Below are 57,671 nucleotides of genomic sequence, written 5' to 3'. Positions count from 1 at the left end.
TCGGTGAAGTTGAGATTTACCCCGCGCATGGTCAGTTCATTGCGATTGATGACTGAAATGGACTGCGGTACCTCTATAATCGGCGTCTTGGTTTTGGTCGCCGTCATGCTGTTTTTAACGCCATATCCTTCCTGGACTCCTTTTTCCCGGATGACCAGGGTCGGCAGAACCGTTTCGGAGGGTTTGGCTGATTCAGTGGTCTCCCCTCGCTGCGTAGCATCCTGAGTCGGGGAGGTTTTCTCTTTTGAAGCTTTTTCCCCCGATCTGGAAGACTCTGTAGCAGAGGACTCGGCATTATCTTCTGTCGCAGGAACACTCGTTTGAAATTTTTTGGCTGACTCCAGGGAAGTTTCCTGTGCATGCCCGTAGCCAGCCACGGACAGGCTGAGGAGTGCGTACTGTATTGCGATTACAAGTCTGGTGGGTCGTGTAAGTGGAGTAAGTGGACGACGATGCCCTTTAATAGTTTTTGTATAGGCTTTCATTTTTTTGTGGTTGCTGGTAGTTAAAAAATTGTAAGTGGGGGAGGTGTTATCAACTCGTATTCATGAGATTGAAGTAGATTTTCGTTTTCAAGATTCAACGGACGGCCACTGCACGCACCGGGTTTTCTGCCTGCTTCGCAACCGGATCATTGACCATACCCACGAGCGCCTGTCCTATTTCGTTCGTGCGGACTGCTGTAACTGAAAGCAGCGTATCGCTCAGACCGTGAGTTGATTCGCAGGCCCCCTGAAGGAAGATGGCAGGCCGAAAATTCGGCGTACTTTTCAGCCGGTAGTTGCGATCTACGCTGAAGTCATCCATATAGGGTGAAAGGGGTTTCAGCAAGGATTTGTGATAATTCCGTCCATAGCCGGTTGCAAGCACGACTGCATCGTAGACCGCACTGTATTCCCGCCCCGCATTCAAATCGCGCAGAAATAATTGAATGCCGCCTTCCGGCAAAGCACTGACGCTCGCGACTTCATGACGCCGCAGGAAGCGGTGGCGGGTATTGCCAGTAACTCTCTGCTGGTAGAACACATTAAAGATCTGTTCGATCAAAACCAGATCAGGTGCAGCGTAATTGGTATGCCAGAACTCCTCCAGAAGAGAAACTCGGTCGTGTTCTGAACGACTGAAAACGAAGTCGGTGAAATCGGTATTGAAGATTTCGTTTACAAAGGGGCTGTCGTCCGACGGTTTGATTGCGCGGGCGCGCATGATCAGGTCAATCTGCGGAGCATCAGAGCGGTTGTGCAGATCCATGAAAATTTCCGACGCGCTTTGACCTGCACCCACGACCGCTATTTTTTTTGCTTCCTTATGCCGCTCGATCTCGCGGAGATAACTGTTCGAATGAAATATTCGCTTGTCGCCTTTCAGCGATTGGAAGCATTCGGGTATGCTGGGAACACCCCCGACGCTGACAATGAGATTGCGGGTCAGCCGTTCCCGCACAGTTCCAGTGGAATCCCGCGAACGCACGCGCAGCAGCATCACTTCATCATTACGCTTCTCCGGTAGCACTTCCAGAACTTCTTCGCCGTAAGCACAGCGATCGTCGAAATGGGAGGCGGCCCAGGCGAGGTAATCGTTGAATTCGTGGCGGCTGGGGAAAAAGGTTTTGAGATTGATAAAGTCCTGCAGCCGCTGTTTTTGATGAAGATAGTTGATGAATGTAAAGTGACTGGAGGGATTCCGCAGGGTGACCAGATCCTTCAGGAAGGAAATCTGCATATGCGCATTGTCCAGCATCATGTTTGGATGCCAGGCGAAACCCGGCTGTTTCTCGATAAAAAACGCGTCTATGTCGTATCCTTCCTGTTTCTTTTCCTCCAGGGTAATGGCAAGCGCAATGTTGGAGGGACCAAAGCCGATACCGATCAGATCATGTATTTGCATAGCGATATCCTCAGGATAAAGAAGATGTGGAACAGGATGTTGCGATGACATCGCGTGGAACCCACAGCCGTTCTGCAAAGAAGCGTTCCCGCAACAACATGCCGAGCATGGCGCGTTTGTGGGGGAAATAGAATTCCTTGAGATTCGCATAACCGCACCTCACGAGATTGCGAATCATTTTGTAATTATCCGTGCGAGGTTCTATGACGACGCGCTGCGTCCTGCAATCGTCGAGAAACAGGTAATGGGAGATCGATGGCAGCCAGGCTGTGACGAAGGGCTTGCCGCGAAAACGGATTTCACCGATCAGCACGTGCCAGCCTCGATCGAAGTCATCCACATCATAGAAGGGGGCAATACGGTCTTCTTTTGCCCAATAAACTTCAAAATAACCGAAAGCCTCGTCATCGAGACTCGCGATGAGCCCTGTAACATGAGGGTCCGCAGAAATGGCTTGTAGATAAGCCTGGTGTTTTGCCAGATCGCCTTCTTCCCGCCAGGATGCCGCTACTACGGGGTCGTTCATCCAGCGGTTGAAGCGTTCCAAGTCCCGGTGAAAGTCCACCGTACGGAATGACAGCGTACGGCCGAGCCAGTCGATATGGCGCTGGTATACGGTGCCGGCCGGTTTGGGAGGCCGCAGCGGATGACGGCGTCCCTCGCTCAGCACATAAGTCACGGGGAAGGCATGGGGCTGAGGCGGCACCAGCCACATTCTCGGCTGTTGCCAGAAAAGCTCGATATTCACAGTGGCCTGACCGCTCCTGTCGCGAAGGAGAAGACCTGATCGAAGCAGTTCTTCAGCCTGGTCGAAAGGAGCTAGGAGATCCAGTTTATCTGCTACAGGAAAACTGACGAACGCAGCTTCAATTGCCGCCAATACTTCCACGAGCTTTGGTTTTTCAGCATCGGACCCTATCCATTCCAGAGTCAGTCCATCACTCTGCTGGTCCAGCTGCCACCGCGAATTTTCGACACCATTCGCTGGTTGTAAAAGCAAGGTGTTGCCGTCGAGCGTGGCCGAATATGCAGTCCGATCGGGACGACAATTAATCGACGTCGCACGAGGGGAGAGATGCTGGCCCTGCTCGTGTAAATGTCCCATCTCGTTTTCCGGATAAGTATTGTAAGAACGGCGCTATCGGGCTATCGCTGTCGCTATTATTCGTGTTCGCTGTATTTCGCGTTGTTATTCTGGTTAAAGACGAATGAGAAACATTATTTTTTACAATTGCAGCTGGATTGATTGCTCATTGTGAGAGCTATAACCTTGGGAGAAGTACGAGGGAAAATTCTGTTCTGGAGAAAATGGGGGATTAGAAGGGTCTATGCGGATAATTGCCTGTGCGGATAACGGCAAACACTCCCGCTGCAATTGTCTTTCCAGGTCATGCAAGAGGAAATTGCCCTAAGGAGCGAAATTGCTCCAAGGAGTGAAATGCCCGGAACCTGCTTTGGTGATTAACAGGAGATGACGTGAACCGAGAGGTGATATGAATCGTTCAAGCGTAAATAATTGTAATTCTCATTCGTCTTCCCTGATATCCATTTCCTTGTGGGACAGCCATGCTCAAGTATCTTATCAACCAATCCAGGGTATTATTGGCAGCCGCTTCATTGGTCACAGTATTCCATGGTGCTTGCAGCGTGTTTCTCGTCGCACAGATCAATTCTGCGCTCACCGCGACCGAGAGCGAACGGGGGACCATGGCGCTCATTTTTATTGCCACTGCCGTTGCCGTGATGCTGAGTTATGTAAGCGCAGCGATTCTTTTCGAGCGCCTGGGACAACGGGCGCACGCGGAACTTCGCAGCTTTGTCGCCAGAAAGGTGCTAGCCGCCGATTACCGTAATCTTGAAACGGTGGGGGCTGCCCGCATACAGTCGGCCCTTGCCGAGCATTGCACGCACGTTGCCGAATTCTTTGTGAGCTTTCCCGTCATCCTGATGAATGCCGTCATCGTCGCCGGATGTCTGCTTTATATGGCGTGGCTTTCATGGCAGGTATTCCTGCTCGCTATCCTTGTGGTTGGCCTGGGGTCCGTGGGATATCATCTTGCCCATCTGCGCGCAATACGCCATTTGAATATTGCGTCCGAAGAGCAGGACAAATTGTTTTCCTATTTTCGGTCCCTGACCGACGGGGCCAAGGAGCTTCGTCTCAATAACCGGAAGCGGAAGGCATTCTATGAGGATGTGCTGTCGGGCTCGATCGAAACCGTGCGCCGCGAAAGGACTTTTGGAATGTCCGTCTTCGTCGCATCCGGTGGATGGGCCCAGTTCCTGCTCTATGTGTTTATCGGGATGGTATTATTCGCATTGGTGAGTGATGGTCCTGACCGAGCTCTGGTCATGACGGGCTACGCGCTGGTGTTCGTTTACATGGTGGGACCGCTCGAAGCGCTTCTGTTGAATATTCCCCGCGCCAATCTGGCCAAGGTTTCTGCGGAGCGGATCGAGGAAATAACGCGGGCGATGACCACATTGGAAATCGAGACCGATAATTCTTCTCCCTCAGGCTTGGAATTCATCGCACTCCAGGGCGTGTTGCACCGGTATTATCATGAACAGAGCGATGAATTGTTCACGCTCGGCCCCATCGACCTGGATTTCCGTCCCGGAGAGATTACTTTTCTAGTGGGGGGCAACGGGAGCGGCAAGACTACTTTGGCCAAGTTGCTGGTTGGACTCTATCCGCCGGAGGAAGGGCAGATAATTTTCAATGGAAAAGTGGTCGATGAGACAAACCGGGACCGCTACAGGCAGCTTTTTTCGACGGTTTTTTCGGATTTCCATCTTTTCGACCGCTTGCTGGAAACGGGCAGAGTTGACCTGGATAATGAAGGCAATCGACTTTTAGCCAAACTGCACCTGCAAAACAAGGTTAAAGTCCAGAACGGGGCTTTCACGACGCTTGCCCTTTCGCAAGGACAGCGCAAGCGTCTCGCTTTAGTGGTTGCCTATCTGGAAAACCGCCCGTTTTTTATATTCGACGAATGGGCAGCGGATCAGGACCCGGTCTTCAAGGAAGTCTTTTACCGCGAGCTCCTTCCGGAATTGCGCGCCATGGGCAAGGCTGTATTGGTGATATCGCACGATGACCGTTACTTTCATCTTGCCGACCGGTTGATACGTATGGAGAGCGGATGCCTGACGTTCAATGGTCGTCCATCACTGAAAGATGCTGCACACGCAATCGCGGCCCCGCCGCTGGTACTTGACCGTATGACATGAAGCAATGAAACGAATGATCACGGTGCCGGGCGTAACCGGAGCACAAGATACCCGGCGCGCGGAGAGACTTTCGATCGGGCGCAATTTTCTTGTACTGGCGCATCGCTGGACGGGTCTTTTATTGGCCGCATTTCTTTTCGTATCCGGCCTTACCGGCGCTGTCATCTCCTGGGATCATGAGCTGGATGAGTGGCTGAATCCCCAATTATACGAAGCAAGGAATGTTGGTGGCATCTCGCAGCCTCCGCTGCTGCTGGCCGATCGACTGGAAGCAGCGGACCCCCGGTTGCTGGTGACCTGGGTTCCACTCTCCGTCGAGCCGGGGCATAACCTTGGCCTGGCAGTAAAGCCGCGCCTCGACCGGGCAACAGGCACGGCCTTCGATCTGGATTTCAACCAGATAGCCCTCGACCCAGTTGATGGAGAAGTGCGCGGCAAGCGCATGTGGGGCGAGATCTCCCTCAGTCGCGAGAATCTGCTGCCGTTTCTGTACAAGCTGCACTACAGCATGCATATTCCGGACGGGTTCGGAATCGAGTTGGGCATATTGTTCATGGGCACTCTTGCGATCATCTGGGCACTCGATTGCTTCATTGCTCTGTGGATTTCATTTCCCAAGGCGAGTGCATGGACCAAATCCTTTGCATTCCGCTGGCGGCAAGGAGGAGCAAGGCTGAACTTCGATCTGCATCGATCCGGTGGAGTGTGGGTATGGGGATTCCTGCTGATCCTGGCTGTGACGGCCGTGTCGATGAATCTCAACCAGCAGGTCATGCGGCCGCTGGTGTCGCTTTTTTCGATGCTATCGCCCAGTCCCTTCACACGTACTCCCAATCCTCCCGACCAGCCTGTCGAGCCGATGGTGGATCGCCACACCATCCTGCAGGGTGCAATAACCGAAGCGGAAAAGCGCGGATGGCATACGCCTCCCGGTGGCATATTTTATGATCCCGAAGTGGGGGTTTATGGTGTGATCTTCTTTGAGCCGGGGAACGACCATGGGGATGTGGGACTGGGAAATCCCTCGCTTTTCTTCGATGGCAAGGATGGAACACCCGCCGGAGCAAATGTGCCGGGTGAGGGCAGTGCGGGCGATATTTTCATGCAGGCGCAGTTTCCGCTGCATTCCGGACGTATCGTCGGTCTTCCCGGACGTATTTTCGTATCCGTCATGGGCCTGCTGGTGGCGATGCTGTCAGTTACGGGAGTGATCATCTGGCAGAAGAAGCGGTGGGCGCGAAAGAAAATGCTGATGAAGGGAGTGGGAGACGTATAGCTGTATTGCCCTGATTTTCGTCATGTCTACACCTTTCTCATTTTTTCCGAAAAACCTGCCCTTGACCATCATCGGTGTGGAATCATTTTTCTGCCCAGTAACGATAGGGCCACTCTGCGGCCAGTCGCAAGTACGGGATAAACCAGTGCAGCGGCGTTTCTGTTGCAGAACAGGAATTTGTTCAACCCACCAAAAAATCCCCTGTCAGCACCGAGTATGGAAAGAAGATGCATTGCATTGGCCCCGTGGTAATAATGCCTCTGCCATATCACGGCCATGCCTTCATTGATTTCCATGCCTTGGGCTCGCAACTCCCGGACCAGATCAGGCCTTGTCCGGGCGTCGATGAGTTCTATCTCGCCTATATTCTTCCGTAGAGCGTAAAGTTTCACAAACGCCGCACAAAAAGGGCATTCTCCGTCATAAATGACGGAGAGGCGATCTGGATCATTCGCAGTTGCTGTCATGCCCACCCCATCCAGCCGCGGACTGCCGAATTGGCTAGCATGACAGCCGGATAAGTCGCGAGAAAAGGCCAGACAAACGCATTCAATCCCATGAAGTAGGCATTGGAAAAATGAAAAAGGGCGAAGCAGCATAGACTTGCAATCGCCACGCCGGGTGGCGCCAATAGAACGAGTGGAAACAGCATTTCCGTCCCGATAGTCAGCCAGCATACGAACTTGCAGAAGCCGGGTCGGTCTGCGGCAAAACCCGCGGCAAGGGAGTGTCCGTATGTTCGGGTTTTCATCACACCGGGCAATGCTTTTCCGTCTCGCCAGACGGGCGAAACAACCTTGGCGGCGCCGGCAACAAAATAGGCGAGGACCGCTTGACCGCTGATTGCAAGAACACCAGAGGCCGTCACGTTTATGTCATCCAGCACAAGGCCGGCGGAAATGATGGCAAGACCTGCAGCAATGACCATTCCCATCTGATCCGATCCATCGCCGCCGAACCAGGTGCGGCGTGACATGTAGAAGCATGAAAGCAGAATGAGCAGGCTGCACGGCAAATCCGCATGATTGGGATAAGGGATCAGCAGCAGAAGTCCCGCGACAATACGGCATACCAGGACAGCAATTACAGCGGATTCCGCATGTACACGATGGCGGATGGACGCCGGGATCACAAGGCGTGGCCGCAGGCGCAGAATATTCCATGTGAGCAAACCATCAGAGCGGAATAGGTGAAGGTTGACAAACCATTCCGCTGCGGAAAGCAGGGCCCATGCAGCCAATAGAGTCTTGGTGATGACGAGGCATAAGGCGATGTCCGCCATGCCCTCAGTTACCATCGGCTATGAAAACTGGAAAGGAATGAACATTCCAGGTTCCGCTCGAGATGCCCTGTAGCTTCGATAATCGCGATTTGAAACTCGGCAGCGTCCGGCTCAGGCTGCACAGCATGGGCTGCGTAATGCAAAAGAAGGAGATAGGGGACGGTGAAAGGAAGTCCGGAGGGTCCCACATCATCGCGTTTCAATAACAGCTTTATTGCCTGGATGGCATCAGTCAGTATCTTCGATGCGCGCTTCTGCGGATTCCACAAGTACGCGAATTTCGGGCGCGACGGATAAACAGGCACGCTTTTCCAGTCTGTCAGCCGCCCATCCCGGCAACGGTCCCTTATAACCAGGTGATAATCCCTGACTCCAGGATTAGGTGCAAAGAATGTCCAGCGTGGAATGATATGAAGTCCGTTAAACCGGTTGATAACGGACTGGAAGCGCGAGTGTTGCGCCAATAATGTGATTACCAGCCAAAGAGTCACTATCGAATAAAGCAGGATAGAGACTAATGACATGAGCTTATATCAGCTCAGCGCGTTCTCGCGAAGTTTCACGAGTGCGTCCAGCGACAGGCCCTCACCTCCTGATAAACCCGCATTGTCACCCGCTACAGCGGTGCCGGCATTACCAATGGGTATCACGATCTGCTCATATTTATCGGACGTATCGGATGTCATTCTTCTTGCTTCTATAACGGCATCCAGTCCCGCAAGTTCCGCCTCGGCAAGTTCTGTCATCATTCCTCCCCAGTCAAAAAAAATATTCCCAAATTTAAAGTTGGATCAGCGCAAGCAGAGTTTTATCTGGAAATCTGATTAAGTGTAGTACAACTTGTGCGCCATGTGCGCTGCTGTGAGCTCTGCTGCTGATAAGGGAATGAAAGGGGGTCGCAACGGAGGGCGCCTGTTAATGGACCCGCAGGGAAATCAATCGAATGTATCCGGTTCCGCAGATTTTGCCAGATCCTGATTTTCATCCATCGGTTCCTGCTCCAGAAATTCCATGATCGCGTAGGTCAGTTCCTTGCAGCCATCCCCCGTCATGGCTGAGATGGCAAAGTTTTTGTCTTTCCAGCCAAGGCTACGGATGAATTTCCTGCATATTTTTTCGCGCTCATTTTCCGGCAGCAGATCGACCTTGTTGAGCACCAGCCAGCGCGGCTTGCGATAGAGCACTTGGTCATACTTCCTCAGTTCTTCGAGAATAGCCCTGGCCTCATGCACCGGATCAACCGCTTCATCGAGCGGCGCAATATCGACGATATGCAACAACAGGCGGGTACGCGCAAGATGCTTCAGGAAGCGGTGTCCAAGTCCCGCGCCTTCCGCTGCGCCTTCGATCAGCCCTGGAATATCAGCCATTACGAAACTGCGGCTCTGATCCACACGCACCACGCCCAGAGCAGGGTGCATGGTGGTGAAAGGGTAATCAGCTACTTTTGGGCGTGCTGCTGAAACTGCCCGAATCAGGGTCGACTTGCCCGCGTTTGGCATGCCGAGCAGTCCCACGTCCGCAAGAACCTTGAGCTCCAGCTTGAGGTCGGCTTCCTCTCCCGGTTCACCCAGCGTGAATTGCCGGGGGGTGCGGTTTGTGCTGGATTTGAAGTGCAGATTGCCTAATCCCCCCGTGCCGCCTTTCGCCAGCAGGATTTTTTGATCATGCTGGGCCAGATCGGCCACCAACTCTCCGGTGACCTCGTTGGTGACAACGGTGCCAACGGGCATGCGCAATACAATATCCTCGGCGCTTTTTCCGTAGCGATCAGAGCCTTGCCCATTTCCGCCGTTTTTTGCGCGGTGGAGGCGAGCAAACCGGTAATCCACCAAGGTATTGATGTTGCGGTCAGCCACCGCAAAAATGCTGCCCCCGCGTCCGCCATCACCGCCGGACGGACCGCCTTTCGGAATGTATTTTTCCCGGCGGAAGGCTGCGACGCCGTCGCCGCCTTTTCCAGCGGTTACATGGATAAATGCTTCGTCAATGTATTTCATGGATCATTTACTCGGATGCAAACAAAAAAGCCCTATCGGGCTGATAGGGCTTTTCCTGAAAGGTAAAATAAATCAAACCGGGATAATGCTCACTGTCTTGCGCTGCGGCAACCCTTTGACCGTGAAGTTTACCTTGCCGTCCACCTTGGCGAACAGTGTATGATCCTTGCCCATTCCGACGTTCTCACCCGGATGAACCCTTGTACCCCGCTGGCGGATGATGATGCTGCCAGCCGGAATCAGTTCGCCGCCAAAGCGCTTCACACCAAGGCGCTTGGAATTGGAGTCCCGCCCGTTACGGGAACTGCCACCTGCTTTTTTATGTGCCATGCCAGACTCTCCTTATACCGAAATATCGGTAATCTGAATTTCGGTGTAGTTCTGCCGGTGCCCCTGCTGTTTCCGATAGTGTTTGCGCCGGCGCATCTTGAAAATGCGGATTTTGTCATGCCTGCCTTGTTCCAGTACGGTTGCTTTGACAGACGCGCCGCTCAGCAAGGGTTTCCCCAGCGAAATATTGTCGCCATCAGCAACCATCAATACCTGGTCGATCAGAAGTTCGCTTCCGATTTCTGCTGGTACCTGTTCTATTTTGAGCTTTAACCCGTTTTCGACCCGGTACTGCTTCCCGCCGGTTTTTATGACTGCGTACATGATGGAATCCTGTTTATTGCGCCCGCCAGGGAGCCATGAAAAGAAGTAGACGCGGATTATACAGAGTCACCCACTCAAGGTAAAGGTCTGTTGTGGATGAGTTTTATGACGCAATCCGAGTTTTGCCCGTTTTCGGGCTTGACACGTTGGCAGCGACATTTCTACCATGGCAGCTTTTTTGCAGGAACCTCCGTGTCAATTGAACGTATCAGAAGCCTGATTGCCCAGGATATGGGCAGGGTGGATACCGTAATTCGTGAAAAACTCCATTCGGAGGTCGTGCTCATCCGGCAGGTAAGCGAATATATCATCAACAGCGGCGGGAAGCGTCTACGGCCCGCCTTGGTAATCCTGTCCGCAGGCGCGTTCGGTTATACCGGACAATACCATTACAATCTTGCCGCCATCGTGGAATTCATCCATACGGCAACCCTCCTGCATGACGACGTCGTGGATGCTTCCGATCTGAGGCGAAGCAAGGCGACTGCAAATGCCCTGTTCGGAAATGCCGCCAGTGTATTGGTCGGGGATTTTCTGTATTCCCGGGCGTTTCAGATGATGGTCGAAGTGGACAATATGCGTGTCATGCGGGTGTTGGCCGATGCGACCAACACGATTGCCGAAGGCGAAGTGTTGCAACTGCTCAATGTTCGCGATCCGGACGTAGATGAGGAAAATTACCTGCGCGTGATCCGCTATAAGACAGCAAAGCTGTTCGAAGCCGCAACGCGGCTCGGCGCGATCCTCGGTAATGCCACGCCGGCGGAGGAAGAGGCGATGGCCGTGTATGGCATGCATCTCGGCACCGCGTTCCAACTCACCGATGACATGCTGGATTATTCCGGGGACTATCAAGAGACCGGCAAGAATCTGGGTGACGACCTGGCAGAAGGCAAGCCCACCCTGCCGTTGATCTATGCCATGAAAACAGGATCGAGCGCCCAGGCAGAGATCATACGCAGCGCCATCGAGCAGGGAGGCGAGGGAGGCTTTCAGCCCGTGCTGGAAGTTATCCAGCAGACCGGAGCATTGGATTATGCCAGACAACGGGCGCAAGCCGAATCCGAAACGGCATCCAATATGATTTCCTCACTGCCGGATTCAGACTACAAGCAATCCCTGCTGGATCTGGGCACCTTTGCGGTGGCGAGAAATTATTAATAGTTTTACCTGGACCTAATTCGCCTGCTTGGCAGGGGCGCGGTGGCGCAGTCACCGCGCTAATTTGGATTGCTCCGAAACCCCTTCCTGCGTACAATTGCAGCCCACGTGCCTGACATGAATTGTTCCAGGCATCGCAAGTATCAAAATCGGTTTTTCGGGGTGTAGCTCAGCCTGGTAGAGTACTGCGTTCGGGACGCAGGAGTCGGAGGTTCGAATCCTCTCACCCCGACCATTCGGTTTGTTCACATTGGCGTTTTCGACTGCTTTTATCTGGAAACGCTGTCATATGCGGAATATCTGCGTCATTCATTCCTGACTTATGCAAGCGGGTCAGATTTGGTCCTCTCCCCACGTCTGCAAGTGCAGAGAGAACCAAGGAGAGAAGAAACAGGTTAACCGAACCATTTATTCCCCTTGACACGGTTGCTCTCCCACGAGTGGGAGAGGGGCCAGGGGAGAGGGCGGCCTTGGCGGATTTTTATCTCCTCTCAAGCTTGCGCCCTAATGCATAAGCGGTAGAATGCCGTACATGTCATTTAACTGCTTGCCGCCGGTTTCGATACCGCAACGGAGATTCCAGCTTGGGTAGAATCCTGTTCTTCGCCCTTATTGCCCTTCTTTTTTTCTGGGTAATAAGGAGCTACCGCCGCGCTCTCAAAAAACGTGAGGAGATGCATAAACAGCCTCAATCTCTCGAGGGTGAGGATATGGTCCGATGTATTTACTGCGGTGTCCATTTGCCCAGAAGCGAGAGTATTGCTTCGGAAGGCAATTTTTTTTGCAGTGATGAGCATCGGCGACTGCACCTGCAATCTGAATCGTGAACCTGACGGTGCAAACGGGTTACAGCCGGCAAAATGAGGCAGCCAGCAGCGGCCGACAGGATGACTGCCTCATGCAGATCGACGCAACGGGATGTGCGAGCGGCATCCGCTTCATCGCTTCGCCCAATTTCGACGAACGTCCCGCCGGGTGTGCAATCAGTCTGCTGGTGATTCACAACATCAGCCTTCCCCCCGATGAGTTTGGTGGGGACGGCGTAGTCGATTTATTCACCAACAGACTTGATCCGGAAGCCCATCCCTACTACCGCGCCATTCACGGACTCAGGGTTTCCAGCCACTTTTATATCCGCCGGACAGGGGAAATCATTCAATTCGTCCCGTGCGAAAAACGCGCCTGGCACGCGGGGGAGTCCTGCTGGCAGGGCAGGGACCGGTGCAACGATTTTTCTATCGGTATCGAACTCGAGGGCAGCGATTCACACTCTTTTACCGATTCTCAATACGGAGCGCTGGTCGAACTCACGCTGGAGCTGCAAAAAGCGTATTCCATCGAGCACATCGCGGGGCATTCCGATATTGCGCCAGGTCGCAAGACCGACCCAGGCCCCTGTTTCGACTGGGAGCGTTATCGCGCAGCGCTCACTGCCCCGCGTTAAGCCTTATTTCGAGGCTTGCGCAGTCTCTCGGCTAAGCATCAGAGAGAAGAACTCATCCTGTCATCTGGATGAGGCGCGCGCTTTTTCCTTGGACGAGGCAGAACTATTCCCGCGCGAATTCACGCCATCCGAAAAAATTCCCTGGCTCCGCAAATAGTCCTCGTAGTTGCCCTTGAAATCGACGACTCCCTCCGGCTTCATTTCAACGATGCGTGTTGCGAGAGACGACACAAATTCGCGGTCATGGGAAACGAAAATCAGTGTGCCTGTATATTTTTCCAAGGCTGCATTAAGCGATTCGATGGATTCCATGTCGAGATGGTTGGTGGGTTCGTCCATCAGCAATACATTGTTTCTTTGCAGCATCAGCTTGCCAAACAGCATACGCCCTTCCTCTCCGCCGGAAATGACGTTCACCGATTTTCTGACTTCATCGCCCGAAAACAGCAATCTGCCAAGCACACTCCGTACCGCCTGATCGTCATCGTGCTCACCACGCCACTGCATCATCCATTCGGTAAGCGATACATCGTTGTCGAAGTCCGCGGCATGATCCTGCGCAAAATAGCCAGGACGCGCTTTCTCCGCCCATTTGACTTCTCCCGCATCAGGCGACAGATCACCGGCAAGGCAACGCAGCAAGGTCGTCTTGCCAATACCGTTCGGACCGATAATCGCAATTTTTTCGCCCGCTTCCACATTCATGCTGAATTTGTGGAACAGCGGTTTTTGCATTCCGGCAAAACCTTTGGTGATGCTTTGCACCGATACCGCCAGGCGGTGCAGCTTCTCGCGCTCGTCCATGTCCAGGCGGATGTATGGATATTGTCGGCTTGAAGGTTTCACATCCTCCAGCTTTATTTTTTCGATCTGGCGGGCACGGCTGGTCGCTTGCCGTGCTTTGGAGGCGTTGGCGGAAAATCGGCTCACGAACGACTGCAATTCAGCAATCTGGGCTTTTTTCTTCGCGTTGTCGGCCAGCATGCGCTCTCGCACCTGGGTAGAGGCGAGCATGTAGTCATCGTAATTTCCCGGATAGATGCGGATTTCGCCATAATCCAGGTCAGCCATGTGGGTACATACGCTGTTCAGGAAATGCCGGTCATGCGAAATGATGACAATCGTGCTCCTGCTGGTGTTGATGACATCTTCAAGCCAGCGGATGGTATTGATATCGAGATTATTGGTGGGCTCGTCCAGGAGCAGGATATCCGGATCGGCAAACAACGCCTGGGCAAGCAGTATGCGCAGTTTGAAGCCGGGTGCCACAGCGCTCATCAGCCCCTGATGTTGCGGCAGCGGTATGCCCACCCCGAGTAGCAGTTCTCCCGCGCGCGCTTCGGCGGAATAGCCATCCAGTTCAGCGAATCTCGCTTCCAGTTCCGCGGCGCGCATGTAGTCATCTTCCGTCGCATCGGGATCGGCATAAATTGCGTCGCGTTCTTCCTTTACGCGCCACAGTTCTTCATGCCCCATCATCACCGTATCGATTACGAGACAATTTTCGAAAGCGAACTGGTCCTGGCGCAATTTTCCCACGCGCTCACCCGCATCTACACTGACATTGCCGGAAGTAGGCTCCAGATCGCTCCCCAGGATTTTCATGAAGGTCGATTTCCCACACCCGTTGGCGCCGATCAATCCATAGCGATTGCCATCGCCGAACTTGACCGAGACATTCTCGAAAAGGGGTTTTGCCCCAAACTGCATGGTGATATTGGCTGTTGTAATCAACGTCTTTTCCTCTCTCTGTCCCCGAGAAGGGGCTGGAAAAAACTCTCCATTATACGTTTCCTACAGCAGAAACGGAATATGATTCTCCATGGAGGGGCAAACAGGGAACCGGTAAACAGGGCTCGCAGACATCCCGACTTATTGAGAGATTCCTCGGTTTTCACCTGATCCTGTATCATTACCGTTTCGGCTTAAATCGGTGTTTTATGAAGATTACATTTCTGGATTTCGAGCAGCCGATTGCTGAGCTTGAAGCGAAAATAGAAGAGTTGCGTTTTGCCCAGGACGACTCAGCGGTCGATATTTCAGCCGAGATCCTGCGCCTGCAAAAGAAAAGCCAGTCCCTCACCAACAGCATATACGGGAAGCTCACGCCCTGGCAGATTTCACAAGTCGCGCGCCATCCACAGCGCCCCTATACGCTCGATTACATTCAGAATCTTTTCACGGATTTCGAAGAACTCCACGGCGACCGTGGCTTTGCGGATGACTATGCCATAATAGGCGGGTTGGCGCGTTTTAACGGCCAGGCAGTCATGGTGATCGGCCACCAGAAGGGGCGTGACACCAAGGAAAAAATTCATCGCAATTTTGGCATGCCCAAGCCCGAGGGATATCGCAAGGCGCTGCGCCTGATGCGCCTGGCAGAAAAATTCGCCATCCCGCTGTTCACATTCATCGATACGCCAGGCGCATATCCCGGCATTGGGGCGGAAGAACGCGGCCAGTCAGAAGCGATTGGACACAACCTGTATGTAATGGCGGAATTGAAAGTGCCGGTGATCTGCACCGTTATCGGGGAGGGCGGGTCTGGCGGCGCACTGGCGGTGGCAGTGGGCGACTCAATCCAGATGCTGCAATATGCAACCTATTCCGTCATTTCTCCTGAAGGCTGTGCCTCCATCCTTTGGAAAAGCGCTGACAAGGCACCTGAAGCTGCCGAGATCATGGGAATCACGGCGCATCGCCTCAAAAGCCTGGACCTGATAGACATGATCATCAGCGAGCCCTCCGGAGGTGCGCATCGTGATCATCCCGCAACCATGCAAGCCGTAAGGAAAGCCTTGCAGGACTCGCTCAAGCTCCTGCAGGACTATTCCATCGAAACGTTGCTGGAGAAACGCTTTGAGCGGCTGATGGGATATGGCAAGTTCAAGGAAGTCAAAGTCAGATAATATCTCACGCAGGGCGCAGCATGTATTGCGTACGCAGGTCCAAACCGGCGATCATCTGACGGTTGCATTGAGCGGGGGAGTGGATTCGGCAGTGTTGCTGCACCTGCTAGTCCCGCTTGTCTCGCAAATGCAGCTCCCGCTCTCCGCCGTTCATGTCAACCACGGCATCAGCCCCAATGCAGACAAATGGAGTGAATTCTGCCGAAATCTGTGCCAGTCCCGAAACATTCCCCTTGAAATTGCCAGAGTAAAAGTCATGCGCGAGCCAGGAATCAGTCTGGAAGCTGCGGCGCGTGAAGAACGCTATCGCATCTTTCGAAATCTCCAAACCGATTATGTGGTGCTGGCCCAGCATCTGGACGACCAGGCAGAAACGCTGCTGCTGCAATTGCTGCGTGGTGCAGGGGTAAAGGGTCTGAGCGCGATGCCGGTTGTGAGAACCGTGCGAAAAGAAATGGACGAGCAAGTCTCGACAGGCCCCGTCCCTGCACTTGAGCGCCGCCCGAAGCTGCTTCGGCCTCTGCTAGATGTTTCGCGGCGGGAGATCGAAGACTATGCGAGAGAGCATGCTTTGCAGTGGATTACCGATGAAAGCAACGACGAGGTATCTTTTGATCGGAATTTTCTGCGCCACGCACTTTTTCCGCTCCTGGAGATGCGCTTCCCCGCTTATCGTACGACTTTCCTGCGCGCCAGCCGCCATATGGCAGAGGCATCGGCTTTACTGGATGAATTGGCTGAAGTCGATAGCGCGCAATGTGCAGTGCCCGGAAAGCTCCATGTCGAAGACTTACGGAAACTGGGTCTTCCGCGTGCCCGGAACCTGCTGCGCTACACGCTGGCACAGCATGGCGTCATACTGCCCAGTACGGTAAAGCTCGAAGAAATTCTGCGGCAACTGCTCTCCTCGTGCCCCGATACAAAACTGCATGTCATTTTCGGGAATACAGAAATCCGGTGCTTCAGAAGTCGGGTACATATACGAAAAGTCCAAGCGATTCCCGCGGCTCGCTGGCACTTGGTCTGGCAGGGAGAAGAATGCCTTCCCACCCCTGAATTTGGCGGAACCCTCCGGTTTACACGTTGTATAGGCGCAGGGATTGGTTTACAAAAGATCAACGAGCAGTCCATAACGATCCGTCTGCGCCAGGGCGGGGAACGCCTGCGTCCAGACTGCAATCGTCCGCGCCGCAGCCTTAAAAACCTGCTACGGGAAGCATCGCTTCCACCCTGGCAACGGCAAAGGCTACCGCTCATATTCAGCGGAGAGCAGCTGGTCTGTGTACCAGGGATTGGGGTAGACTGCGACTTTCAGGCAGCGGACGACGAACAGGGTCTCGTGGTGGAGTGGCAGGCAAATCCAGGCTCTCCATGGGGAGGACGCGAGATTCCTCATTCAGCCTGATGAAAGAGGAAAGAGTTTCCACAAATTCGTCATTCCGGGCTTGACCCGGAATCTATTTCGTTGACTCACCCATTGTGCCTGAAGCTCCTCCGGGGTTCATTGCTGCTGCTTCTTCCTCAGCAGGGCTACCTATCGGATACACTGATTTCCCTGTCAGAACGCTCCTTACCACAATTCAAACACCAGCACTTCCGCCTTTTGACCCTGGTCGAGAACCAGACGGTCTTCGTTGGTAAGCATGGCGGCATCTCCCGTTTCAAGCGGATGGCCATTCAGTGATACATGGCCGCACGCAATGTGGACGTAAACATCATCACCTGAGCCAATACTGTGTTCAATTCGCTCGCCCGCATCCACCAGTCCAGCGAACATCTTCGCATCGGTCTGTATTTTTACAGAACCATTGGCGCCATCCGGCGAGGCGACCAGGCGTAGCTTCCCGCGCTTTTCCGCTTCATCAAAGTATTTCTCCTCATAGCCGGGCGGAATACCGGTCTTGTTGGGCAGGAACCAGATTTGCAGGAAATGAACTTTTTCGCTCTGCGAGGCGTTGAATTCGCTGTGCCGCACGCCAGTTCCTGCACTCATGCGCTGCACGCTGCCGGGGCGGATCACTGAACCGCCCCCGGTACTGTCTTTATGTGCCAGCGCGCCTTCCAGCACATAGCTGACAATCTCCATATCGCGATGCCCATGCGTGCCAAAACCCTGCCCTGGCTGAACGGTATCGTCATTGATCACCCGCAACGAACGAAACTGCGTATGCTCAGGATCGTAATAATCCGCGAAAGAAAAGCTGTGCCAGGAATTCAGCCAGCCGTGGTCGGCATGACCCCGCTCATGGGCGCGACGTAGTTGGATCATTTAAATGCTCCTTTCAGTGAGGCGGAAAAAGGGGGTTATCAAGTTCGGCGATTGGCGCGGCAGTTTCCTCTTTATGCTTAGTCATGCCCCCCGTCGCCGCTGTACTGTCGGTTGACGCTGTCGGCGCGCCGCCGATGAAATGCGAAACTCGCGGTGCTTCCCTGCCTGTATGAAAGCAGTTGACGTTTTCCTGCACACGCTGGTCCTCGCGGGTAACGCGTGCATGCTGGCGTAAATGATCCAGCCAGGAGGCCTGCTGGAAGAATTCGATATAACGCCCCGGCTTCTCGAGGTCCTCAAAGACTCCCCAGGCAAACGCCCCATCGCGCCGGCGCGATGCCCCCAGGGAGCGGATTGCTTCCAGGAAGGCTCGCCGCTGATCCAGCGCAATCTCATATTCGACAGTGACCAGCACGGGTCCGCGGCGCAAATCAGGTTCTTCCATTGCTGGAGGATGTGGCCGCCAATGATATGAAGGAGCAAGATCTGGGGCCTTCCGGGAGCCCAGGCTGAAATTGCGAACGGCCAGCGCTGCCACCATAGTCCCGACCGAGGATAGCAGGAGCGCGGTGGGAACGGTGGTGCTGGCAGCAACCCAGCCCCAAAACAGGCTTCCCAATGCCAGGCCGGCGGAGAAAACCATGATATAGAGAGACAGTGCGCGTCCCCGAACCCATGCAGGAACAGCGGTCTGTGCAGTAACCTGCAGCGACCAGAGCACGCCAACCCATGCTGCGCCGGAAAGCGTCATGACGGCATAAAGCATCTCTTCGCTCTGCAGCGTTGCCAGCGCCATGATCGTTGCCGCATAAATCAGGCTTGCCATCAGCACCAGGCGATCGCGGGAGACAAGCTCATGCAGGCGGGGCAGAACAAGGAGACCGCAAACCGCCCCGATACCGACGAAGGAGAGCAAGAGTCCATAAGTTCCGGGTCCCCCGCCCAATTCGACTCGTGCAATCAGCGGAAGCAATGCCCATCCCGCGGCTGCGAAGAGAATAAAAGCCGTGGTGCGAATCAGCACCGCACGGAAAGGCGATGCTATATGGGCATAGCGCACCCCGGCGCGCAACGCCTGAAAGAAGCGTTCGGGCGGCAATGATCGTTCTTCCGGTTCACGTTTCCACCGCCACAGCACGGCAATCATGCCTATAAATGAGAGTGCATTCAGGCTATAAGCGGCCCATGCGCCGATCTGGGCCAGCAACACGCCGGCAATGGCAGGTCCGAGGGAACGCGACAGATTCATTGACAACGAACTCAATGCGACCGCTTCCGGCAGCATATTCCGGGGAACGAGCTCGGGGGCAGTGACGTTCAGCGCAGGGGTCGCCAGTGAGGCGCCAATGCCGAGAGCGAAGGTCAGAATCAACAGGTTCCAGATATCGATCTGATCGGTAGCAGCAAGCACGGCGAGCATTGTCGCGGCAAGCGCCATCCATATTTGCGTGAAGAGCAGGTAACGTCGCCGGTCTACGATATCGGTCAGCGCACCCGCGGCCAGCGCGAACAGTACCATGGGTAACGAAGTGGCCGCCTGCACCAGAGACACCATCACCGGTGAAGGAGAGAGATCAGTCATTACCCAGGCTGAGGAAACTCCGTTTATCCAGGTGCCGATGTTGGATGCGAGTGCAGCGAACCAGAAAGCACGAAACAGCGGTACCTTGAGCGGGCCGTATATGACCCCATGCGAACTGCCCGAGACAGCCTCACCCGCGTTTTTATTCATCATGAAATCCGGTTTTTAGGGGAGGCGCTTTTTAGAGGAAGCTCGCGTTAGCTAACGGATTTGCATCGGCTTCTCGCAGCTTGAGGATTAGCGCGGGCGGCAGGGCTGCGCACTCTTCCGGCCTGCGCGGACTCCTCCCGAAGGAAGAACTCTCATCGTATAGTTTTTGTATTTTATATATAGATCATTTTGTTCTTAAATCAAGTTGTATTCCAGGCGCATTTTTTGAGATCACCGGCGATAACGGATTACGGTTTCTCGCACCCTGGAATGGGTATCCTGGTTCAATCATCAGCAGTTGCTTGAATCCATCGATGACAAGCAACCGCCGAGGCCAAAGAAAGGTGCTATCAACAACTCGCGGCAAAGGCTGCCGAGCCTGTTTTACTTTAACCAGACAGCCTTCTCAAAACCCCGGAGGAAGAATGGAACAACGTGATATAGACATATCTTTTCCAGAAAATGGAAAACAGGCAACAGCCGGATAATTGCTGAGCAGGCAGGTCGCTTGAAGATGACGGCGCTTGAAGATGACGGCGCTTGAAGATGACGGCAATAGTGCGCGAAAAAATGTTACCCGGATTATTCCATACGGTCACGCAGACAGGGGCATCTATGTACTTCAGCCTGAATAATAAGTTTGTTTAATAGATAGATCGATGGAGATTGTGATGCAGCAAAAGATTTTATCCAGCTTTTTTCTCCTGCTTCTTGCGTTTGCCTCAGAGCTCCTTGCGCAACAAGCCTATGAGGATGAGCCTGAAATGACGCCGGTGGCTGCGCCATCCAAGGTCAGAGTTGAGATCAACAAGAAATATTTCGAGGTTTGTGAAGCAGAGCTGGGACCATTTCCTCAGGAAACCATTCACTGTCCGGATGCAGTGCTGATTCCGACCGAGCGCACGCTTGCCGACGGCAAAGTGATCGAGCTTGGTAATGATTTCCCGGAGAGCACTCCCCGGTTCCGCAATTCCGAAACCGGGCAGCTCAAGTTGAATGTCGACACCCGGTTATTCGATGACATCACCTCCTGCGACAAGCCCAGCGGCATTTTTCGGGACATGCGTAATGCTGGCTGTATCCCCGGCAATCGCATCAAACACCTGACAAATCAGATCAAGGGCGGGCAAACCGTCGATTGGATCTACATATGCCGGAAAAATAGCAATTTTTCGAAGCAGGGGGATCATTACAATGAACTGGGCCTGATCGGCTACAACCGGCATACGGGTAAAACCTGCTATTTTGCCGGGCAGCCAACGCAAACCCTCAAGGTCAATGGGAAGTGGACGGTCATCGAGAAGAACAATGAAGGTGAGCCGGTCGAAACCATCAGAACGGAAGCGGAGGTTGCTCTGATTCCGGGGGAAAAGATTCCTGCGCCAGGCTTCAGTAAATTCGATGAAAAAATGGTGGTCCACTGGTCGGTGCCGACCCTTGGGGGCTGCACCCGTTGTCACTCCAACGGTCCGTTCATTCGCTACCCATTCAATGAGCCGGTCTGCCTGGTTGCCGGCAGCTCTGCCAACTGTGTCAGAAGTTTTTCCAGCAACGAGGCTTGCGGCAAATATCTTGCACAAACCTATGCGCCGGGCGACCGCATCAAATATCAGTGCAAGGTTCTGAAACCAAACCGCCGGTCGGGAATGCTGTACTCGGTGGTTTCTCCTTTTGATGGAGACGGTACGCTCAACAAATTTTTACTGGCGATGAGCGAAGCCGACAAAAAAGATAAATATTATGAAGACCTGATGCAGTATCCCTGGGAAAAGCCCAGGCGTCTGGTCAGCCCCGAGGCGAAAGCGTGCGCGCAATGCCATGCACTCGGAAATGGTGTCTACGCCACTTTTGTTAATTACCTGTTTTCCGTCCACAGCCTGAAGGACGAAAAATTTCATCCCGCGGTTGGCGAAAACTGGCGTGCTCGTTTGTTTTTGTCGAATGTTTCCGAGACTCAGCGCAGCGATAGCGTGCACGATAAAAAGATAAAGAGCGAAGGTATCCTGCCGATCAGGGTCAGCGCCAAATCGATCAAGGAGGAGAACGAATTACGGGAAAAACTATCGCTCGGACACTATCGGACGGCCTTGCAAAAGATCAATGATTGCGACCGGCAGCCGGGAAATTGCCAATGGGACGATCACTGGACGATGGAGCGGGTCAAAAAGGAACCGTTCAAATATTTGCAGGAACATTGCAGCTATTGCCATACACCGGAAATGGCCAAGCCGGTTTTAATGACCGAAGCTGATTTCAAGCACCGCGATCTGGTCGACAAAATCATAGGCCGCATGCACGAACCGATCAATCCGATGCCCCCCAGCGGGCAACTGCCAGGTTCGGTGTTAAATGTCCTGTCCGACTATCTGCGCAAAGCAAATAATTAAAGGATGCAATAATGAACGAGGAATTGAAGAAGAGCATAGCGGCCAGCATCGAAAACACGCGGTTCGACATTTTGCAGATGATCGAGCTGGGACGACAGCTTATCGACCATCCCGATGAAATCCATCACGGGCCGGTGGTATCCATGGGGGTGCCGAAGGATACGCTGCCCAAATGGAACGATATCCAGATTCTGACAGCGCAACTCCATAAAAAACCATTAATGGATGATGCGCCGGTGGATACTCAGCTAGTGATCGGTCCGCGTGCCCAACAACCCCTGGTTCTGGATATCCCGCTGCTGGTTGGCGATATGAGTTATGGCGCCCTGTCGAAAAGGGCCAAGCAGGCATTATCAAAGGGGGCTGATCTGGCCGGCACGGCGATCTGTTCAGGTGAGGGCGGCATTCTGGGGGATGAACTCGAGCTGAATCAGAGTTATATGTTCGAACTGGGGAGCGCGCGCAACGGCCTGAAGAAAAACAACGACTTGAGTCAGTTCGCGAAGGATTTTAAAGGCAAAGTCAAGGCGTTTCACTTCAAGGGCGGGCAGGCGGCCAAGACCGGCACCGGCGGGCATTTGCCGGGAGGCAAGGTTACGGAGGAGATTGCCAAAGCACGCCGGATTGAAGTCGGCAAGGATGCGATCTCCCCATCCACCTTTGCCGATTTCCACACACCCCGCGATTTTGCTGATTTTGCCGATCAGATCCGCGACCAGATGGGCGGCATTCCGATTGGTTTCAAGATAAGCGCAAACCATATCGAGGATGACATGCGCTTCGCGCTCGATGCCGGGGCCGATTACATCATTCTAGACGGGCGAGGTGGCAGTACCGGCGCTGCGCCGGCGATTTTCCGGGATCATATTTCAGTGCCAACGATCGCCGCGTTGGCGCGGGCGAGAAAATTTCTCGACGCCGCCGGCCATGGAAAAGGTACAAAGAATAGCGTGACCCTAATCATTGCCGGCGGTTTGCGCATTCCTTCTGATTTCATCAAGGCGTTAGCCTTGGGGGCCGACGGAATCGCGCTGGCCAACAGTGCGCTGCAGGCAATTGGCTGTACCGGTGCGCGCATCTGCTACTCCGGCGATTGCCCGGCCGGCATAGCAACTCATGCCCAGCACCTGGTCAACAAGATCGACATCGACGCCAGGGCGCGTGATCTGGCGCTGTTTTTCACCGGCAGCGTGCACCTGATGAAGATCATGACAAGAGCCTGCGGCCACCATTCCCTGGGGGAATTTAGCCGGGATGATATTTGCACCTGGAAAGCCGAAATGTCCAGATTGGCTGGAATTTCCTATGCCGGCGTCAATCCTCAAATCTCTGATCGTTGGAACTGATGCAATCCTTGCGCTGGACGGAACCTGTCGTCTGCTCGATATATCTATGACGTGGTCGTGGAAATGAAATATATTACTTTCATGATCGAGCTGTCAGGGCAATAACGAATTCCGGTTCCTCACACATGGCTAAATCCAAATCCACTTATTCCTGCACCGAATGCGGCGGCCAGACCTTGAAGTGGCAGGGCCAGTGCCCACATTGTCAGGCATGGAACACGCTGGTCGAGGCGGTGAGCGAAAAGGTGGCAGCGCGATTCACTCCCGTCTCGGAAAGCAGGGAAGTTCAGAGCTTGAGCGAAGTGGAAGCGGAAGAAGACCAGCGTTATTCCACAGGTTTGATCGAGTTTGACCGAGTGCTCGGCGGGGGCCTCGTGCAGGGTGGGGTGGTATTGCTGGGCGGCGACCCGGGCATCGGCAAATCCACGCTGTTGCTCCAGGCGTTATGCAATATGTCTTTGCTGCCGCTCGCAAGAAACGTATTGTACGTGAGCGGTGAAGAGTCGGCCAGGCAGGTGGCGATGCGCGCAAAACGGATGGGGGTCGATGCAAAGGCGTTGCATTTACTGGCTGAAATTCGCCTGGAGCGGATCCAGGAAGTGCTGGCCGAACGCAAGCCTGATGTGGCCGTCATCGATTCCATCCAGACAGTTTATTCCGACGCGCTACAGTCCGCACCCGGTTCTGTCGCCCAGGTACGTGAGTGCGCAGCACAATTGACCCGGCTCGCCAAGGCCAGCGGTACCAGCATGATTCTGGTGGGCCATGTGACGAAGGAGGGGGCATTGGCCGGGCCGCGCGTACTGGAGCACATGGTGGATACGGTGCTCTATTTTGAAGGTGACACGCATTCGAGTTTTCGCCTGATCCGCGCCTTCAAAAACCGGTTTGGCGCAGTGAATGAACTGGGCGTTTTTGCGATGACTGAAAAGGGTTTGCGGGAGGTGAGCAACCCTTCGGCCCTGTTTCTTTCTCATCACGGCGGGCAGGTCCCGGGCTCCTGCATCATGGTGACACAGGAAGGTACCCGACCGCTTCTCGTTGAAATCCAGGCCCTGGTGGATGAAGCGCACTCGCCTAACGCGAGAAGGTTGAGCGTTGGACTGGAGCAGAACAGGCTTGCCATGCTGCTGGCGGTTTTGCACCGCCACGCAGGCATCGCCTGCTTCGATCAGGATGTGTTCGTGAACGCCGTGGGGGGCGTAAAAATTACCGAACCAGGTGCCGATCTGGCGGTATTGCTGGCAATCGTTTCCTCGCTCAAGAATCGGCCGCTGCCGGAAAAAACGGTGGTGTTTGGGGAAGTGGGTTTGGCGGGAGAAGTGCGCCCCGTCCAGCGTGGCCTGGAAAGATTGAGAGAAGCCGCCAAGCTGGGTTTTGTGCAGGCTATCGTACCCAAGGCCAATAAACCGAAAGCAGCGCCTTCCGGCATCGAAATCATTGCGGTGGAACGAGTGGAGGAGGCGGTTGCAGGAACGCGATGAAAAACCTCACGGGAAGATTCGCTTTCAGGAATATCTGTTACTTACCAACGACTGCTGCAGGGCAGCCCCCATCTCTATAAACAAGTAAAACACCAGAGCCTTGACGCTGTAGAGATAAAAGGTCTTCGTGGCCAAATGGAGAGCCCTGCCGAGACTTCCAGTCGACAATTTGTGCCGTTACTTGTGGATTAGAAGGTTTCACATTTCGAGATTCACTTCAATCTTTGACATGCAACTGGGAATCCTTCATTCTTTTCAAGTCCTCGATTATTTCAACAGAATTGCGCGAAGCGCTGGCTGATAAATAAATTTTAGCGATCCTGCCTTCAGGATCAATGAGGTAGGTATTGCGTTTGGCCAGGCCGATGAGGCTCCATATCGAATCGTAACGCTTGGCAGTCTCGCCTTTGCTGTCTGCCAAAAGCGGAAAGGGAAGGTCATATTTTTTGGCAAAGTTGGCATGGCTTGCGCTATCGTCCACGCTTACCCCGATAACTTCCGCGCCCAGATTCCTCAATTGGTGAATGTCATCACGGAATTTACATGCTTGCTTGGTACACCCGGGTGTATTGTCCTTAATATAGAAATACAATGCCAGCCATTTGCCGTGGTAATCCGAGAGCTTGTGGTTTTTGCCATTTTGATCGGGAAGATTGAAATCCGGCGCTGCCTCGCCGACCTTAAGAGGCTCGGCAAGTACGCCACGGCTTCCAAAAGTCATAATAAGAGTTACTAACGTTGCAAGTACTCCCAGCACTTTCATGATTTCTCCTTGATATTCAAATCGATCTGGCAAATCGGCATCGCATGATGTTCTTGCGTGCGGGTTGAAACACTTGTTCTCATACCAGGTCTTCTCTTTTCATGTTGCATGCACCCTATTATGGTTCACTTCCTTATTTGCATGCAAAGACCTTCAGTTGAGTTTGGACGAGTAATTGAATAATAAATTCAAATTATGGATACTGGCTATACTTTCAGTTGGCATGTTGTTGATTGCAGCAATTGTTCCACCCATTCCGCAGCCCCCGTCATACCACCATTTCGCCGATAGCCGTGACTGTTTCGGCATTCCAAACTGTTTTAACGTAATCTCCAATCTCGCCTTTCTCTTCGTGGGAGTCGCAGGTCTGGTATTTTTGTTGTCCTCCCGAAGCTCGCTTGCCGCCAAGGCCTTTACCCTGCCATCCGAACGCTGGCCTTTCGTGATTTTGTTCCTGAGCGTGGCGCTGGTATGCTTCGGTTCAGCCTACTACCATCTGGCTCCTGACAACGATCGCCTGATATGGGACCGATTACCCATTGCAATCGGCATCATGGCGCTGCTGGCAGCAACGCTCAACGACCGGGTCGGTCCAAAAGCAGGGACACGCCTTTTGCCTGTCCTGATTGCGATCGGAGCGGGTACCGTACTGAACTGGTATTGGAGCGAGCAGCGCGGAGAGGGCAATCTGAACTTTTACGTAGTCGTGCAGTTCTATTCGTTGCTGGTCATCATTCTCCTGGGTGTTTTTTTCCGCTCGCGTTATACCCGAGGAGGGGACATCTACGCTGCGCTGGGGCTTTATGCCCTTGGCAAAGTTGCGGAATTCACAGACCGGCCGATTTATGCTCTCGGACACGCAATCAGTGGACACAGCGTAAAGCATCTGCTTGCTGCTTGTGCTATCTACTGGGTTTTACGCATGCTGAGGAAACGTGAACCTTTACAGGGAACAATGGAGGAAGCAGCGCCTTGTTCTTCCGGCCTTCCCTGACGATCTGGTTAAAGTCTGGTTAAAGGAAAGAAGGAGAATGAAGTGCACCTTATAGAAGCTTACGAACGGATGGGTGGGGAAGCAGTCATCCGCCGCTTGGTAGACCGTTTTTATGACCTGATGGATGAGGATCCCGACTATTACGGCATACGCAAGCTTCATCCGCAGGACTTGACCAGTTCCCGGGAGAAATTGTTCATGTTCCTCTCGGGTTGGACCGGGGGACCGACACTTTATACCGACAAGTATGGCGATCCCCGACTGCGCAGCCGCCATATGCCTTTTCCTATCGGCGCTGCAGAGCGGGATCAGTGGTTGGGCTGCATGTATCGAGCAATGGTGGATATCGAGCTGGATGAGGCCTTGCGCAAGAAGCTCGCGATGGCGTTCGATCAGACCGCGGACTTCATGCGCAACCAGCCGGAATAAAATTGATGAGGGATTGCGTGAATAGCGGGACAGGGAAATTCCCGCTGCTTTCCCTCCCGCTGGTCCTTCAGAACATGGATGAAACGCCTACTTCCCCCTGAAATAAGCGCTGGAAGCGGTCGTGTTTCCCAATGAATCACGCCTGCCATTCCCTCCGCTGCCGGCTCTGGAGGCTCTGGTACTGCTCGCTGTATTACCCCATGTATCTCGATTACCGGCAGGTGAACGACTCTGCCCGGCCTTCCAGTCTCCATCGGACCTATAAGCGTTGCTCCGGTGCGGGACATCACTGGACCAGGTACGGCTGCGTTTATGGGCGACACTAGTCGTGCTTCTAGGCTGTACACCCCCGCCAGGGCGGGGTTTAACGCGTGGTTCCAGGCCGGGAACGACATGCGAAGCAATGCGGTGGCCGGTAAAGCGTTCGATTTTTTTCAGATGGATTCCATCCTTGCTGGAAGCGAATGAAACCGCAATTCCTGACGCGCCAGCGCGTCCTGTCCGCCCGATGCGATGCACATAATCTTCGGCAAATTTCGGCAGATCAAAATTGATGACGTGGGTAATTCCCGCCACATCGATTCCCCGCGCGGCTACATCGGTTGCCACCAGCACTCTTATGCCGCCCTGGCGCAGCTTTACGAGAGTACGGTTGCGGTCGCGCTGGCTCATGTCCCCGTGCAAGGCGGCTGCCGTATGACCCTGGGCGGAAAGACTGTCGGCGAGCATATCCGCATCACGTTTGGTGGCGGTAAAAACGATGGCTTGTTTGAGCGCTATATCCTGAAGCAGGTGGTCCAGCAACTGGTTTTTGTGGGAAATGTCGTCCACGTAATGCAGCCGTTGTTCGATATTGTTCAACTGGGCCTTGGAGGTGGCTACCTGGATGCGCTTCGGCGAATTCAGCAGACGCGCAGCCACATTATCCATTGGACCATCCAGAGTGGCTGAAAACAGCAAGGTCTGGCGGGTTGCAGGGGTGGCCGATACGATTCGCTCAACATCCTCTATGAAGCCCATGTCGAGCATGCGGTCGGCCTCGTCCAGCACCAGCATTTCCAGGCGCGAAAAATCAATCCGCCCCCGTTGGATGTGGTCGACCAGCCGACCTGGAGTGGCCACAAGAATATCGACCATCTGCGAGAGCAGTTTGTTCTGCAGCGGGTAAGGCATACCACCAAGTATGCTCACCACTTTCGCCCGCGGTAGGTACTTCCCATATTTGGCAGTGGCTTCGGATACCTGGAGCGCAAGTTCCCGCGTTGGCGTCAATACCAGCACACGGGGGCCGCGGCTACGTACCTCGGAAGGAGAAGCCAGCCGATGCAGAGCGGGCAACATGAAAGCAGCAGTTTTGCCGGTGCCGGTCTGGGCTGATGCCATGACATCATGGCCCGCCAGCAATTCGGGAATGGCTTGTTCCTGAATGGGGGTAGGCGAGGTATAGCCCGCATCATTGATGGCTTTAAGAATGAGCGGATGGAGATTCAAACTTTCAAAAGACACGTTGTTTTTTCCTGTTGAATGAAAAGTGTGCATCCTCGTAAAAATCCGGTTTCCGTGCCTCAGTCTCCATTTGAAAGAATCTCTAGGAGAGTTACGACAAAATTGTCGAGTTCTGCACAGGGATGTTTCCATCCCATTTTGCGTCTGAGTCAGATGACCTGAATTGATTCTTGGATGCGCTCTCAAGCGCGCAAGCAGGACGTATCCCGAAAACGGACGGGCTGTTGGTCGGCCAGCGCACATACATGAGAAACCGCTTGAGCAACACATAAAGGGTTGATCAAGAGTTCCAAACATCGCCGCTAACCACGGTGCCGCCAATTTCCTCTGGAAACTTGAAAATCGAAGAAGCTCTGAAACGGTCAGGAACGATGGACCGAGAAAAGCCGTGATGCTATTAGGGCTTTTCGTCGAAGCGCGGAGTATACAGGAAACTGGGGCCTGTATAGAAATTTTTTATGTGGATAAATGCATACGCGGCTTGATTGAGATGCCTATCTGGAATGGACCCTGTAGGTTGGAATGGACCCTGTAGGTCTGTTCCAGATAGGCAATCAATCATGCAAAGTCAGCATTCGAAGCCTACATTTTCTCCAGGACTTTGTCGCTTTCCGGAGGAGTAGTCTCGGTGCGAGGAAGCACGGGCCTGGCAGTGATCTGCCGTTTCAGGTTCTCTATCTCGGGTTCATTCAACGTTTCGGCCTGAAGCAGTTCCTCCGCCGTACGATCGAGCAGCGCGCGGTTGTTTTCCAATATCTCTATCGCCCGCTCCAGCGCGCCATCGACGAGCGCACGCACAGTGTTATCAACCGTGTTTGCCGTATCTTCGCTATAGTCCCGGCTTTGCGGCATGGGAATGCCGGGTTGCAGAAACTGCGAGCGTTCGCGGTCATACGCAACATTACCGATCGCTTCGGTCATTCCATAGCGTAGCACCATGGCACGGGCGAGGTCGGTCGCGCGGACGATGTCATCCGATGCGCCCGTCGATATTTCATTGAATACCACACGCTCGGCCGCTCGTCCGCCCATCATCACCGCCATTTTGTTTTCCAGTTCTGCCCGGGTCATCAGAAACCGGTCTTCGGTCGGTCGCTGCACTGTATAGCCGAGCGCGCCTATTCCACGCGGGATAATAGAAACCTTGTGTACCGCATCGGTTCCCGGCAAGGCGAGCGCCACCATGGCGTGCCCCAGTTCATGAAACGCGACCACGCGCCGCTCTTCCGGATTGAGTAGACGGTTGCGCTTCTCAAGGCCGGCTACCACCCGCAAAATGGCGTTATTGAAATCTCCCATTGTCACGGCGGCGCCATTCCTGCGGGTGGCAAGCAGAGCAGCTTCGTTGACCAGGTTGGCGAGATCGGCGCCCGTAAACCCCGGCGTCAAAGCTGCGACCTGCTCTTTTTTTACGTCAGGATCGAGCTTCACCTTTTTCAGATGTACGGCAAGAATCTGCTCTCGTCCCAGTTTGTCCGGCCGATCCACCAGCACCTGGCGGTCAAATCGCCCCGCCCGCAGCAGGGCGGGGTCGAGGATTTCGGGCCGGTTGGTCGCTGCGAGCAGCACCACGCCACTTTTAGGATCGAAACCATCAAGCTCGGCCAGCAGTTGATTCAGCGTCTGCTCCTTCTCGTCATGACCCCCAAGCCCATAGGCGCCCCGGGCTCGTCCAAGCGAATCCAGTTCATCGATAAAGATGATGGCAGGCGCCATCTGGCGCGCCTGTTCAAACAGGTCGCGCACCCGGGCGGCCCCAACCCCGACAAACATCTCTACGAACTCGGAACCGGAGATCGAGAAGAATGGAACATTCGCTTCGCCTGCTACAGCACGGGCCAGTAGCGTCTTGCCCGTACCCGGCGGACCCACCAGCAGGATACCCTTGGGTACCCGCCCGCCCAGGCGGCTGTATCCCGCAGGATCTTTCAGGAAATTGATGACTTCTTCCAGCTCTTCCTTGGCTTCATCCACTCCGGCCACGTCTGCGAAAGTCACCTTGGTTTCTTTCTCCACGAAAACTTTGGCGCGGCTCTTGCCGATCGACATCAGCCCGCCGCTCATGCCGCCTGGATTCATGCGGCGGATGATAAACAGCCATATTCCGAAAAAAATCGCCATCGGCAATAGCCACGACAGCAGATCGCGCATCCAGGTGCTCTGAATCACGCCCGTATACGTCACGTGATGTTGATCGAGCTTATCGGCCAGCTCGGGCTCCACCCGCGTGGTCACGAAATCCTTTAACCCATCGGCACCTTCCCCTTTCAGGGTGCCATAAATATGATTTTCGGTGATGGCTATCTCCGCAATCTTGTCCTCGTCCAGCAGGGTATGAAAGCGGCTGTAAGGGATGGGCTCGACCTTGGTATAGCGGGCATACATGCTTTGTATGAGCAGAATGCCGAGTACCGCAATAATGACGTACCAGAAGTTGAGCTGGGTTTTTTTGTCCATGGGAAGTTGGGGCTTTTTATCCTTTTTATCCATTAGATATCCTTACTCTCGTACTGTTATATTCGTAGACAGTCAAATGCCTGACTTTGTTCAGCATAGTATACGGACGCTGTAGCGCACGGACGCTGTAGCGCAAGGCGCCGTACGCAGGTTAGGTAGGCCACCCGGCTGTTTAGACTATGGCGGGAGAGAGCTTGCCAAGCAAAGGCTTGACGCGACCGCACCGATGCGCTTTACTCAGGAAAATTGCTTATATCGCTGGTCTGCTATTCTTTGATTCTGGCGGTCTGCTTGCGGATACAAAGATTTTTACCTTATCCCGCAGGTTTACAGGCAAAGCCTGCCTTTCATTCGCCGGCTTCCGGTAGTGTTTATACAGCCCTTCTCGCATTTGTCCGTCTTGAAATTCTTGTTTTCTCTTCTGGCAGATAAAGCGTGTCTTTATCTCGGCGTGATCATTTTGCTCATGCTGAGTAACGGCACGGTCGAAGCGGGTCTCTTCGGGGGACTCTTCGGAGACGATGCTCCATCCCCCTCCATCAGGCTTTCCGCTCCGGAACCCGTGGCGGATCTGCTGAAGACATACTTCCGTCTGCCGACGGAGCCTCTGGAAGACGAAACCGCGCGCGCCACTTTCATGCGGCGCGCCCAGCGGGAAATCAGCGAACTGCTCGCCACCGAAGGTTATTTCATGCCCAGGATAACATTGCATCTCTCCACATCCGGCGAGGTACTACCGCAATTGGAAGTCGCACCCGGACCGCGAACAGTGGTTGCCGAGGTCCATATCGAGTTCAAGGGGGATCTGGGTGTTGATGAGCCTGTACGGCGCGCACGAATTGAAAAGCTGCGATCTGCCTGGTCCCTCAGGGAAGGCCAGCCCTTTCGCTCCCCTGCCTGGGAAGAGGCCAAATCGGTATTGCTATCCAGTGTCGCGGGAGAGGATTATGTCGCAGCGCAGATCGAGGAAAGCAAGGCGGAGATAGACCCTGATTCTTCGCAGGCGCGATTAATGGTGATAGTGAACTCCGGGCCGGCATTCCGCTTTGGCGATCTCGACATAAAAGGGCTTAATCGCTATGAACCCTCACTCATAAGCGGCCTTGCACCATTTAAACCGGGGGACCTTTATCGTCGTGATCAATTACTCTCCTTCCAGACGAAATTGCAGAATCTGCCTCAATTCAGTTCCGCGGCTGTCAATATTCAACCTGACGAAGCAACGCATCAGGCGGCGCCGGTAGAGGTAGTGCTATCAGAGGCGAAATCGAAGAGGGTAGGGTTCGGTGCAGGTTACAGTTCCAATACGGGTGCGCGTGGCGAGGTCACTTACACGAATAACGATTTTCTGAATAACGCTTTGAGACTGAACAGTGGATTGCGTATCGAACAGAAACGCCAGAGCTTGACGGGCTCAATCGACAGCGTGGCGGATGCGTCGGGAACATGGTTTTCCCTGGGGGCGTCGGCGGATAGGACCTTCATCCAGCAACTGGAAACCATACGCCAGAAAGTCGGTGTCAGTCGCAACCAACTCTTCGACAAGACTGAAACCAGACTTTCATTGAACTGGCAGCGGGAAAATCGGGAGCCAGAAGGGGGCCTGGAGCAGATCAACCAGACCTTGGTGCTGGATGGCTATCTGCGCTATCGTTCCGTGGATAACCCGTTATTCCCCAGGGATGGCAGTGTTTCAGAATTACGCATAGGAGGCGGTAAGCGGGAACTGCTGTCCGATCAGGATTTCTTGCGGACTTATGCAAGACATCAGTTCTGGTATCCGGTGGGCAAGCGCGACGTGCTGCTTCTGCGGGGCGAGGTGGGGTACACCTTTGCTCCTTCACGCTTCGGCATTCCCCAGGAATATCTCTTCAGGGCAGGCGGTATTCAATCCGTTCGCGGATACGCTTTCCAGCGTTTAGGCGTGCGGGAAGGCAGCGCCGTGGTCGGAGGCAGGGTGATGTTCACGGGATCGATTGAATATAATCATTGGCTTACGCGTAACTGGGGGGCTGCCATCTTTACCGATGTGGGGGATGCAGCCGATACCATAGGCGGGCTGAACCCGGCTGTCGGATACGGTGGAGGAATACGATGGCGCAGTCCTGTGGGGCCACTGGCGGTGGATGTTGCCCGCGGGCAGCGGGACGGAAAACTCCGTTTTCATTTTTCGATTGCCGTGGCGTTCTGACAGCGCATGAAGCCTCCAAGCGAACAGCGAATCCGGCATGTCTTCCCAAGCTTCCGCTGGTGGCAGTGGTTGCTGCTGGCGGCGATCTTCATTCTCCTTGCGGTCGCTGGCTCCACTCTGTGGGTGGTCACAAGCAACTCGGGCCTCGTCTGGCTCGGGTCGACCCTGTCTCGCCTGAGCGCGGACAGCATTTCTTTTGAAGGACTGGAAGGAAAACTATCCCGATCCTTCAGCGTCCGGCGCGTGCGCTTTTCCGGGGAAAACCTGCTTATCGTCGCACGGGACGTGCAACTGGATTGGGAACCCGGTGCATTGCGGTCAGGCCACCTGAAAATCATCGCCTTGACAGCGGGAGAAGTGGAAGTGGTTTCACCCCCTTCCCCGGAACCGGCAACACAACCGGATAACCTGGAATTGCCCTTATCACTGGAGGTGCGCAAGTTCGAGATCGGCGTCCTCCGTGTGATGCGCGAAAAAGAGGGTGCCCCGGTTTTTCGGGCGCTGAATCTTGCCGTGAAATTGACAAGTGACGGGCACATACATCAGATTCCGGAACTGCGCGCCATGCTCGACTATGGGCGCCTGACCGCATCCGCTCAACTGGAAGGCGTGAAGCCTTTTCCTCTGGAAGGCCACCTAACCCTGGCAGGGATTGCCGTTCCCAAAGTGCAACAACCACCCGGTACGGGGAAGCCGGAAGCACGCATTTATGCCACCCTTGGTGGAGATCTGGCACAGATCGACGTGAAAATCGAGGGGCAGGGCGCCGGGCTGTCAGGGGAGGGAGATGCGCAATTACGTCCCTTTGCCCCGTTCGCGGTGGCGGGCCTGCGGTTGTCACTGAGCGGTCTGGATCCTCATGTTTTTTCTGCTACGGCCCCTCAGGCCAAGCTTGATTTGCAGGCGGATTTGAATGAAAAAATGGCGGGCCAACTCGAAGGTACCCTGACCGTCAAAAACAGCAAGCCTGCTGCCCTGGATACGGGCGGTCTCCCGGTGCTCGAAGCACGCGCGGATCCCGTGTTGTCGGCGGAACTGCTCCAGCTTCATGATTTGAAACTGCTGCTGCCGGGCGGCGGGTCGATCATGGGTGATATCGTATGGCAACTCAAGCAGGCAAGCGGATCGGCGGACTTCCGCATCCGGCAGGTTAACATGGCCAGGCTGGATACGCGCGTGCGTCCTACAAATGTCAGTGGATCGCTGAGACTCAGCGGGGATGCGAAGAGTCAGCAGGGAATATTGGCGCTTCATGACCGGAAGCTGAGTGCAGGTACTCATGTGACACTGGCAGACGATGTGCTGACACTGGAAAAAGTACGGCTCAGCCATGGGCAATCCATGTTTACCGGTCAGGCCAGGATGGAGTTGAACGGGCAGCGGGAGTTTGACCTGGCGGGCAGCTTGCGGCGCTTCGATATCTCCGCGTTTTTGCAGGCGCCTCGAACCGATCTCAACGCGACCCTCAAACTGGCGGGTAAGCTAGGCTCTGCCGGGACTCGCGGGGAGGCGCGGGAGTCCGGCCGGAAAGTTTCAGAACCGGCGGGTATAGGCCAGTTTGCAATCTCCAACAGCCACGTTGCGGAACACCCAGTATCAGGCAATGGCCGTATCGAGTTTTCAGGGCTCGGCCGGGCTAAAGGAGAGGTTGAACTGCACTTTGGTACGAACCAGCTTCGGGCGCACGGCGGCTATGGGCGGCCAGGCGACCAATTACAGCTTGAACTGAATGCCCCTGCGCTGGCGCAAATCGGATACGGACTTGCCGGCTCACTCATGGCGAAGGCAATAATGGGAAGCGGTTCCGCCAGTTTTATCGAGAAGCCGCTTGAATTGCCGGATATAAACTTTTCCGCCACCGGAAAGGGCGTCAAGATTCCGGATGAACATTATCTGGGTAATTTCACTGCCGATGGCAGGTTGCACGGCGATGCGATCGCGTTAAAGATTCTGGCTGCGGATTACCGGCTTCAGGCAAATCCGCGTCTGCAACAACTCAGTGTGGAAGTGGGGGGCAATACTTCACAACACGAGATCCAGGTTTCTGCCCAGTTGGTCGATGATCAGAGCTTGTCCCTCCGCAGCAGAGGCGGTCTCGCCAAAACGGGGGGGAAGTGGCGGGATGCCGAGTGGGCGGGGGAACTGGTGGAGTTGTCCGGGTCCGGCCGAGTTCCATTCAGCCTCAAAAATACCTCTCCCGTGCGGATTGGCTCAAGCCACGCATCACTCGGCTTATCGAATATCGGCATTGCGGGAGGCGAGGTCCAGATTCGCGAAATCGACTGGAGTCCTGAAAGGTGGAGCACAAAGGGGCATTTTTCGGGGATTGGGCTGCGTCCCGGGACTGGAGGAAAAAAGTCTGAGGAGGCTGCGGGGGGTGTGGCGGCAGTGAAGGCCGTAAAGACTGCAACGACTGTACGGGCAAACGAAAACGAAGGCACGGACGGGCGTAGGGTGTATGAAGCCGATCGGGGAGCGGGTCATGAAGCTCTCCGGTTGCACGGAGAATGGGATATTTCAGTCAGTAGTCAACTGAAGGGTTTTATTGACATCGAACGTGAGGGAGGTGACTGGGTATTGCCGGGCGAGCCGCCACTACCGCTGGGTCTGCAAATCCTCAAGTTGTCTACCCGAGCCACAGGCGGCCAACTGACCGCAGAACTCACTGCAAGAGGCAAGCGACTGGGCGAGGCGAACGCTCTTGTCTCCATGCCGCTGGCGAGATCAGCCGAGTCCGGGATGCACTGGACGATTTTGCAGGATGCCGCCCTCTCCGGCCATATCCTTGTCAAAATGCAGGATATTTCCTGGGCGGGCCCCGCCATTGACAGCAGCATCAAGACCGGCGGCGCAGTTGCATTGCAGGCGGATGTGATCGGGACGTTTGGCAAGCCGCGTCTGGAAGGAAAGATACAGGGAGATAATCTGGCGGTTGCCTCGCTGGAGCACGGGGTGCGGCTTGAACAGGGAAAGCTCGCCGCGCATTTTGACGAGGAGTCCCTTCACATGGACATCCTGGATTTCTCGGCGCCGCATTATTCACCTCCGCAGGACCCTCTGGTGCGGCACCTGGAACTCGCAAAAGGACCGGGTACTTTGCGGGCGTCGGGAGTCATGGATTTTACCGGAGAGCGCGGTAGTGTCGAAATTACCGCCAATCTTGTTCCGCTGGCTCAACGGCCTGACCGCTGGATTATTGCTTCGGGAAGCGGTAATGCCACGCTGGAACACAATATGCTCACCCTCAGAGGAAACCTCATGGCAAACGCGGGTATGCTGGCGCAGCCTACCGCGGGTCGTCCTCATTTGCCCGATGACGTGATTATCATCGGCCGGGACGAGCCGGATGGACAGCATTCCGAGCGCAGCGGATTGCGCATCGATGTTGAAGCTACCCTCGATCTGGGCCAGCGGTTCTACATTCATGCATCAGGACTGGAGGGCAGGCTTGCCGGACAATTGCACTTGAGGGGCGAGCCCGGACAGAAGCTACGCACTGTCGGCACCATTACCGCGCAGGATACGAAATTCGAGGCCTATGGGCAGGACCTGACTGTGGAGCGAGGCATCGTGAGTTTTCAAGGTTCGATCGACGATCCGGCACTGAACGTGCGTGCAGTACGCAAGGGGTTGGCGGTGGTGGCAGGAGTTGAAGTGACTGGCAGTGTGCGTCATCCCGTCATACGGCTGGTATCGACGCCGGCCGTGTCCGATCTGGAGAAGCTTTCGTGGATTACCCTGGGGCGGGCTCCGGGAGGCAAGGCAGACGCCTCATTATTGCTTGCCGCGGCCGGCTCCATTCTCGGCGGGCAATCCGGCGGTGTGACCGATAAAATAACCCGGGCACTGGGAGTAGACGAGCTATCGATCCGCCAGGCGGGAAGCGATCCCTTGACCGGACAAATCGGCACGATCGGCAAGCGCCTGTCGAAGGAGGCTTACATCAGCTACGAACAAGGCCTTGCCGCAGCGGCGGGTGTGACGAAGCTCACCTATGCGCTAACTCCCAAGATCACGTTAGTTGCCCGTGCGGGAATGGATAATGCGATCGATGTGCTTTATTCGCTCAGTTTCGATTGATTGAATCCGCGCCGAGTGTGCGAAAAAGACCGGGAATCAATCTGATTGCCGGATGAACAAACCTCGTATCCGCGTCATAAAAGAATACCTCCTGCTTATTCTTCAGTTGCCAATACCCGAACCGAAAAGCCCGGAGAATAATGCCTCCCCTTTCGCCTGACCCGCAGGCCTCCACTGGAAAAGCCTCGCTGTTCAGGATGAGTGTGTTACCGAACAGAGAGAGCGTGTTTTCGTCCTTAAAATTCGGGCTTCTGCTCTAATTCGAGCTGAGTGATTGATCCGGGATCAGAGGGACAGACTGATTGGAATGCAGTTTGTGTCTCCATTGAAAATCTCGTAGTCCTCGATCGCTGCGGCATCCAACATACTCTAGCTGGACGTGCAGACGCCGGCCTGTCGAAACAGGAAGTGCTCTCGTGTGAATGAGGTGCCTTCTTCTGTTTCATTACCGGCAGGCGCCTCGTGACCGGCTTCAATGAAAGGGGAGGAGTATGAAGAAGAGAATTGCTCTCATCAGTGAACACGCTTCACCCATTGCGGCAATAGGGGGTACGGACACCGGCGGACAAAATATCGCGGTGGCCGAACTGGCCCGGCATCTTGCCGCCCTCGGCTACGAAATCGACGTCTTTACCCGTTGGGACGACCGGCGAGTTCCAAAAATCCTCAACTGGCGGGATGGCATACGCATCGTGCATGTCGAAGCCGGGCCAGTCACGTTCATCCCCAAGGAAAAGCTGCTGCCTCATATGCCCGCCTTCACGCGGAACATCCTGCGGTTTATGAAGACGGAAAATAATCGCTACAAGCTCGTTCATGCCCATTTCTTCATGTCCGGGCTGGTGGCGGCGGATATCAAGCGGAAACTGGGCATTCCTTTCATCGTTACCTTTCACGCTCTTGCAAAAGTACGAAGGCTTCACCAGGGGGGGAATGACTGGTTCCCGGACGAGGGCTTTGCCATCGAGGAAAAGGTGATCGCAGAGGCTGACCAGATTGTTGCCTTGTGCCCGCAGGATCGCGACGATTTGATCCATCTCTATGAAGCTGATCCGGGAAAAATCACGGTTATTCCAAATGGATTCAGGCCGGATGAAATCTATCCTCTCGATAAGCTGTTCGCACGCATGGCGCTGAAGCTCGATCCTCAGGAAAAGATCATCCTGCAACTGGGGCGCATGGTGCGGCGAAAAGGTGTCGATAACGTCATAAAGGCGCTGGGCTACATGCGGCGCGAGCACAACTTCGAAGCGCGCCTCCTGATAGTGGGCGGGGAGTCGGATGAGCCCGATCCAAAAACAACGCCTGAAATCGGCCGCCTGCAAAAACTGGCTGAAGCAGAGGGTGCGGGCGATCTCGTGACGTTTGTCGGACGGCGGCCGCGCGACATGCTGCATTACTACTATAGCGCGTGCGACGTATTCACGACCACGCCCTGGTATGAACCGTTCGGCATCACCCCGCTTGAAGCTATGGCCTGCGGGACGCCCGTGATCGGTTCAAATGTCGGCGGCATTAAATCCACGGTCATGGACGGCAGGACGGGCTTTCTTGTGCCACCCAACGACCCCGCGTTGCTTGGCCGCCGCATCATAGAGCTTTTGAGCAGTAACAAGCTCATGACGTATTTCAAGGAAAACGCTATCCGCCATGTCAATCAGAATTACACATGGATGAAGGCAACGCATCTCACGGCCAACATGTACGAGCGGATTGCAACGCAGAGCCCGCTGCGGGCAGACGACGAAGAAGATTCCCTGTCGTACATCGACGACTCCTTCGGGTCATTGATAGAGACTATTGAAAAGTCCAGGCGGAAAATCCGCCTTGCCACCCTCGATTCGGCCCAGGCTATTTATCGATCGCTCGCTCGTGGCGGGAAGGTATTGGTTTGCGGCAATGGCGGAAGTGCCGCCGAAGCGCAACACTTTGCAGCCGAACTCATGGGGCGGTTTGAGGCGAACGGTCGCCGCGGCTTGCCCGCAATGGCACTCACTGCCGATACCGCCTTTGTGACTGCCTGGTCGAACGACTATACATTTGATGAGGTATTTGCCAGGCAGGTCGAAGCACACGGGCAGCCGGGAGATGTCCTGGTTGTCATCAGCTCGAGCGGGCAATCAGTAAACCTGGTCAAGGCGCTCCGGAGTGCGCGCCGGCGCGAGATGTTCTGCATCGGCCTGCTCGGCAAGGAAGGTGGACCTGCCAGCGAACTGACTGATGTCAGCATCATCGTTCCGTCAAACGAAACTTCACGCATCCAGGAAGTACAACTGCTTGTTCTCCACGTGCTGAGCCATCTGATCGAGCAGCAAATCGTGGTGGACGACCTGGATACCATTCAGATAACAGAAGAGTGGTCAATAAAGCACTTCCAGGTGCAGGGACTGGCTAAAAACGTTAATAAGAGGAAAATCAAGCATGAATCAACAAAGTGTGACTGACAAAGTCGTTATTGTCACTGGGGCGGGCCAAGGGTTGGGCGAGGCAATTGCGAATACGCTCGGCGCGGCAGGAGCGGTCGTCTGCGCCTGCGACATCAAGGCAGACAAGGTAAAAAACGTAGCCCAGGCCATTAACGATGAGGGCGGCACTGCTTATCCCTTCGTGCTGGATGTGCGCAACGCGGAGGATATCCGGCAGACTATCGATGACATCATGGCGGGACATGGGCGCATCGACATACTGATCAATAACGCCGGTACCGACATGACCCTCGGTATTGAAGATTTAAGCGTCACGGATTGGGACCGGGTGGTGGACGTCAACTTATGTGGTCCCTTCCTGTTGTCGAAAGCCGTCTATCCGCTCCTCAAGCGTCAGGGCAGGGGGCATATCGTCAACATTGCCTCGACAGCCGCGAAGCGGGTCTGGACCGAGGCAAGTGCCTACCACGCCAGCAAATGGGGTCTGCTCGGTTTCAGTCATGCGCTGCATGCGGAAGGACGCAGGGACAATATCAAGGTCACTGCGGTGATAGCAGGCGGAATGCGTACGCCTTTTATCATGGACAGGTTCCCCGATACCGATCCAAACGTTCTCCAGGATCCAAAAAACGTGGCCGACACCGTGCATTTTGTTCTCACACAGCCGGACGAGACGGTAATCCCGGAGGTAATGGTTCTTCCGATGCGGGAGACATCGTGGCCGTAGTGCCTGCGGAAACTGAAACCGGAAAGGCGGTGTTTATCGACAAGGATGGCACCCTTGTTCACGACGTGCCCTACAACGTCGATCCCCGGCATGTGCGGTTGATCGCGGGCGCGGGCGCAGCTCTCAGGAATATGAAAAATGCGGGCTATAAATTGATTGTCATTTCCAATCAATCCGGCATCGCCAGGGGCTTGTTCGAGGAAAAGGATTTGATTCCGGTTAACCGCTGCATCCAGTCCTTGCTTAGGGCATATGACGTTTTCATTGATGCTTTCTATTACTGCCCCCATGGTCTGGGCGACGGTTGCGCGTGCCGCAAGCCGATGCCGGGAATGATTTTAAAGGCTGCCAGGGATCATGATGTGGACCTGCAAGCCTCCTGGATGATCGGGGATATCCTGAATGACGTGGAAGCAGGAAATCGCGCTGCCTGCCATACGATTCATCTGGATAACGGTAGCGAGACGGAGTGGGTAAAGGGTAATTACCGTGAACCCATGTATTCGGTAATGGATTGGATGGAAGCGGCAGAGATTGTTTGTCAGGGCGTCATCAGCGATGCGACGGGCGGGGAGGTTGCACACTGCTGATGCCGGCAGTTTGCAAAATTGCTCCCTGAAATTGCTTTGACCATGTGTACCCGGTTACGAAGGGTGATACGTCCCAGTGAAAGGAGGCAGCATGAACAGCAGTTATCTTGCCACTATCGATCGCTTTAGCGGGTTAAATGTGCTGGTAATCGGCGACGCCATGCTCGATGTGTATCTCGACGGCTCGGCAAATCGTATCTGCAGGGAGGCGCCGGTTCCCATCGTGGATATCAGGGATGTCAAGGCGGTGCCGGGAGGGGCGGCTAATACGGCAGTGAACCTCGCGCAACTGGGGGCCAGGGTCCACTACCTTTCGGTTGTCGGATGTGATCACGAGGCCGAATTGCTGAAAGAATCGCTCGTCAGTCATAGCCTCGACATTTCCCTGGTTATCTGTGATCCCACCCGCCGCACGCTTACCAAACAGCGTGTAGCCGCGGGCGCCCAGCTGCTGGTGCGTTTCGACGCAGGCACGACGGAACAGGTATGCAACCAGCATGAACAGCAGATGATCGATACCCTGAACGAAAAATTTCATGAGATGGATGCTGTCGTTGTCTCCGATTATGGCTATGGCATTCTCACGGACCCGGTGATCGATGCTTTGCGTGTCTTGCAGAAAAAAAAGGAAAATACCCTGGTAATCGACGCGAAATCACTCGATAAATACAGCCGGCTTGGGGCGACTGTAGCCAAGCCGAACTATCAGGAACTCGTCACGCTGCTTGCCATCACGGAACCGGCACCTGTAGGCCAGCGTTCGGAGCAGATCAGGCTCCACGGACAAAAGCTGCTCAAAAAATCCGGAACGAAATATGTTGCGGCCACCATCGATGTCGAAGGCGCATTGCTGTTTCAGCACGGCAAGGAGCCTTATCGCACATTCTCCAAACCGGTAGAGAACACCAGGGCAGCCGGAGCAGGGGATACCTATGTCAGCGCGCTCACGCTGGCCCTTGCCAGTGGGGCTTCCATTGAAGTGGCGGGTGAGATTGCCAAGTCTGCGGCAATGGTGATACTGCAAAAATCCCACACTGCGACCTGCACGCAGAACGAACTGCGGCATTACCTGGGAAGCAGCAGTAAATATATTGCGGACTGGCAAGGCTTGAATAATCGCTTAGCTACGTTCAGAAAAGAAGGCAAGCGCATCGTGTTTACCAACGGGTGCTTTGACCTCCTTCATAGCGGGCATGTCAGCTATCTCGAGCAGGCGCGGGATCTGGGTGACATTCTGGTGCTAGGCCTCAATTCCGATGCCAGCATTAAACGCTTGAAAGGGAGCAACCGCCCAATTAACAACCTGTACGAGCGTATCCGCATACTGTCCGGGTTGGAGTCGGTGACATTCATGACGTCATTCGAGGAAGACACGCCAATCGATCTTCTGCAAGTCGTTCAGCCGGACTTGTATGTAAAAGGCGGCGACTATACGATCGAAACGCTTCCCGAAGCGCCGGTTGTCCGGGCATACGGCGGAAAAGTGGAAATCATGCCTTTTGTTCAGGACAGATCCACGACAAACATCATATCCAGGATCAAAAGTATGGACAAACAGGTTGCATAGGCCGGGAAACCAAAGTGTTTGCCGAAGCCTGGAAAAATTACAAGAACATATTATGTGTCCGCCCGGACAACATGGGCGACGTGCTGATGAGCCAACCGGCCATGCGGGCGCTCAAGGAATCGGTTCCAGGCAGAAAAATCACTCTGTTGACTTCCACCGCGGGAGCATGCATTGCCCCCTTCATTCCGGAAGTGGACGAAACGATTCGGTTCGATGTTCCTTGGGTAAAGACGACCGAAACCAATGGAGCGCGACGGTTGCTGGCGCTTGCCGGTGAATTGCAAGCCCTTCGGTTTGATGCCGCGGTAATCTTTACAGTCTATAGCCAGAACCCGTTGCCGGCTGGAATGTTGTGCTATCTGGCGGGTATCAAAAAGGTTCTGGGCTATTGTCGCGAGAATCCCTACCAGCTTATCAATCAGTGGGTACCGGACAGGGAGCCTCTGGACTACGTCGTCCACGAGGTCGAACGGCAGCTTCGCCTGGTCGAGATGGTCGGCGCGGAAACTTCCGATACAAGGCTCCTGCTGAAAATTCCGGAGGAGACGCGGAAAGAAGCAACGGACAGGATAGGGGGTATGTTAAATGCTGCTGGCATCCGGGAAGGTATGCGCTGGCTGGTGCTGCATGCCGGCGTCAGTGAAGAAAAGCGTCTCTACCCGGCCAGTGATTATATAACGGCCTGCCAGTCGCTCGTCAGGCAGGGCTATAAAATCCTGCTCACCGGCAGCGGCAGCGAGCGGGGTCATGTGGACCAGATCGCCCGCCAACTCGGGGTGGCTGCGGTGAATCTCGCTGGAGAGCTATCCATTGCAGAACTCATTATCCTGACCGAAGCGGCGCCCGTTCTGGTGTCGAATAATACCGGTCCTGTCCATATCGCCGCTGCCGTCGGCACCCCTGTCGTTGTGCTGTACGCGATGACCAATCCGCAGCATACGCCGTGGCAAGTGCCGAGCAAGGTGCTTTACTTCGAGGTGCCGCCGGAATTGAGGACAAAGAACCGGCTGCTTCAGTCTTTCCCCGGACCATCCACACCCAGGGCTTCGCCGGAGGCAATCGTGGCGGCTGTGGGTGAGCTTGTTTCCTCACGGAGAAAACTCAGGTCCGTCATTCCAGGCCTGACCACGGAAAGGCTGATCAAATCCAATGGCAGCCTGGAGGCATCAATAACAAGGGATACATGATGCGGGAAGACATTACCGTAGTCATTCCTTCCTACAACCGCCCCACGGCGCTGGCGGTAACGCTCACCGGGCTTTGTTTCCAGCAATACCGCGATTTCGCCGTCGTTATCTCCGATCAGAGTGATCTTCCCGTATACAGGGATGCCTCGGTGCAGACGGCAATCCGCCTGCTGGAAAAAAAAGGCCATGCGGTGCAGCAACTGACCAACCTGCCTCGCCGCGGCCTGGCGCAGCAACGGCAGTTCCTGCTGGATACGGTCGATTCGCCATACTGCCTTTACCTCGATGATGACATTCTGCTGGAGTCTTTCGTTCTGGGAAACATGCTGCTGGCGCACCAGGAAGAAGAAATCGGATTTGTCGGACAAGCGGTCATCGGGTTGTCGTACCGGGATGATCGCCGGCCTTGGGAGCAGGCGATCGAGCTATGGCACGGGCGCGTTGAGCCGGAGATCGTAACCCCGCAGCACGCAAGCTGGCAGCGTTACAGCTTGCACAATGCCGCCAATATCCTGCATGTGCAGGAAAAACTGAAGCTGACTCCCGACACGCAAAAGAAATACAAGATCGCCTGGGTAGGAGGCTGCGTGCTGTATGACTCGGAAAAGCTGCGGGAAACGGGTGGGTTTGAATTCTGGCAGGAGGTGCCGCAAGAACACGCGGGCGAGGACGTTCTTGCGCAGTTGAGAGTCATGAAGCACTACGGCGGCTGCGGCCTTATCCCCTCCGGCGCCTACCATCAGGAAGCACCGACCACCATAGTCAACAGAAAATTCGATATCCCGAAAGAACTGGCGTTATGAGCAGAGTTAAGACTCTTTGCGGCTGTTAATTCGAAGTAGGTGGACTTGCCCGACCTACTTCTATAGATTTGTCATTCCGGGTCTCACCCGGAATTCAACTTATAATTTGCTTGCGTCATATAATCAAAACCCTGAATACCGTTTTTTCACAGGTATGACAAGTGCTATCTAATATCGAATCAAACAAAGCGCCTATGAAAAACTCGAAGATCAGCATGCCCGAACAGGGCATTTTTTTTATCGAAGAAATAGAAAAAATTGCAAAGCTCGCCGGAGAAATTATCAGAGCCCACTACACACAAGGTGTGACAACCGAATTCAAATCCTCTCGACAGGTCGTAACTGCCGCTGACAGGGAATCCGAGCAATTCCTGAAAGAAGCGTTGCTGCAACTCCACTCGTGCCATTTTTATGGAGAGGAGAGCGGGGGAGTCGTTATCGAGCAGGGCGAGCAGTGGGTCGTTGACCCATTGGATGGGACCGAAAACATGACGGGATACCCACCGCTTCTTGCCATCTCCATCGGGCTTCTCCGCAACGGAAAACCTGTTCTCGGTGTCATTTACGATCCCATTCATGACATCTTATATAGCGCACAGGAAGAACATCAGCTAAAAATAAATGGAGAAGTTACGCGGGTAAGGAGTCCGCCCGAACCGGCAAACGCGATCGTTGGAGTCGATTTTTCCTCTGAAATGCACACGCGCTCGGAAACACTTGGGCAGCTTTCGCGTGTATTGCAACAGGCGCGCGCAGTAAAAGTATTGGGAGTTCCTGTTTTATCGCTGGCCGAAGTGGCAGCGGGAAGGCTCGACCTGTTTTTCCGACCTTCGACCAAACTGACGGACATGGCAGCAGGGGTTTGTATGGTCAGGGCGGCGGGAGGAAAAGTGGTTGATTACGAGGGTAGAGAATGGACGATACATTCGAAAGGGGTGATTGCAGGCTCTTCCAGCATGATAGATGCCTATATGCCTTGTTTTTCATAACCTAACTGATCGGCACATCTCGACTGTCTCAGGTGTCCTGAAATAATTACTGGAAGTCATCGCAGACGCGGGTCAAAACCCTCGTCATTACAGAAACAGAAATTTATCAAAAATTAGCCGCCTGATCTGCCGCTGTAAAACAACACCTAATAATAACTTGGGGGGTTATAGCAGCATATGCCTTCGGAAAAAGAGCCGGACCTTGCTGTCGCTGGTTTGGCTTTACTCATCATATTTGGACTCTTGATCTGGTATGACAAGCCAGTCGAGAGTCCCCGTCCTTTTGATCCGTACATTCAGCGCCAGGATCTACAAACAATCGGATATTCATACGAAAGCTGGCTGTGGCAGGATCCCTTCGGTTTTGATCTGGATTCTTATACTGAAAGAAATCAATATTACATCGAGTTTAGGGACAAGTCAGAAAAAGCGTTTCCTCATCATTTCACGATACATAAAAAAATAGACATTGAGCCCGCCAATCGGGAAAAAGAGGTTGATCTAAAAAAAGAGTCAGAAGACAAGGAAAAAAAAGCTAAGGCAGGGAAAGCGGGACAAGCAGAAAGGCAATGCGAATATCAGTTAGCAGGAGCAAGTATGACGAAATATTATCACTTGCGTGCCACCGATACTCTATTCATTCGCGGCAATCTTGCGTTCGGTGAGTCAGGGGAGCATGGGGCAAGCGAACTTCCGCCGCTCCCATCGCTCTTTGCCGGAGCGTTCCGTTCAGCCATCCTAGGTCGCGCTCCCCAAGAGTTGGGGCAAACCAATATTAAGAAAACGAAAATATTGGTTCCCTTGTTAAAAGTACGTCCCAATACTACAGAAAATAAGGAATTGCGAACCCGGCAGCGTTATGCAGTAATTGCGGGGTTAATAGACTCCGGCTATCGGCCCTTGGAACCGGACCGTTTGCACTTTTGCTCCAGTCAAAAGAACAAAGCGTATGACGTACGCTGGGAGCATTACCAACATGAGTCCAAATATAATACAAATCAGGCAGAGAAAAATGAGTTAAGCGATAAACCAGACATTATTGTAGTCTGGATAAATAGCGAAATATTTAAAACTGATGACAATGCGCTCACTTTGGACAAGTTCGCTTCTGGGTTCGAGAATCTACTTGCTGAAGAGATATACATTTACGATTTGAACAACGTTCTTGATCTGGAATACCGAGACAAGATAACGGAGGAAATCAAGAAAAAAAATTGTAAAAGTATCTTACTCGTTAATCCTGATGGGTTCTATAAAAAAGTACCCACGGAAAAGCTATCTGAGGAACGACTCAATATTACTGAGGAGCTAACCAAGAAGCTATCTGGAGAATTAGCTCTACGAAAGGTTAAAGAACCATCTGATGTAATGATTATTACAGAACAAGATTCAGAAAATGCACGCACCCTAGCCAAGAACTTTTGTAGATTTTACTCCGAGCCTTCTGTTAACGATAAACAGGATACTAACGCCAAAGATAAACCTACCGCCGACGACCCTAAAGATAATATTTGTGAAATAAAAAAAATAAGAAACATTTTCTATCTGAAAGGCCTGGATGCCTACCAGCAAACATTGCATAAACAAGATAAGAATGAAAATCAAGCCAACAAACCCGTAGCCCGGCTTTCTGCAATCGACTTAGATATTCCACCACCCCTGCCTATCGGTCCAAGTCAATCTGATTACTTTCATCGACTGGCAAAGCAGATTAATGATGTCCATAAAGAGATAAATCTGGAGAAACGTGATAGCGGCATTAAAGCCGTAGGTATTTTCGGCAGCGATTTTTATGACAAATTGCTGATACTCGAAGCCTTGCGTGCAGAAATGCCGAATATGCTGGTCTTCACAACCGACCTTGACGCCCAGATGCTTCACCCACAACACTGGTCCTCAACCAGAAACCTTGTTGTAGCTTCGCACTTCGATCTGCTTGACGAAAAATATCAGAAACAATTTCCTTCCTTTCGAGATAGTCAACAGACCAACATTTTTTACCACATTATGAAAGTCGCAACAAACGACGCTAGGAGATCTGACATTCCTTCACCCCGAATATTTGAAATCGGGCGTCATGGGGCGGTGGAACTGGACGTAACACAGGAGAATGAAAATTGCTGTCCTCCTAATAACGTGCAGAATGCACCTCCGGACCAAAGTCACCTACAACGGGAACAAAGGTTTCCCCGTGATCAAGTCATGTTGCAGCAATTACCGTTGGATGAAACCAAACTGCAGCTATGGTTACAGGATCAAACCAAGCTACTGCTATCGTTAGTGCTTGGAATTACACTTTCCTTTATTTGTTTTCATTGGAGGATACGCCCCAACTCTGGAACATCATCCATTTACTTATTATTCGGCGCCTTGACAATTTTTTACATCGCTTTTTTCCGAGTTATAGATAAGTCAGAAGAAAACCTTAGCTTTACGGATGGCATCAGCTTATGGCCCTCTATATTCATACAAATTATTGCTATCTTAATGGCTATCGCATTTTTCTTCCGCGGAAAGAAAGAACTTAAAAAAGACTTTGTTGAGCTTAGTCAAAAGCATTTTGACAATTACCAAAATGACAGTAAATGGGATTTGAATATACCGTTTCGCTGCGGCGTTCTGCTGATCACACTCATTATTCTCCTTTTCTCTATCAGATTTTATGTCCTCAATGATGTGGACCCGTTAGATATTCAGTTCCTGCGGTGTTTACTGTTTCTTTTGATTTGGGCATTCACCTACTTTCTACTTAACTTTCTACTTAAGGCGCTATATAAATTTGTATTTAAAGATAGTATTGATTTTAATTCTATCAAGCACTGGATAGAAAAAGACAATCCGAAAAATACCTGCGAAATACGCAATCGGCTACGTAAATGCTGTAAGCAATGTGTTTTTCGGATTGTCTTTTTCCATCGTGATAGGTCACTATGCAAATGCTTTAAGCAATGGATAGAAATACGTAATAGGCTACGTAGATGCCTTAAGCACTGGATAGAAAAAGACAATTCGAGAAATACAAAGGGTAAGGGAGAAAACGGAAAATCCCAGTCAGGAGAAAACGAATCCGAACAAGAATTCAAGCGCCTTTGGCAGGAATATGATCACTATGGTCTAATTGGTCACCGCGTGAGCCGTGTTGTCGCAATATGGCTGTTCTTTTCAATCATCGAAACTATACTTATTTACATCCTGCCGCCTTGGCCACTCCCATGTCGTGGTGACATAGCTTGCAGGGGGGCGTCCTGGGCCTCTGTACTGAGCTTTACTGTCGTTATGCTTCTGCTTTTTTTTATACTTGATGCGGTGAGGCTGAACTTTTATTGGATAAAAAAATTGCGTATCCAGTTGACAGAGAGAAATAAAAAAAATACTGAGGAAGCTGATGACGTATTTGCCTCGCTTGAAAAAATTGTCACCGTCGTTGCAGAGAGAACCCAGGTAGTGGATAAGCTTATTTATTATCCAATGCTTTGCATTATGCTAATGTTATTTGCCAGGATCACTTATTTCGATAATCAGGACCTGCCGTTGAGCAAAGCCATTACTTTTGGTGTAAGCATTTCCCTACTCTTTTTTTCGGGCTTCATGCTTCGCTCTGAGGCCAAGCAACTTAAGAGTTCCGTTATCGAGAGCGCAGAAAATCTCATCAAAAATAAGAGATGCGCTCCACGAAAAGTAGATGCAGTCAAAGAGAGAATAAACAACATCTGTGAAGGTGCTTTCGAACCCATGTTCGAGCAACCTGTTTTACGCGCATTATTGATAATTTTGGCGTCTATCGGGCTTTTTGCCAGCGAATACCTCAAGCTATTTGAGTAATCTGAAGACTTATCCAAGCCGAGGATTGTTGAGAGACATTCGCGGTGGCTCTCTCTGGCTGAAGTCATCTTCCCTCAAGCAACGCTTTCAATTCATATTTTTCCCGGTCGATTTCACCTCGTGTGCGTACACTCAGACGCCGCAATAGGGGTAAGGGCGGGCACCATCCTTGCAGCGAATGCTGCAGCAGGAATGACAGTACAACCGTGGGTAACGCCAGCCATTTCCTGTTGACAGTCAGGCCGAGCAAAAGACCTGTCAAGGCCAATGTCGAGGCGTTGGCTTCAAGAGCACGCTCGATGTCCCATTCCTGGTCGAGTTCCTCAATGCGCCGATTGATGACTTCCTCGCTGCTGTTCGCATAACGCCGGATATTACTATTTGTTTGGCGGTCTATCTCGCGGTTCACGTTTGACGCTGTTGAGTGGCGAACGCGATCTCTGCTCGTTCGGTCTTCCGCATGTAACATGGCTCGTTCTCCTTTGAAGAAGTGATTCCGGGGGAGAGATTCATTTAAGTTGCTGAGGCCAGTGGCCAGTGAACAGGTAACAGGTAACAGGTAACAGGTAACAGGTAACAGGTAACAGGTAACAGGTAACAGGTAACAGGTAACAGGTAACAGGTAACAGGTAACAGGTAACAGGTAACAGGTAACAGGTAACAGGTAAACCTTTATTTTTATCTTTATTTTTGAAGATTTCTGTATGGAAAGACACAATTGACGCAGAAAAAAATATTGTTCAATCAATAATTCAATTAATCTGCCTCGCCTCTATCCTCTCCATAGCTGGATTAGATACGGCAAAACAAGGAGGCGGAGTTAAAGTGAGGAGTTATGCAAATTTCTCAAGAAGTCTCCGCTTCGGCTTTCGTCCCCTCGCACAGTCCAACGAGCGTAGCGGAATCAATGATGTGTTCTTTCATGCTTGCCGCTACCCGAGTTTTATCCGCACTTGCGGGTAAATCCAAGATGGTATCCAGCGCGAATAACTGGAAGAGGTAGTGGTGGGTGCCGTGGAAGTATTTGGGGCAAGGACCTTCATAACCGTGCGTTCCCCCATTGGCAATGCCTTCCGTCCCGCCCGCGGGAATACTGCCGGCTGAAACCGTTGTGGTATCAGGGGGAATATTGAATACCAGCCAATGTACCCAGGGAACCGGTGTTGCATCACGGTCTTCCACGATCAGGACCAGGCTTTTCGTTTCTGTGGGAAGGTCTCCAAACTCCAGGGGAGGGCTGATATTTTCTCCCATGCAGGTATGTGGTTTGAGAACGATGGTGTGATCAGGAAAAGCCGGGCTGGATATGAACATCCGTGACTCCTTTCAATTAATGGCTTCAGAAAAGAAGAGTTAAAACAGGAGAATTGGCTACAAAAATAGCGGAACCCTGGCTTACATGCAATACTGTTGAGTGAAGGGATTCTGACTGATTCTGACCCGTACCGGGAGCGCATGGAAAGCATATGGCTCAGCTGGGTAATCTGCCAATTAAAAAGATCGCGATTTTCAGGGCCTTGAAGCTGGGAGATTTCCTGCTGTTCGTCCCTGCGCTGCGGTTGATTCGGCGCGCTTTCCCACACGCCACCATCGATTATGTCGGGCTGCCCTGGAACAAGGCACTTGCCGCGCGCTACAATCATTATATCGACGAATTTGTCGAATTTTCGGGCTTTCCCGGATTGCCCGAGCATCCCTTCAAGGCCGAGGCGGTTACGGCCTTTCTGGAGGGCATGCAGCAGCGACAATACGACCTTGCTCTGCAAATGCATGGCAAAGGCACGGTGTCTAATCTTGTCGTCTCCCTTTTTGGAGCGGCTGTTGTGGCCGGGTTTGCGAGCGAGGACGGTCATTGGCCGAACTGCGATTTCTTCATGCCATACCCATCCAGCCAGCCTGAGTTGTTAAGGAATCTCGCGCTGCTTGAATTTCTTGGCTTGGGCCAGACGGACCGCGCGGGGGACAGGGCAATGGAGTTTCCGGTATTGGACGGGGACTGCCAGAAACTTCAGGAGCTGGAAGAATACGTGACTATTCTTGATAAACCTTATGTCTGCCTGCATCCGGGCGCTATCTCCGCAGCGCCCTGGCCTGCCGCGCATTTCGCGGAGGTAGCCGACAGGTGTATTCGGCAGGGTTTGAAGGTGGTGTTGACGGGTACCGCGGAAGAGAAGCCGCTTACGCAAGCGGTCGCGGGGAAAATGACGACGGACGCGGCGATGGCGATTGATCTTGCCGGTAAAACCGACATCGGATCACTCGCCGCCCTTCTGAAAGGCAGCCAGGCGGTGATTTCGAATGACACAGGTGTTGCGCATCTGGCGGTAGCGGTCGATGCTCCAAGCGTTACTGTCTTCACCACGACTGATCCGGTGATCTGGGGTCCGTTGGATCAGGTTCGTCATCGGGTTGTTTCGCGAAACGCCGTGGGGACACCGAAAGCAGCAATCAGGGCGCTGGAGGAATTAATTGGGCATTAATATGGAAGTAAAGGAGAATCAAGAAAGAAAAGAGAGAGCGACAGGGCAGGAGAAATTGCGCGTTCTTACCTGGCATATTCACGGCAACTACCTCTACTACCTCACCCAGGCTCCGCTGGAGTTTTATTTGCCCAAAGGAGAGGGCGCAGGTTACGGAGGTCGTTCGAGTGGTTTCGATTGGGGGGACAACGTGCACGACGTGCCCATCGAACAGGTGAAGGATCTCGATTTTGACGTGATCCTGTTTCAGCATCGCAAGAACTACGAAGTTGATCAGTACGAAATCCTGTCCGAGGCACAGCGGCGGCTGCCTAAAATTTACCTCGAACACGATCCCCCGCAGGAACATCCAACCAACACCGCCCACTGGGTGGACGATCCTTCCATGCTTCTGGTTCACGTAACCGATTTCAACCGCCTGATGTGGGATAGTAACGGAACACCGACCGCAGTCATCGATCATGGCGTGACGGTGCCGGACAACGTGAAATACACGGGTGAACATGCCAAAGGTATCGTAGTGGTGAATAACATGCACAAGCGCGGCCGCCGTCTCGGTCTCGATGTATTCGAGAAAATCCGCGAACAGATACCGCTGGACCTGGTGGGGATGGGTTCAACGGAACTGGGCGGGCTGGGTGAAGTGTCGCATGATGAGTTGCCTGCTTTCGTCGCCAGGTACCGTTTCTTCTTCAACCCCATTCGTTATACCAGCCTCGGGTTATCCGTCTGTGAAGCGATGATGACGGGAGTGCCTGTCGTCGGGCTTGCGACAACCGAGATGGTTACTGCAGTTGAGAACGGCAAAAGGGGCTATGTCGAAACCGACGTGGACAAGCTGATTGAACGGATGCGTTATCTGCTCGACGATCACGATCATGCACGGGAATTGAGCCGGAAGGCGCGAGAGTATGCAATTGGGCGATTCAACATCCAGCGATTTGCCAACGACTGGCAAAGAGTCGTCAGCAACTTTGTTCAGAATGCCCGCTGAGAAACAGCGGCGTAGTGAGTGGCTTAGTGCTCGGTGCTCAGTGACTGGGCAATAATTCTGCTGCCAATGCAAGAACCTCTGCAACCGGTACGCTTTCGACGAACGAGTACGGATGACTGCAGTCCGCTTTCTGCGGCTGAAACGGCCAGGGTGAAACAGGCCGGATGCCGCATTGGGGACATTCAAGTTGCCAGCTTATCGCAATGCGGTGCCGGTCGCGGCTGAGCGGTCCCCAGTTGAGTACATTGGGTGCCCAGTAAATCCCGACTGTACGTGCGCCCACTGCGCGTGCCAGATGGAGCGGACCAGTATCGTTGCTGACGACGAGCACGCTTTGCTGTAAAAGAGCGGACAAGCCGCCCAGCCCGAGATCAGTGCAGGGAATGGCGGCGTAATTCATCGCCTCCAAGACATTCGCGACACGCTCTTCTTCTTTCGGTGTTCCCGTCACGACAACTTCATATCCCTTTTCAGTCAGATAGTTCGCTATCCCGGCAAAGCTGGCTGCAGGCCATACCCTGCGGAGGTCATCCGCGCCCGGGTGGATAACGACATAGGGTTTGCCCTTGATGAGTTGTCGGACTGGTTCTGCCTTCTGTTCGTCGGATTCCGTCACCTCGATGCGCGGTTCGAATCCGGTACTCGTGGTATGAGCCCCGATCAAGGCCGCCACTTCCAGATTGCGCAGAATCTCGCTCTGGTAATGCACATAAGGGATGGAACGGTCGAGGGATTCGGCAGGCGGATTGCACATACCTGCCGTCAGGCTGGCCCCGAATTTATTGATGAAGGGGTTGACGGATTTACCGTCACCCTGCATGTGAATGACGACATCGAGCTTCTCGCCTTGCATCGCCTGGCAAAACCGATCGACTTCCAGTGGGTAGGCGCAACTATCCGTATCGAGGACTTGGCCTTTTGACTCGACCGGATCGTTGACGCCAGCAAGCAGGGGAATACCGAGAACCCGATCCACTATCGACGGCCGACCGGCGAGGAATTCCTTTACCCAGGGCTTGGCAAGCAGGATGAGTTCTGCATCGGGATATGTCCGTTTAATCGCATTCAGGGCGGGCAGGATGACGATAAAGTCACCCACCGCCTTGGCGTGGAGAACCGCGATTTTGCGGGGTGAGAACGGGAGAGCCGGGGGAAAATTACCTGCTGCCAATGTCAGTCAAAATCGTTTCTTGTTCTTTGTTTCCTGGCATTGTCCTCGTTGCCTCCACACGTTTCACCCTTCGGATGTATTCGGGTGTATCTGTTCTCCTGCCGGCAGGCTTTATCCTGCCCTATACCCATGCGAGGAATTACTTGATATGCCCGATCGCCTTGCTCACATCCGCCGGCGTCTCATAGTCCTCATCCGGCAACTGTTCGAGCGTCTGCATTATATTCTCGTCAGCGCCCTTGGATTTGGCGTGATCCACGAGATCCTCCTTGTTCGCAGGGTAATCCATGCCGGACAGGAATTTCTGTACCTGAATCGGGTTTGCCTTTGCCATGATTCCTCCTTATCGCGATCGTTATCTCGGTTGCTTCACATTCAGAACTCAGTGTAGTTCATTTCCTGGCTGATTTCCGTGTAACTTTGATTGCATCTCTCCTTCATGAGAGAAGCGAATGACGAAGAAGCGGAGCGTGATGCAAGGCAATCCTCAGGCGATGGTAAAACTGCAAATCCTTATATGTGTGATGGCGAACTGAAATAAAACTCGATCAGGGGAAGAATAAAGTCACAAGCAACCACATGAATGATGGGCGAAACAACTCCCCATCGTTTGAATATGAACAGTTTAAGGAGGCAGGCATGAACAACATAATCTGGTGGGTGGGTTTTATTGTTATCCTTCTCGCTGTCTTGAGCTTCCTCGGATTGCGTTAAGAAGTGGCGGCGCCAGCGGTTACTCCTGAGAGCAGGCTGTTTTTCGTCAACGACGATTGCGTGAATAGCAATTCTCCAACAGGAGTAATCCTGGTCTTACTAGCTTCCTTGACAGAGGCTTGACATTGCATCGAGATTTACGCTACGTTTTGCTCTGACCAGAGCAGAGTTTTTTGAAATTTCCTTCCTGAATCAACTACTTTTGTGATATGTAATCGGTAATGATGACTGCTGATCAGATTATTAACACCGCAGTTGAGCTTGGCGAACAGAAATCGTGGGAGGCCGTACGCCTGCATGACGTGGCGACTGCGCTGGGCATAACTCTGAATGATGTGCATGCGCATTTTCGCGAGAAAGAGGATATTGTTGAAGCCTGGTTCGAGCGGGCAGACAGTGCGATGCTCAGGATGGCGCAGGCGCCGGACTTTTCCTTCCTGGCACCGCATCAACGGCTGCACCGGCTGATCATGACCTGGCTGGCCTCTCTTTACCCTTACCGCAAGGCTACAAGGCAAATGATCTATGGCAAACTGGAGCCGGGTCATCTGCACGTTCAGATTTCCGGATTGATGCGCGTCAGCCGTACCGTGCAATGGATGCGGGAGGCTGCAGGGAGGGATGCTACGTACCTCCGGCGCGCGTTGGAAGAAAGTGCGCTCACTTCCATTTATCTGGCGACATTTGTCCATTGGATGAACGACAGTTCGTCCAGTTCTTCCAGGACGAGCCGGTTTCTGGATGGATGTCTTTCCGTAGGGGAAAACCTGGATCGAATGATATTTTCCCGTCGACACCGGGGAGAAAGAACGGATAGCGGAGAAGCGCCGCAGGGTACATAAGGGGTGTATAAGGGTACGTACGGGTAGATTGAGGGTAGGGTGCCGAGAATCACTCCGGCAATGCGTCCCGCTGCTTTCCCCGCCCGCTGAGCGTCCATCTGACTGCCCCCCGTTGAACGACCTCTTTGACCTGCCTCTTTGGCTTCCATTATCAGCCCTCATTAAATCCCTTCCTGCCGCATGGATACCTTGACCCATGCTTTAAGCGGCGCATTGCTTGCGCGGGCAACCGCTCCACCCTCACATCATGCGCCTGACACCGGGCAGTTGACATTGCGCGCTCGCATGACCGCAGGCTTCATTGCAGCCGCGTTTCCCGACGTCGATTTCGTGTTGCGCGCGATCGATACGCTCACGTATGTCACATTTCATCGCGGCATTACCCATTCAATCATACTGTTGCCTTTCTGGGCCTGGCTCGTTGCGTGGATCCTCTCGAGTTTGTCTCGCCTTTCACGCCGGCCGTATCCCTGGCAGGCATTCTATGGCATCGCTGCGCTCGGTATCGGTATTCATATCGCCGGTGACGTGATTACCTCTTACGGTACGATGCTGCTGGCTCCGTTTTCCAGGCATGCTTTCAGCATTCCCTTCACATTCATTATCGATCCCTATTTCACCGGAATAATCGTGATCGGCCTTGTGGCCAGCATGTTCAGGCCAAAAGGCCGATATCCGGCGGTTGCTGCCTTGCTGATCCTGGGATGTTACGTTGGCTTCCAGGGGATTCTGCATTCACGAGCCATGGAGATTGGCGAGGCATACGTCAAAAACCATCAATTGAAGGAGGCTCAGGTCCACGCCTTCCCTCAACCGCTCTCGCCCTTCAACTGGAAGATTATCGTCAGCCATGACGATGACTATGAAGTAGCCTTGGTCAATCTGTGGCGTACGCAAGAACCTGGGACCTCCGCTGCCGGGAGCGGTTTGCTGGGCAGGTGGGAAGCGATTGCTGCAGGTTATCAGCCTGTTTCAACAGCAAAATGGACACGGCATAGTCGATTTGGTGAAACAGAGCGTCAGAGTGCTCTTGCCCGCGAGGCGTGGGGACAGAAGATTTTCGCCGGATTTCGCCACTTTGCGGCATTTCCTGCCCTCGATCGGATCGAGTATTACCCGGACGCAGTCTGCGTGTCTTTTCTTGATTTGCGTTTCATCGTTCCTTCCCTTCAGCCATCCCTGGTATTCGGCCTCTGCCGCGAAGGTCAGAATGGATCCTGGCAACTCGCACGCGACCGCGGCCTCTTCGGAAGAGACTGACGTAACATCGCGATTTCCCCCGGAATCGCGGTTTACCGAGCTTCCCGCTCTATCCTTTTCTTTGCCACCCGTTCTCTGTGCACGTTCAGGCCATTCAAACAAAGTAATCCATCGAATTTTGGTGATGGGTTCCGGCTTTCAGCCTTTCAGCCTCCACTCATCCTACCGTACTTCGATGCCCTCGCGGATAGGTCGCCTCCCTTCACTATCCCCCCACTGAATTTCGGATTGTGCGAGATTTGGTAGGGTATGAACTGGATATCTCCCACTGGAATATGCCCGGGTTCCATTTATCCCCTTCTATCACCTCAGCTCACTTCCTTCTACTCAACCTCGATAAAAGTTGATATTGGTCAAGGTTTCACCTCGTGCTGAGGCATACGATTCGATACCGGATAAGAGAATCCGATTATCTTTAATAACCCTACTCGTGGACCAAATATTCGGGAATCAATGAGGAAAACATGAAGATCAACGTACCCTCCGCCCTTGCAGGAGTCATGACGTACGTGACGTATCCCGGACTGGCGATGGCGGCAGCCGACCCCTACCAGTTAAATCTGCCCGAGCCGCAGACAGTCATTGCCCAGCAGATCTACGACCAGCACACGATG

At 53.4% G+C, this 57,671-nt stretch carries 46 protein-coding genes, 1 tRNA gene and 1 pseudogene (1 of these 48 running past the window's edge); 28 read left to right on the top strand and 20 right to left on the bottom strand.

Going from position 1 to position 57,671, the window contains the following annotated elements:
* The 3 genes from C8R21_RS10695 to C8R21_RS10685 all read right to left on the bottom strand — a co-directional run.
* Window positions 1-485, bottom strand: the 5' end (the start) of a protein-coding gene (locus C8R21_RS10695) for a TonB-dependent siderophore receptor (protein ID WP_107762680.1). The gene continues 1,867 nt to the left of window position 1, outside the view; 485 of the gene's 2,352 nt are visible here — the first part of the coding sequence; the start codon lies at window positions 483-485; its stop codon lies beyond the left edge, outside the window.
* A 94-nt stretch (window positions 486-579) separates the two neighbouring features.
* Window positions 580-1,887 carry a lysine N(6)-hydroxylase/L-ornithine N(5)-oxygenase family protein gene (locus tag C8R21_RS10690; protein WP_107762679.1) on the bottom strand — a complete coding sequence of 436 codons (1,308 nt, stop codon included), beginning with the start codon at window positions 1,885-1,887 and terminating at the stop codon, window positions 580-582.
* Window positions 1,888-1,897: 10 nt separating this feature from the next.
* A complete protein-coding gene (locus C8R21_RS10685) occupies window positions 1,898-2,992 on the bottom strand; it encodes a GNAT family N-acetyltransferase (RefSeq protein ID WP_107762678.1) in 1,095 nt (364 codons plus the stop codon).
* A gap of 461 nt (window positions 2,993-3,453) precedes the next feature.
* Between C8R21_RS10685 and C8R21_RS10680 the strand changes: the two genes are divergently transcribed.
* Together C8R21_RS10680 and C8R21_RS10675 are read left to right on the top strand one after the other, a co-directional pair.
* Entirely contained in the window at window positions 3,454-5,121 is a 1,668-nt protein-coding gene (locus C8R21_RS10680) for a cyclic peptide export ABC transporter (RefSeq protein ID WP_107762677.1), read from the top strand.
* A 4-nt stretch (window positions 5,122-5,125) separates the two neighbouring features.
* Complete coding sequence (locus C8R21_RS10675) at window positions 5,126-6,397, top strand: PepSY-associated TM helix domain-containing protein (protein WP_258192359.1); 1,272 nt, start codon at window positions 5,126-5,128, stop codon at window positions 6,395-6,397.
* Window positions 6,398-6,465: 68 nt separating this feature from the next.
* Here the strand turns inward: C8R21_RS10675 and C8R21_RS10670 are convergent, their stop codons facing one another.
* The 7 genes from C8R21_RS10670 to rplU form a co-directional block, all read right to left on the bottom strand.
* A complete protein-coding gene (locus C8R21_RS10670) occupies window positions 6,466-6,864 on the bottom strand; it encodes a DCC1-like thiol-disulfide oxidoreductase family protein (protein ID WP_181258905.1) in 399 nt (132 codons plus the stop codon).
* Complete coding sequence (locus C8R21_RS15895) at window positions 6,861-7,694, bottom strand: hypothetical protein (protein ID WP_219906641.1); 834 nt, start codon at window positions 7,692-7,694, stop codon at window positions 6,861-6,863. Before C8R21_RS15895 ends, C8R21_RS10670 begins: the two co-directional genes overlap by 4 nt.
* Window positions 7,688-8,203, bottom strand: coding sequence for a hypothetical protein (locus tag C8R21_RS15650; protein ID WP_146162471.1), 516 nt, complete (start codon window positions 8,201-8,203; stop codon window positions 7,688-7,690). The genes C8R21_RS15895 and C8R21_RS15650 overlap by 7 nt, the downstream gene beginning before the upstream one ends.
* A 9-nt stretch (window positions 8,204-8,212) precedes the next feature.
* The gene (locus C8R21_RS10655) at window positions 8,213-8,428 is read right to left on the bottom strand and encodes a hypothetical protein (protein WP_133670000.1); all 216 of its coding nucleotides are present in this window, start codon (window positions 8,426-8,428) and stop codon (window positions 8,213-8,215) included.
* Window positions 8,429-8,614: 186 nt separating this feature from the next.
* Complete coding sequence (cgtA, locus tag C8R21_RS10650; RefSeq protein ID WP_107762671.1) at window positions 8,615-9,679, bottom strand: Obg family GTPase CgtA; 1,065 nt, start codon at window positions 9,677-9,679, stop codon at window positions 8,615-8,617.
* A 72-nt stretch (window positions 9,680-9,751) separates the two neighbouring features.
* Complete coding sequence (gene rpmA, locus C8R21_RS10645) at window positions 9,752-10,009, bottom strand: 50S ribosomal protein L27 (protein ID WP_074972805.1); 258 nt, start codon at window positions 10,007-10,009, stop codon at window positions 9,752-9,754.
* A 12-nt stretch (window positions 10,010-10,021) separates the two neighbouring features.
* Window positions 10,022-10,333, bottom strand: a complete 312-nt coding sequence (gene rplU, locus C8R21_RS10640; protein ID WP_074972803.1) for a 50S ribosomal protein L21 — start codon at window positions 10,331-10,333, stop codon at window positions 10,022-10,024.
* A gap of 192 nt (window positions 10,334-10,525) precedes the next feature.
* Here rplU and ispB point away from each other — a divergent pair, with 192 nt between their 5' ends.
* The 4 genes from ispB (at window position 10,526) to ampD (ending at window position 12,938) form a co-directional block, all read left to right on the top strand.
* The gene (gene ispB / locus C8R21_RS10635) at window positions 10,526-11,494 is read left to right on the top strand and encodes an octaprenyl diphosphate synthase (RefSeq protein WP_107762687.1); all 969 of its coding nucleotides are present in this window, start codon (window positions 10,526-10,528) and stop codon (window positions 11,492-11,494) included.
* Between the two features lie 158 nt (window positions 11,495-11,652).
* Window positions 11,653-11,729 (top strand) — tRNA-Pro (locus C8R21_RS10630).
* 349 nt (window positions 11,730-12,078) lie between these two features.
* Window positions 12,079-12,321: a PP0621 family protein gene (locus C8R21_RS16435; RefSeq protein WP_107762670.1), complete on the top strand. Its 243-nt coding sequence runs from the start codon at window positions 12,079-12,081 to the stop codon at window positions 12,319-12,321.
* Window positions 12,322-12,392: 71 nt separating this feature from the next.
* Window positions 12,393-12,938 carry a 1,6-anhydro-N-acetylmuramyl-L-alanine amidase AmpD gene (gene ampD / locus C8R21_RS10620; protein WP_107762686.1) on the top strand — a complete coding sequence of 182 codons (546 nt, stop codon included), beginning with the start codon at window positions 12,393-12,395 and terminating at the stop codon, window positions 12,936-12,938.
* Between the two features lie 60 nt (window positions 12,939-12,998).
* On the opposite strand, the gene C8R21_RS10615 is transcribed toward ampD, so the two are convergent.
* Complete coding sequence (locus tag C8R21_RS10615) at window positions 12,999-14,672, bottom strand: ABC-F family ATPase (protein WP_107762669.1); 1,674 nt, start codon at window positions 14,670-14,672, stop codon at window positions 12,999-13,001.
* 206 nt (window positions 14,673-14,878) lie between these two features.
* Here C8R21_RS10615 and C8R21_RS10610 point away from each other — a divergent pair, with 206 nt between their 5' ends.
* Window positions 14,879-15,847: an acetyl-CoA carboxylase carboxyltransferase subunit alpha gene (locus tag C8R21_RS10610; protein WP_107762668.1), complete on the top strand. Its 969-nt coding sequence runs from the start codon at window positions 14,879-14,881 to the stop codon at window positions 15,845-15,847.
* Entirely contained in the window at window positions 15,816-17,252 is a 1,437-nt protein-coding gene (tilS, locus tag C8R21_RS10605; RefSeq protein ID WP_107762667.1) for a tRNA lysidine(34) synthetase TilS, read from the top strand. Before C8R21_RS10610 ends, tilS begins: the two co-directional genes overlap by 32 nt.
* 165 nt (window positions 17,253-17,417) lie before the next feature.
* Here tilS and C8R21_RS10600 read toward each other — a convergent pair whose 3' ends face one another.
* Together C8R21_RS10600 and C8R21_RS10595 are read right to left on the bottom strand one after the other, a co-directional pair.
* Complete coding sequence (locus C8R21_RS10600; protein WP_107762666.1) at window positions 17,418-18,116, bottom strand: pirin family protein; 699 nt, start codon at window positions 18,114-18,116, stop codon at window positions 17,418-17,420.
* 13 nt (window positions 18,117-18,129) lie between these two features.
* Entirely contained in the window at window positions 18,130-19,851 is a 1,722-nt protein-coding gene (locus C8R21_RS10595) for an MFS transporter (RefSeq protein WP_258192358.1), read from the bottom strand.
* Between the two features lie 259 nt (window positions 19,852-20,110).
* On the opposite strand from C8R21_RS10595, the pseudogene C8R21_RS16670 reads away from it, so the two are divergent.
* From C8R21_RS16670 to radA, 4 genes and pseudogenes are all read left to right on the top strand, one after another.
* Window positions 20,111-20,241, top strand: a pseudogene (locus tag C8R21_RS16670) (IS3 family transposase); the annotation flags it as partial.
* A gap of 278 nt (window positions 20,242-20,519) precedes the next feature.
* Window positions 20,520-22,235 carry a hypothetical protein gene (locus C8R21_RS10590; protein WP_146162470.1) on the top strand — a complete coding sequence of 572 codons (1,716 nt, stop codon included), beginning with the start codon at window positions 20,520-20,522 and terminating at the stop codon, window positions 22,233-22,235.
* An 11-nt stretch (window positions 22,236-22,246) separates the two neighbouring features.
* Complete coding sequence (locus tag C8R21_RS10585) at window positions 22,247-23,581, top strand: FMN-binding glutamate synthase family protein (RefSeq protein ID WP_107762664.1); 1,335 nt, start codon at window positions 22,247-22,249, stop codon at window positions 23,579-23,581.
* A 125-nt stretch (window positions 23,582-23,706) separates the two neighbouring features.
* On the top strand, window positions 23,707-25,065 hold the full coding sequence (gene radA / locus C8R21_RS10580; RefSeq protein ID WP_074972785.1) for a DNA repair protein RadA: 1,359 nt from the start codon (window positions 23,707-23,709) through the stop codon (window positions 25,063-25,065).
* Between the two features lie 217 nt (window positions 25,066-25,282).
* On the opposite strand, the gene C8R21_RS10575 is transcribed toward radA, so the two are convergent.
* Window positions 25,283-25,828, bottom strand: a complete 546-nt coding sequence (locus tag C8R21_RS10575; RefSeq protein ID WP_107762663.1) for a peroxiredoxin — start codon at window positions 25,826-25,828, stop codon at window positions 25,283-25,285.
* Between the two features lie 175 nt (window positions 25,829-26,003).
* Between C8R21_RS10575 and C8R21_RS10570 the strand changes: the two genes are divergently transcribed.
* Both C8R21_RS10570 and C8R21_RS10565 read left to right on the top strand, forming a co-directional pair.
* Entirely contained in the window at window positions 26,004-26,822 is an 819-nt protein-coding gene (locus C8R21_RS10570; protein WP_258192357.1) for a ceramidase domain-containing protein, read from the top strand.
* A 69-nt stretch (window positions 26,823-26,891) separates the two neighbouring features.
* The gene (locus C8R21_RS10565; RefSeq protein WP_074972777.1) at window positions 26,892-27,251 is read left to right on the top strand and encodes a group II truncated hemoglobin; all 360 of its coding nucleotides are present in this window, start codon (window positions 26,892-26,894) and stop codon (window positions 27,249-27,251) included.
* An 87-nt stretch (window positions 27,252-27,338) separates the two neighbouring features.
* Here C8R21_RS10565 and C8R21_RS10560 read toward each other — a convergent pair whose 3' ends face one another.
* Together C8R21_RS10560 and ftsH are read right to left on the bottom strand one after the other, a co-directional pair.
* Window positions 27,339-28,757: a DEAD/DEAH box helicase gene (locus tag C8R21_RS10560; RefSeq protein WP_107762685.1), complete on the bottom strand. Its 1,419-nt coding sequence runs from the start codon at window positions 28,755-28,757 to the stop codon at window positions 27,339-27,341.
* A gap of 582 nt (window positions 28,758-29,339) precedes the next feature.
* Complete coding sequence (ftsH, locus tag C8R21_RS10555; RefSeq protein ID WP_107762684.1) at window positions 29,340-31,214, bottom strand: ATP-dependent zinc metalloprotease FtsH; 1,875 nt, start codon at window positions 31,212-31,214, stop codon at window positions 29,340-29,342.
* Window positions 31,215-31,614: 400 nt separating this feature from the next.
* Between ftsH and C8R21_RS10545 the strand changes: the two genes are divergently transcribed.
* From C8R21_RS10545 to C8R21_RS10495, 10 genes are all read left to right on the top strand, one after another.
* A complete protein-coding gene (locus tag C8R21_RS10545; protein ID WP_258192356.1) occupies window positions 31,615-33,405 on the top strand; it encodes an autotransporter assembly complex protein TamA in 1,791 nt (596 codons plus the stop codon).
* 6 nt (window positions 33,406-33,411) lie between these two features.
* Window positions 33,412-37,485 (top strand): translocation/assembly module TamB domain-containing protein, encoded by a 4,074-nt coding sequence (locus tag C8R21_RS10540; protein WP_107762659.1) that lies wholly within the window; start codon window positions 33,412-33,414, stop codon window positions 37,483-37,485.
* Between the two features lie 491 nt (window positions 37,486-37,976).
* Window positions 37,977-39,929, top strand: a complete 1,953-nt coding sequence (locus C8R21_RS10530; RefSeq protein WP_107762657.1) for a glycosyltransferase — start codon at window positions 37,977-37,979, stop codon at window positions 39,927-39,929.
* Window positions 39,907-40,638, top strand: a complete 732-nt coding sequence (locus C8R21_RS10525; RefSeq protein WP_107762656.1) for an SDR family oxidoreductase — start codon at window positions 39,907-39,909, stop codon at window positions 40,636-40,638. Before C8R21_RS10530 ends, C8R21_RS10525 begins: the two co-directional genes overlap by 23 nt.
* Window positions 40,629-41,228: a D-glycero-alpha-D-manno-heptose-1,7-bisphosphate 7-phosphatase gene (locus C8R21_RS10520; protein WP_258192355.1), complete on the top strand. Its 600-nt coding sequence runs from the start codon at window positions 40,629-40,631 to the stop codon at window positions 41,226-41,228. The genes C8R21_RS10525 and C8R21_RS10520 overlap by 10 nt, the downstream gene beginning before the upstream one ends.
* Window positions 41,229-41,319: 91 nt before the next feature.
* Window positions 41,320-42,795, top strand: coding sequence for a D-glycero-beta-D-manno-heptose 1-phosphate adenylyltransferase (rfaE2, locus tag C8R21_RS10515; protein ID WP_107762655.1), 1,476 nt, complete (start codon window positions 41,320-41,322; stop codon window positions 42,793-42,795).
* A gap of 14 nt (window positions 42,796-42,809) precedes the next feature.
* Window positions 42,810-43,982: a glycosyltransferase family 9 protein gene (locus C8R21_RS10510; RefSeq protein WP_258192354.1), complete on the top strand. Its 1,173-nt coding sequence runs from the start codon at window positions 42,810-42,812 to the stop codon at window positions 43,980-43,982.
* The gene (locus C8R21_RS10505) at window positions 43,979-44,785 is read left to right on the top strand and encodes a glycosyltransferase family 2 protein (RefSeq protein ID WP_107762654.1); all 807 of its coding nucleotides are present in this window, start codon (window positions 43,979-43,981) and stop codon (window positions 44,783-44,785) included. Before C8R21_RS10510 ends, C8R21_RS10505 begins: the two co-directional genes overlap by 4 nt.
* Before the next feature lie 194 nt (window positions 44,786-44,979).
* Window positions 44,980-45,774: an inositol monophosphatase family protein gene (locus C8R21_RS10500; RefSeq protein ID WP_107762653.1), complete on the top strand. Its 795-nt coding sequence runs from the start codon at window positions 44,980-44,982 to the stop codon at window positions 45,772-45,774.
* Window positions 45,775-45,951: 177 nt separating this feature from the next.
* Entirely contained in the window at window positions 45,952-49,596 is a 3,645-nt protein-coding gene (locus C8R21_RS10495) for a type III-B CRISPR module-associated Cmr3 family protein (RefSeq protein WP_107762652.1), read from the top strand.
* A gap of 64 nt (window positions 49,597-49,660) precedes the next feature.
* Here the strand turns inward: C8R21_RS10495 and C8R21_RS10490 are convergent, their stop codons facing one another.
* The gene (locus tag C8R21_RS10490; RefSeq protein ID WP_107762682.1) at window positions 49,661-50,065 is read right to left on the bottom strand and encodes a hypothetical protein; all 405 of its coding nucleotides are present in this window, start codon (window positions 50,063-50,065) and stop codon (window positions 49,661-49,663) included.
* Between the two features lie 377 nt (window positions 50,066-50,442).
* Window positions 50,443-50,910: a YbhB/YbcL family Raf kinase inhibitor-like protein gene (locus tag C8R21_RS10485; protein ID WP_107762651.1), complete on the bottom strand. Its 468-nt coding sequence runs from the start codon at window positions 50,908-50,910 to the stop codon at window positions 50,443-50,445.
* A 152-nt stretch (window positions 50,911-51,062) separates the two neighbouring features.
* Here C8R21_RS10485 and C8R21_RS10480 point away from each other — a divergent pair, with 152 nt between their 5' ends.
* Window positions 51,063-52,076 (top strand): glycosyltransferase family 9 protein, encoded by a 1,014-nt coding sequence (locus C8R21_RS10480; RefSeq protein ID WP_107762650.1) that lies wholly within the window; start codon window positions 51,063-51,065, stop codon window positions 52,074-52,076.
* A complete protein-coding gene (locus tag C8R21_RS10475) occupies window positions 52,066-53,070 on the top strand; it encodes a glycosyltransferase family 4 protein (protein ID WP_219906640.1) in 1,005 nt (334 codons plus the stop codon). The genes C8R21_RS10480 and C8R21_RS10475 overlap by 11 nt, the downstream gene beginning before the upstream one ends.
* A 37-nt stretch (window positions 53,071-53,107) precedes the next feature.
* Here C8R21_RS10475 and C8R21_RS10470 read toward each other — a convergent pair whose 3' ends face one another.
* Together C8R21_RS10470 and C8R21_RS10465 are read right to left on the bottom strand one after the other, a co-directional pair.
* Window positions 53,108-54,241 carry a glycosyltransferase family 9 protein gene (locus C8R21_RS10470; RefSeq protein WP_107762648.1) on the bottom strand — a complete coding sequence of 378 codons (1,134 nt, stop codon included), beginning with the start codon at window positions 54,239-54,241 and terminating at the stop codon, window positions 53,108-53,110.
* Between the two features lie 139 nt (window positions 54,242-54,380).
* A complete protein-coding gene (locus C8R21_RS10465; protein ID WP_074972745.1) occupies window positions 54,381-54,575 on the bottom strand; it encodes a DUF2795 domain-containing protein in 195 nt (64 codons plus the stop codon).
* A 601-nt stretch (window positions 54,576-55,176) separates the two neighbouring features.
* Here C8R21_RS10465 and C8R21_RS10460 point away from each other — a divergent pair.
* Both C8R21_RS10460 and C8R21_RS10455 read left to right on the top strand, forming a co-directional pair.
* Window positions 55,177-55,797: a TetR/AcrR family transcriptional regulator gene (locus tag C8R21_RS10460; RefSeq protein ID WP_107762647.1), complete on the top strand. Its 621-nt coding sequence runs from the start codon at window positions 55,177-55,179 to the stop codon at window positions 55,795-55,797.
* A gap of 180 nt (window positions 55,798-55,977) precedes the next feature.
* On the top strand, window positions 55,978-57,057 hold the full coding sequence (locus C8R21_RS10455) for a metal-dependent hydrolase (protein ID WP_107762646.1): 1,080 nt from the start codon (window positions 55,978-55,980) through the stop codon (window positions 57,055-57,057).
* The last annotated feature ends 614 nt before the right edge of the window (window positions 57,058-57,671 follow it).

It is taken from the genome of Nitrosospira multiformis (genome assembly GCF_003050865.1).
Taxonomy (GTDB): domain Bacteria; phylum Pseudomonadota; class Gammaproteobacteria; order Burkholderiales; family Nitrosomonadaceae; genus Nitrosospira; species Nitrosospira multiformis_E.
The sequence above is the reverse complement of the archived record's forward strand: the minus strand, read 5'-3'. Positions and strand labels throughout refer to the sequence as shown.

Coding starts and splice junctions, on each gene's coding strand:
- C8R21_RS10495 (WP_107762652.1), top strand. CDS start 45,952: ATGCCTTCGGAAAAAGAGCCGGACCTTGCTGTCGCTGGTTTGGCTTTA.
- radA (WP_074972785.1), top strand. CDS start 23,707: ATGGCTAAATCCAAATCCACTTATTCCTGCACCGAATGCGGCGGCCAG.
- C8R21_RS10655 (WP_133670000.1), bottom strand. CDS start 8,428: ATGATGACAGAACTTGCCGAGGCGGAACTTGCGGGACTGGATGCCGTT.
- C8R21_RS10575 (WP_107762663.1), bottom strand. CDS start 25,828: ATGAAAGTGCTGGGAGTACTTGCAACGTTAGTAACTCTTATTATGACT.
- C8R21_RS10590 (WP_146162470.1), top strand. CDS start 20,520: ATGCAGCAAAAGATTTTATCCAGCTTTTTTCTCCTGCTTCTTGCGTTT.
- C8R21_RS10460 (WP_107762647.1), top strand. CDS start 55,177: ATGATGACTGCTGATCAGATTATTAACACCGCAGTTGAGCTTGGCGAA.
- cgtA (WP_107762671.1), bottom strand. CDS start 9,679: ATGAAATACATTGACGAAGCATTTATCCATGTAACCGCTGGAAAAGGC.
- C8R21_RS10690 (WP_107762679.1), bottom strand. CDS start 1,887: ATGCAAATACATGATCTGATCGGTATCGGCTTTGGTCCCTCCAACATT.
- C8R21_RS10670 (WP_181258905.1), bottom strand. CDS start 6,864: ATGACAGCAACTGCGAATGATCCAGATCGCCTCTCCGTCATTTATGAC.
- C8R21_RS10505 (WP_107762654.1), top strand. CDS start 43,979: ATGATGCGGGAAGACATTACCGTAGTCATTCCTTCCTACAACCGCCCC.
- C8R21_RS15650 (WP_146162471.1), bottom strand. CDS start 8,203: ATGTCATTAGTCTCTATCCTGCTTTATTCGATAGTGACTCTTTGGCTG.
- C8R21_RS10675 (WP_258192359.1), top strand. CDS start 5,126: ATGAAACGAATGATCACGGTGCCGGGCGTAACCGGAGCACAAGATACC.
- C8R21_RS10480 (WP_107762650.1), top strand. CDS start 51,063: ATGGCTCAGCTGGGTAATCTGCCAATTAAAAAGATCGCGATTTTCAGG.
- tilS (WP_107762667.1), top strand. CDS start 15,816: ATGGCAAGTTCAAGGAAGTCAAAGTCAGATAATATCTCACGCAGGGCG.
- C8R21_RS15895 (WP_219906641.1), bottom strand. CDS start 7,694: ATGGTAACTGAGGGCATGGCGGACATCGCCTTATGCCTCGTCATCACC.
- C8R21_RS10525 (WP_107762656.1), top strand. CDS start 39,907: ATGAATCAACAAAGTGTGACTGACAAAGTCGTTATTGTCACTGGGGCG.
- ftsH (WP_107762684.1), bottom strand. CDS start 31,214: ATGGACAAAAAAACCCAGCTCAACTTCTGGTACGTCATTATTGCGGTA.
- C8R21_RS10455 (WP_107762646.1), top strand. CDS start 55,978: ATGGATACCTTGACCCATGCTTTAAGCGGCGCATTGCTTGCGCGGGCA.
- C8R21_RS10595 (WP_258192358.1), bottom strand. CDS start 19,851: ATGATGAATAAAAACGCGGGTGAGGCTGTCTCGGGCAGTTCGCATGGG.
- C8R21_RS10500 (WP_107762653.1), top strand. CDS start 44,980: ATGAAAAACTCGAAGATCAGCATGCCCGAACAGGGCATTTTTTTTATC.
- C8R21_RS10465 (WP_074972745.1), bottom strand. CDS start 54,575: ATGGCAAAGGCAAACCCGATTCAGGTACAGAAATTCCTGTCCGGCATG.
- C8R21_RS10485 (WP_107762651.1), bottom strand. CDS start 50,910: ATGTTCATATCCAGCCCGGCTTTTCCTGATCACACCATCGTTCTCAAA.
- ampD (WP_107762686.1), top strand. CDS start 12,393: ATGCAGATCGACGCAACGGGATGTGCGAGCGGCATCCGCTTCATCGCT.
- C8R21_RS10680 (WP_107762677.1), top strand. CDS start 3,454: ATGCTCAAGTATCTTATCAACCAATCCAGGGTATTATTGGCAGCCGCT.
- C8R21_RS10585 (WP_107762664.1), top strand. CDS start 22,247: ATGAACGAGGAATTGAAGAAGAGCATAGCGGCCAGCATCGAAAACACG.
- C8R21_RS10565 (WP_074972777.1), top strand. CDS start 26,892: ATGGGTGGGGAAGCAGTCATCCGCCGCTTGGTAGACCGTTTTTATGAC.
- C8R21_RS10600 (WP_107762666.1), bottom strand. CDS start 18,116: ATGATCCAACTACGTCGCGCCCATGAGCGGGGTCATGCCGACCACGGC.
- C8R21_RS10610 (WP_107762668.1), top strand. CDS start 14,879: ATGAAGATTACATTTCTGGATTTCGAGCAGCCGATTGCTGAGCTTGAA.
- C8R21_RS10490 (WP_107762682.1), bottom strand. CDS start 50,065: ATGTTACATGCGGAAGACCGAACGAGCAGAGATCGCGTTCGCCACTCA.
- rpmA (WP_074972805.1), bottom strand. CDS start 10,009: ATGGCACATAAAAAAGCAGGTGGCAGTTCCCGTAACGGGCGGGACTCC.
- C8R21_RS10685 (WP_107762678.1), bottom strand. CDS start 2,992: ATGGGACATTTACACGAGCAGGGCCAGCATCTCTCCCCTCGTGCGACG.
- rplU (WP_074972803.1), bottom strand. CDS start 10,333: ATGTACGCAGTCATAAAAACCGGCGGGAAGCAGTACCGGGTCGAAAAC.
- C8R21_RS10540 (WP_107762659.1), top strand. CDS start 33,412: ATGAAGCCTCCAAGCGAACAGCGAATCCGGCATGTCTTCCCAAGCTTC.
- C8R21_RS10530 (WP_107762657.1), top strand. CDS start 37,977: ATGAAGAAGAGAATTGCTCTCATCAGTGAACACGCTTCACCCATTGCG.
- rfaE2 (WP_107762655.1), top strand. CDS start 41,320: ATGAACAGCAGTTATCTTGCCACTATCGATCGCTTTAGCGGGTTAAAT.